General features: G+C 48.3%; 47 protein-coding genes (2 of these 47 only partly in view). 24 read left to right on the top strand and 23 right to left on the bottom strand.

What is annotated here, in order from left to right:
- The 3 genes in view from treY to treZ are tightly spaced (each overlapping or abutting the next) and all read right to left on the bottom strand, a layout consistent with a single transcriptional unit that may run on beyond the window.
- Positions 1-314 carry the beginning of a malto-oligosyltrehalose synthase gene (treY, locus tag ACFS7Z_RS04265; protein ID WP_377481423.1) on the bottom strand. The gene continues 2,395 nt to the left of window position 1, outside the view, so 314 of the gene's 2,709 nt are visible here — the first part of the coding sequence; the start codon lies at positions 312-314; its stop codon lies off the left edge, out of view.
- Complete coding sequence (locus tag ACFS7Z_RS04260; protein ID WP_377481420.1) at positions 268-2,739, bottom strand: DUF3536 domain-containing protein; 2,472 nt, start codon at positions 2,737-2,739, stop codon at positions 268-270. Before ACFS7Z_RS04260 ends, treY begins: the two co-directional genes overlap by 47 nt.
- On the bottom strand, positions 2,740-4,584 hold the full coding sequence (gene treZ / locus ACFS7Z_RS04255) for a malto-oligosyltrehalose trehalohydrolase (RefSeq protein WP_377481417.1): 1,845 nt from the start codon (positions 4,582-4,584) through the stop codon (positions 2,740-2,742).
- A 225-nt stretch (positions 4,585-4,809) separates the two neighbouring features.
- On the opposite strand from treZ, the gene ACFS7Z_RS04250 reads away from it, so the two are divergent.
- Genes ACFS7Z_RS04250 through glgB form a run of 3 tightly spaced genes read left to right on the top strand, consistent with a single transcriptional unit; the run spans position 4,810 to position 12,652 of the window.
- The gene (locus tag ACFS7Z_RS04250; protein WP_377481414.1) at positions 4,810-6,828 is read left to right on the top strand and encodes an alpha-1,4-glucan--maltose-1-phosphate maltosyltransferase; all 2,019 of its coding nucleotides are present in this window, start codon (positions 4,810-4,812) and stop codon (positions 6,826-6,828) included.
- Positions 6,829-6,855: 27 nt separating this feature from the next.
- Positions 6,856-10,185: a maltose alpha-D-glucosyltransferase gene (gene treS, locus ACFS7Z_RS04245; RefSeq protein ID WP_377481411.1), complete on the top strand. Its 3,330-nt coding sequence runs from the start codon at positions 6,856-6,858 to the stop codon at positions 10,183-10,185.
- On the top strand, positions 10,178-12,652 hold the full coding sequence (glgB, locus tag ACFS7Z_RS04240) for a 1,4-alpha-glucan branching protein GlgB (protein ID WP_377481408.1): 2,475 nt from the start codon (positions 10,178-10,180) through the stop codon (positions 12,650-12,652). Before treS ends, glgB begins: the two co-directional genes overlap by 8 nt.
- A gap of 164 nt (positions 12,653-12,816) precedes the next feature.
- On the opposite strand, the gene ACFS7Z_RS04235 is transcribed toward glgB, so the two are convergent.
- A complete protein-coding gene (locus ACFS7Z_RS04235) occupies positions 12,817-13,419 on the bottom strand; it encodes a DUF2179 domain-containing protein (protein ID WP_377481405.1) in 603 nt (200 codons plus the stop codon).
- A 48-nt stretch (positions 13,420-13,467) separates the two neighbouring features.
- Positions 13,468-14,556 carry a mechanosensitive ion channel family protein gene (locus ACFS7Z_RS04230; RefSeq protein ID WP_377481402.1) on the bottom strand — a complete coding sequence of 363 codons (1,089 nt, stop codon included), beginning with the start codon at positions 14,554-14,556 and terminating at the stop codon, positions 13,468-13,470.
- 488 nt (positions 14,557-15,044) lie between these two features.
- Between ACFS7Z_RS04230 and ACFS7Z_RS04225 the strand changes: the two genes are divergently transcribed.
- Positions 15,045-17,261, top strand: a complete 2,217-nt coding sequence (locus tag ACFS7Z_RS04225; protein WP_377481399.1) for a bifunctional alpha,alpha-trehalose-phosphate synthase (UDP-forming)/trehalose-phosphatase — start codon at positions 15,045-15,047, stop codon at positions 17,259-17,261.
- A gap of 123 nt (positions 17,262-17,384) precedes the next feature.
- On the opposite strand, the gene xseB is transcribed toward ACFS7Z_RS04225, so the two are convergent.
- From xseB to ACFS7Z_RS04190, 7 genes are all read right to left on the bottom strand, one after another.
- Entirely contained in the window at positions 17,385-17,663 is a 279-nt protein-coding gene (gene xseB, locus ACFS7Z_RS04220) for an exodeoxyribonuclease VII small subunit (protein ID WP_377481396.1), read from the bottom strand.
- Positions 17,653-19,215 (bottom strand): exodeoxyribonuclease VII large subunit, encoded by a 1,563-nt coding sequence (xseA, locus tag ACFS7Z_RS04215; protein ID WP_377481393.1) that lies wholly within the window; start codon positions 19,213-19,215, stop codon positions 17,653-17,655. The genes xseB and xseA overlap by 11 nt, the downstream gene beginning before the upstream one ends.
- A 166-nt stretch (positions 19,216-19,381) precedes the next feature.
- Positions 19,382-19,933, bottom strand: coding sequence for a GNAT family N-acetyltransferase (locus tag ACFS7Z_RS04210; protein WP_377481390.1), 552 nt, complete (start codon positions 19,931-19,933; stop codon positions 19,382-19,384).
- Positions 19,934-20,078: 145 nt separating this feature from the next.
- A complete protein-coding gene (locus ACFS7Z_RS04205; RefSeq protein WP_377481387.1) occupies positions 20,079-20,756 on the bottom strand; it encodes a hypothetical protein in 678 nt (225 codons plus the stop codon).
- A 236-nt stretch (positions 20,757-20,992) separates the two neighbouring features.
- A complete protein-coding gene (locus ACFS7Z_RS04200; protein WP_377481384.1) occupies positions 20,993-22,300 on the bottom strand; it encodes an NCS2 family permease in 1,308 nt (435 codons plus the stop codon).
- A gap of 215 nt (positions 22,301-22,515) precedes the next feature.
- The gene (locus ACFS7Z_RS04195; RefSeq protein ID WP_377481381.1) at positions 22,516-23,004 is read right to left on the bottom strand and encodes a hypothetical protein; all 489 of its coding nucleotides are present in this window, start codon (positions 23,002-23,004) and stop codon (positions 22,516-22,518) included.
- 325 nt (positions 23,005-23,329) lie between these two features.
- Positions 23,330-26,692, bottom strand: a complete 3,363-nt coding sequence (locus ACFS7Z_RS04190) for a PKD domain-containing protein (protein ID WP_377481379.1) — start codon at positions 26,690-26,692, stop codon at positions 23,330-23,332.
- 1,418 nt (positions 26,693-28,110) lie between these two features.
- Here ACFS7Z_RS04190 and ACFS7Z_RS04185 point away from each other — a divergent pair.
- Entirely contained in the window at positions 28,111-28,413 is a 303-nt protein-coding gene (locus tag ACFS7Z_RS04185) for a Dabb family protein (RefSeq protein WP_377481377.1), read from the top strand.
- Positions 28,414-28,626: 213 nt separating this feature from the next.
- Positions 28,627-29,376, top strand: coding sequence for a Mut7-C RNAse domain-containing protein (locus ACFS7Z_RS04180; protein WP_377481375.1), 750 nt, complete (start codon positions 28,627-28,629; stop codon positions 29,374-29,376).
- Positions 29,377-29,405: 29 nt separating this feature from the next.
- Here ACFS7Z_RS04180 and ACFS7Z_RS04175 read toward each other — a convergent pair whose 3' ends face one another.
- Complete coding sequence (locus ACFS7Z_RS04175) at positions 29,406-29,873, bottom strand: MaoC family dehydratase (protein ID WP_377481372.1); 468 nt, start codon at positions 29,871-29,873, stop codon at positions 29,406-29,408.
- A 264-nt stretch (positions 29,874-30,137) separates the two neighbouring features.
- On the opposite strand from ACFS7Z_RS04175, the gene ACFS7Z_RS04170 reads away from it, so the two are divergent.
- The 9 genes from ACFS7Z_RS04170 to ACFS7Z_RS04130 all read left to right on the top strand — a co-directional run bounded on the left by ACFS7Z_RS04170 (position 30,138) and on the right by ACFS7Z_RS04130 (position 39,984).
- Entirely contained in the window at positions 30,138-31,295 is a 1,158-nt protein-coding gene (locus ACFS7Z_RS04170) for an XdhC family protein (protein ID WP_377481370.1), read from the top strand.
- A 7-nt stretch (positions 31,296-31,302) separates the two neighbouring features.
- Complete coding sequence (locus tag ACFS7Z_RS04165) at positions 31,303-31,899, top strand: nucleotidyltransferase family protein (protein WP_377481367.1); 597 nt, start codon at positions 31,303-31,305, stop codon at positions 31,897-31,899.
- Between the two features lie 89 nt (positions 31,900-31,988).
- Complete coding sequence (locus tag ACFS7Z_RS04160; protein ID WP_377481364.1) at positions 31,989-32,450, top strand: (2Fe-2S)-binding protein; 462 nt, start codon at positions 31,989-31,991, stop codon at positions 32,448-32,450.
- Between the two features lie 2 nt (positions 32,451-32,452).
- Positions 32,453-34,597, top strand: a complete 2,145-nt coding sequence (locus ACFS7Z_RS04155; protein WP_377481361.1) for a xanthine dehydrogenase family protein molybdopterin-binding subunit — start codon at positions 32,453-32,455, stop codon at positions 34,595-34,597.
- A 293-nt stretch (positions 34,598-34,890) separates the two neighbouring features.
- Positions 34,891-35,880, top strand: a complete 990-nt coding sequence (gene moaA / locus ACFS7Z_RS04150; protein WP_377481358.1) for a GTP 3',8-cyclase MoaA — start codon at positions 34,891-34,893, stop codon at positions 35,878-35,880.
- A gap of 109 nt (positions 35,881-35,989) precedes the next feature.
- A complete protein-coding gene (locus tag ACFS7Z_RS04145; RefSeq protein WP_377481355.1) occupies positions 35,990-37,195 on the top strand; it encodes a molybdopterin molybdotransferase MoeA in 1,206 nt (401 codons plus the stop codon).
- A gap of 51 nt (positions 37,196-37,246) precedes the next feature.
- Entirely contained in the window at positions 37,247-37,723 is a 477-nt protein-coding gene (gene moaC / locus ACFS7Z_RS04140) for a cyclic pyranopterin monophosphate synthase MoaC (protein WP_377481352.1), read from the top strand.
- Complete coding sequence (locus ACFS7Z_RS04135; protein ID WP_377481350.1) at positions 37,704-38,858, top strand: NTP transferase domain-containing protein; 1,155 nt, start codon at positions 37,704-37,706, stop codon at positions 38,856-38,858. The genes moaC and ACFS7Z_RS04135 overlap by 20 nt, the downstream gene beginning before the upstream one ends.
- Positions 38,859-38,925: 67 nt before the next feature.
- A complete protein-coding gene (locus ACFS7Z_RS04130; RefSeq protein ID WP_377481347.1) occupies positions 38,926-39,984 on the top strand; it encodes a ThiF family adenylyltransferase in 1,059 nt (352 codons plus the stop codon).
- A 10-nt stretch (positions 39,985-39,994) separates the two neighbouring features.
- Here the strand turns inward: ACFS7Z_RS04130 and ACFS7Z_RS04125 are convergent, their stop codons facing one another.
- From ACFS7Z_RS04125 to msrA, 10 genes are all read right to left on the bottom strand, one after another.
- Positions 39,995-40,507, bottom strand: a complete 513-nt coding sequence (locus tag ACFS7Z_RS04125) for a GNAT family N-acetyltransferase (RefSeq protein WP_377481344.1) — start codon at positions 40,505-40,507, stop codon at positions 39,995-39,997.
- Positions 40,508-40,948: a GNAT family N-acetyltransferase gene (locus ACFS7Z_RS04120; RefSeq protein ID WP_377481342.1), complete on the bottom strand. Its 441-nt coding sequence runs from the start codon at positions 40,946-40,948 to the stop codon at positions 40,508-40,510. It abuts the gene before it with no gap.
- A gap of 28 nt (positions 40,949-40,976) precedes the next feature.
- Positions 40,977-41,393: a molybdenum cofactor biosynthesis protein MoaE gene (locus tag ACFS7Z_RS04115; RefSeq protein WP_377481340.1), complete on the bottom strand. Its 417-nt coding sequence runs from the start codon at positions 41,391-41,393 to the stop codon at positions 40,977-40,979.
- An 11-nt stretch (positions 41,394-41,404) separates the two neighbouring features.
- On the bottom strand, positions 41,405-41,647 hold the full coding sequence (moaD, locus tag ACFS7Z_RS04110) for a molybdopterin converting factor subunit 1 (RefSeq protein WP_377481337.1): 243 nt from the start codon (positions 41,645-41,647) through the stop codon (positions 41,405-41,407).
- Positions 41,648-41,662: 15 nt separating this feature from the next.
- Entirely contained in the window at positions 41,663-42,418 is a 756-nt protein-coding gene (locus ACFS7Z_RS04105; RefSeq protein WP_377481334.1) for a sulfite exporter TauE/SafE family protein, read from the bottom strand.
- Between the two features lie 76 nt (positions 42,419-42,494).
- Positions 42,495-42,770: a carboxypeptidase-like regulatory domain-containing protein gene (locus ACFS7Z_RS04100; RefSeq protein WP_377481331.1), complete on the bottom strand. Its 276-nt coding sequence runs from the start codon at positions 42,768-42,770 to the stop codon at positions 42,495-42,497.
- 312 nt (positions 42,771-43,082) lie between these two features.
- Positions 43,083-43,487, bottom strand: coding sequence for a c-type cytochrome (locus tag ACFS7Z_RS04095; RefSeq protein WP_377481328.1), 405 nt, complete (start codon positions 43,485-43,487; stop codon positions 43,083-43,085).
- 140 nt (positions 43,488-43,627) lie between these two features.
- Positions 43,628-45,634, bottom strand: coding sequence for a glycoside hydrolase family 97 protein (locus tag ACFS7Z_RS04090; RefSeq protein ID WP_377481325.1), 2,007 nt, complete (start codon positions 45,632-45,634; stop codon positions 43,628-43,630).
- Positions 45,635-46,038: 404 nt separating this feature from the next.
- On the bottom strand, positions 46,039-46,251 hold the full coding sequence (locus ACFS7Z_RS04085) for a hypothetical protein (protein WP_377481322.1): 213 nt from the start codon (positions 46,249-46,251) through the stop codon (positions 46,039-46,041).
- A 157-nt stretch (positions 46,252-46,408) separates the two neighbouring features.
- Entirely contained in the window at positions 46,409-46,951 is a 543-nt protein-coding gene (gene msrA / locus ACFS7Z_RS04080; protein WP_449301444.1) for a peptide-methionine (S)-S-oxide reductase MsrA, read from the bottom strand.
- Between the two features lie 271 nt (positions 46,952-47,222).
- Here msrA and ACFS7Z_RS04075 point away from each other — a divergent pair, with 271 nt between their 5' ends.
- The 9 genes from ACFS7Z_RS04075 to ACFS7Z_RS04035 all read left to right on the top strand — a co-directional run.
- Positions 47,223-49,625 carry a heavy metal translocating P-type ATPase gene (locus tag ACFS7Z_RS04075; RefSeq protein ID WP_377481319.1) on the top strand — a complete coding sequence of 801 codons (2,403 nt, stop codon included), beginning with the start codon at positions 47,223-47,225 and terminating at the stop codon, positions 49,623-49,625.
- A gap of 156 nt (positions 49,626-49,781) precedes the next feature.
- Positions 49,782-49,961 carry a cbb3-type cytochrome oxidase assembly protein CcoS gene (gene ccoS, locus ACFS7Z_RS04070; RefSeq protein WP_377481316.1) on the top strand — a complete coding sequence of 60 codons (180 nt, stop codon included), beginning with the start codon at positions 49,782-49,784 and terminating at the stop codon, positions 49,959-49,961.
- Between the two features lie 247 nt (positions 49,962-50,208).
- Positions 50,209-52,395 (top strand): cytochrome-c oxidase, cbb3-type subunit I, encoded by a 2,187-nt coding sequence (ccoN, locus tag ACFS7Z_RS04065; protein WP_377481313.1) that lies wholly within the window; start codon positions 50,209-50,211, stop codon positions 52,393-52,395.
- 99 nt (positions 52,396-52,494) lie between these two features.
- Positions 52,495-52,689, top strand: coding sequence for a hypothetical protein (locus ACFS7Z_RS04060; protein WP_377481310.1), 195 nt, complete (start codon positions 52,495-52,497; stop codon positions 52,687-52,689).
- Complete coding sequence (locus tag ACFS7Z_RS04055) at positions 52,686-53,912, top strand: c-type cytochrome (RefSeq protein ID WP_377481307.1); 1,227 nt, start codon at positions 52,686-52,688, stop codon at positions 53,910-53,912. The genes ACFS7Z_RS04060 and ACFS7Z_RS04055 overlap by 4 nt, the downstream gene beginning before the upstream one ends.
- 303 nt (positions 53,913-54,215) lie before the next feature.
- Positions 54,216-55,622, top strand: coding sequence for a cytochrome c oxidase accessory protein CcoG (gene ccoG, locus ACFS7Z_RS04050; RefSeq protein ID WP_377481304.1), 1,407 nt, complete (start codon positions 54,216-54,218; stop codon positions 55,620-55,622).
- A 179-nt stretch (positions 55,623-55,801) separates the two neighbouring features.
- Positions 55,802-56,272 (top strand): FixH family protein, encoded by a 471-nt coding sequence (locus ACFS7Z_RS04045; RefSeq protein ID WP_377481301.1) that lies wholly within the window; start codon positions 55,802-55,804, stop codon positions 56,270-56,272.
- Positions 56,273-56,274: 2 nt separating this feature from the next.
- Positions 56,275-56,991 (top strand): sulfite exporter TauE/SafE family protein, encoded by a 717-nt coding sequence (locus ACFS7Z_RS04040; RefSeq protein WP_377481298.1) that lies wholly within the window; start codon positions 56,275-56,277, stop codon positions 56,989-56,991.
- Between the two features lie 175 nt (positions 56,992-57,166).
- Positions 57,167-57,671: the 5' portion of a universal stress protein gene (locus tag ACFS7Z_RS04035; RefSeq protein WP_377481295.1), read on the top strand. Its footprint extends 413 nt past the window's final position; the window shows 505 of its 918 coding nt (coding positions 1-505); it begins with the start codon at positions 57,167-57,169; its stop codon lies beyond the right edge, outside the window.

Here is a 57,671-nt window from a genome sequence, read left to right as displayed (position 1 = left end):
TCCATCAGCCACACATTTGAGGGATGGTAGGCCATGTGGTTGGGCACAATGTCCTGCAGCCAGCCCATGTTTCTTTCTTTCAGTTCCCCTGCAATTTGCCTGAGCTCCTGCTTTGAACCCACATCAGGGTTGATGTCGTAGGGAGCCGTTACATCGTAGCCGTGCTCACTGCCAGGGCGGGAGCAGAAAAAAGGGGCTGAATAAATGGTGCTGATACCCAGTTCGTGCAGGTAGGGAATTATCTCCTGCACTTGCTTAAAGGTGAACTTAGGCGATATTTGTAGCCTGTATGTGGCTGCTGGAATGTATACCATGTTTTGTTTTCAGATTTAGGTTAGAACAGAGCACATTGAACTTCGCAATCCACTGCGCGGCCTCTTTGTCGCCACGTTCACTGTGCTGCAGGTACTTGTTGTAAATGGTTTGTTGCATCCGGAAAGCAATGTTTTGTGCCTGCCAGTAATCGGCATCTAGTTTTGAGTGTTCGAGCACTTCAAGCAGAATAATCAGTTGCTGCATGCTGCGGAGGTTACTTGGGTGCTCTAGCAGGTGCTTCATCAGCTGGCTTAAGCGGTGTGACACAGCAAACTCAATCGCGGTGAAGTTAAGATTTACCTCCATTCGCTTCGCTTCCTCGAGGAGGCGTTTTATTTCCTGTGTAGAAGGGTCCTCTGACTCAAACGCGTGCTGTAGCTTTGTGTTTAGAATATACTCCACAGTAGTTTGAAGCGGCGTTGGCAGCTTCATGCCTAAGGTTTTTATAGCGGATATCAGCGGGTAGTTGTTGTCGTAGAGTTGCTGGAAATTGTTCTCCACGTTTTCCATGCTGTTCTTCAGCACCTGGTCTAGGATATTCTTCTGGTCGTCTTTAAACAGGTGCCAGAACGAATAGTTGTGCGACTGGAAGTGCTTGTCCAGTAGCATGATGACCTCGCTTACATTGCCGCGCCCAAAGGCCAATCGCAGTTCTGTAGTCAGTTTAGCATAGTCATCGAGGCTCATAAACTCACGCACACCACCATATAACTGGTGATCACCGAGGTGCAGGACGCCGAACGTAATTACTTCTTCCTCCCAGGTGACCATCGAACGTATGTTGGCGCGTCCGACTGCCAGTTTTTGCCGCCCTGCCTCTATCTGGTCGTACTCCAGCGAGGTTGCCTGATAACTGTACAGCTCAACCTCATTTTTATGTTCTGCAAAGAGCGATGAAACAGCATAATGGGCTCCCACACGCAACAGATCAATGATAGTGGGCTTCACTGTTTTCAGATAGGCTTCCGCTGCATTGCCCATGTCTGTGTGGTTGCTCTTTGCCTGCCTCAGCATCTGTATAAACTCCTTCTCATAGTCCTGCTCAAATACCTCCTGTGCCAACTGGATGGCCCTGGCAGCATAGAAAATATCCTGCACTGTCTCAATGCCCGTTACCTCATCAAAGAACCAGCCGCAGCTGGTATACATCAGCAGCGTATGGTATTGCATCTCCAGTAGTTTCAGGAAGCGTACCTGTTCCTTCTTGCTCAATTCGCGTGTGGTGTTGCGCTGAATAAAAGCCTCCACGTTCTGCTCTGAGCGATCCATGATCACCTGGATGTACTTGTTACGGGTGGCCCATGGCGCTGCTCCCAGCTTTTTTATCTCCTGCTCATAAAGCGGCGTGAGCTCATCGCGGAGCCAGTCGAATGCATTGCGCAGTGGCCCGCGCCATTCCTGATCCCAGCCGTTGTTACCGCCGGTATTGCAGCCGCAGTTGCTTTGCCAGCGCTCCACCCCGTGAGCACAGCTCCAGGAGGTCTGTTCTATGATTTCTGCTTCGTACTCTGGCGGGAACTTCTCCAGGTACTCCCCATATACGGTGATTTTTGCCAGCTTTTCTTTTTCAATGTGCTCGAGCGCAAAGGAAAGAGCCATTTCACCAAAGCGGTGGTGGTGGCCGTATGTCTCGCCATCCGTAGCAATGTGCATGAGCTGCGGCTCTTCTCTTCTGTTATCAAGAGCGCCAACAAGGCGGTTGGCCAGATCTTCACCCCGGTTTAGCAGCCGCTCAAAAGCAATGCCCTGAGAGACGGGGGCATCATAAAAAAACAGCACGATTTCGTTGCCGGAAGGCAGCCTGCACAGGTAAGGCAGACGTGGATCTATGTTCGCTCCTGCTGCATTGTGCCAGTCTTTATCCCCTATCCGGCGGTATCGCTTTGCCTGGTACGGGGATAAAATGGTAAACTTGATGCCATGTTCTGCCAGCACCTCGAGCGTGGGGGTATCGGCGGCTGTTTCCGCCAGCCACATCCCTTCCGGTTTACGGCCAAAGCGGAGCACAAAGTCATAGATGCCCCAGACAACCTGTGTCTGCTTGTCGCGTTCGTTGGCCAGCGGCATAATGATGTGGTTGTACACCTGTGCCAGTGCCGATCCGTGTCCGGAAAAGCGTTCCCTGCTTTCTGCATCAGCCTCCAGAATAGCCTTGTAGGTATCCGGTTCTTTCTTCTGCATCCACTCCAGCAAGGTAGGCCCGAAATTGAAGGAGATACGGGCGTAGTTATTGATAATGTCCTCAATCTTCCCTTTCTCGCCGAGGATTCGGGAAGCAGAATTACGGGCGTAGCACTCATCTGTGATCCGCTCGTTCCAGTCGTGGTACGGAGAAGCGGATTCCTGCAGTTCTACTTCGTTCAGCCAGGGGTTTTCGCGCGGGGGCTGGTAAAAGTGCCCGTGTATACAAATGTAACGGTTCATTTACTTTTGTTTTTGGAGGATAAGTACTGAGGCAGGTGGAAGGGTGAAAGTTGACCCAGCTTTCAGGCTTTCAGCAATGTCTGCACCGGCACCGCCCCATGCCGCGTCGGCTGAGTTCAGAACCAGCTTCCAATCACCTGATACTGTAGTGTTCAATAGTGCTGTTTCCTGTGTTTGGTTGCTCAAGTTAAATAAGCAGTAAAGTGCAGGCTCTTTCCCTTTATGAATAAGGTGCAACACCAGTTGCTCCTCTTCCAGGTTTACCTCCATGTATGGCTTGTCAGGTTTTGCCAGGGCAGGGGCGGTCCTTCGCAGCTGTATCAGTTGTTTGTAAAACTCACGTAGCTGGTTCTGTTTTTCATTAGAAGTATAGCTTCGCTGCAACTTAGACCTGTTAAAGGTTTCCTCGCTCTGCGGGTCGGGGGCCTCTCCCTTTGAGGCAAAGTAGGCGAACTCCTCTTTTCTGCCTTTGCGTACTGCCTCCACCAGGTCTTTGTCTGTGTGGCTTACAAAGTACAGGAACGGGTTTTCCTCCCCATACTCTTCTCCCATAAACAGCATCGGCACGTAAGGCGAAAGCAGTACCAGTCCGGCTACAGCTTTCAGCATTTCAAAAGACAGTAGTTCCGTAAGTCGCTCCCCCAGCATGCGGTTCCCTACCTGGTCGTGGTTCTGAGAGCAAACTATAAACTGCCGGGCCGGGTTATCGGTGGCGTCGGTACCGAGGGTTTTCTTGCGGTGCTCGGAATATAAACCATTGTAGACAAAGGTATGCTCCAGCGCTTTTTTCAACTGCTCGGGCTTGCCATAGTCTTCATAGTAGCCTTCCCGCTCCCCCGTTAGCAGGGTATGAATCACGTGGTGGTAATCATCAAACCACTGCGCGTCCAGGCCATAGCCGCCTTTATCAACAGGGTTTACCAGGCGCACATCACTTAAGTCAGTTTCAGCGGTGAGTATAAAAGGGCGGTTTTCCTGCTGCTCCAGCTGGGTAACATGCTCCCGTAGCTCTTGCAGAAAATGCTTGGCCCCGGTATCGTAAATGGCATGAACGGCATCCAGCCGAAGGGCGTCTATGTGGAAATCACGGAGCCACATGAGGGCATTCTGAAAAAAGAAATTCCGTACGTGATCAGAGTGCGCATCATCAAAGTTGAGGGCACTTCCCCAGGGGGTGTTATACTTTTGTGTGAAGTATGGACCGTAATCGTTCAGGTAGTTCCCCTCCGGCCCCATGTGGTTGTACACTACGTCCAGTACCACGGCTATCTCCTGCTCATGGCAGGCGTTCACCAGTTTTTTCAGTCCTTCAGGCCCTCCATAGGAGTTTTGGGCAGCAAAAGGATAAACACCGTCGTAGCCCCAGTTGCGGTTTCCTGGAAATTGTGCCACCGGCATCAACTCAATGGCTGTGATGCCCAAATCCTTCAGCTCCGGCAACTGCTGTATGATGCTCTCAAAAGTGCCTTCTTCAGTAAAGGTGCCCACGTGCAGCTCGTAAATTATCAGCTGCTTCAGGGGCAGGCCCTTCCAGTTTTTATCGGTCCAGTTAAAACGGGTATGGTCTACTACAGCAGATGCTTTATGTACGCCATCCGGCTGAAACTGTGAGGCCGGATCCGGCCTGTCTTTCTCTTCGTTGAGTGTATACATATAGCGGGTGCCTGGGCCTGCGTCTTCTGCAAGTGCTGTCCAGTATCCGAAAGCTTCCCGCTGTAGTGTTATTTTTTTCTTGTCAGCATTCTGTAATAACACCTCTACCTTCTCTGCCTCCGGTGCCCATACGGTGAATGTGGTGCCCCTGCCTGGTGTATAATCTGCTCCAATTCTTCTTAATATTGACATAGAATTTACGGTTTTTCACAGCTCGTATTAACTTGCAAATCGGGCGGAAGGTTGTACCTTTTTAGTGAAAAGGCAAGTGCGGGAGTATAGTCTTTTTCTTACATTGGCTAGTGGTATAGGTGCAGTGACGGGTGATATTCGCAAATATAGAATATTGTCCGTAACCTATTGATCTGAGCACAGTAACTACAAGTGGTAAAAAGAATTCATACACACAGCTACTACATGGAACAAATTGAAGGAACCAAACGCATCGTTATTGAAAATGTTAAACCACAAATAAACTGCGGAAGATTCCCGGCCAAACGGGTAGTGGGAGAGGAGATGACAGTGACAGCCGACATTTTCGGCGACGGTCATGATGAGGTGAAAGCACAACTGATATACCGCAATACAAAAGATACAGATTCAGAGAATTGGACAGCTGTTCCCATGAAGTTTCTGGGGAACGACCACTGGCAGGCGACTTTTAAACCCGATGCCATGGGGCGCCATGAATATACCATTGAAGGGTGGGTGGATCATTTCTACACGTGGCAGAAGGGCCTGAAGAAAAAATTCGAGGCAAACCAGGACATCACGGTAGAGCTTCAGATCGGGGCCCAGATGATTGAGGAAACCGCTGCACCCGCCGAAGGCCATGTGCAGGAGCGGCTCTATGAGGTAGCACACCAGCTACGCCACAACCCAAACCAGGCCGATGCCGTGGCGCTTGCCACTGGCAAAGAGATATCAGGGTTAATGAGCACCACCGGCGAGCGCCAGAATATAACCACGTATGATAAGCGATTGCTAGTGGATGTAGAGCGCAGGAAAGCACTCTTCAGCGCCTGGTACGAATTCTTCCCAAGGTCAGCGTCCCCGCTGGCCGGGCAGCATGGCACGTTCAAAGACTGCGAACGGCTATTGCCCCGCATTGCCGACATGGGCTTCGATACGATTTACCTGCCACCTATCCACCCGATTGGACAGGCCTTCAGGAAAGGTAAAAACAACAACCCGTCCTCACAGCCGGGTGAGCCTGGTTCACCGTGGGCGATAGGCGCTGCGGAGGGTGGCCATGATGCTATTTTACCTGAACTGGGCACGTTGGAAGAGTTCAGGCACTTTGTGCAGCAGGCAAAAGACATGGGAATAGAGATAGCACTTGACTTTGCCATCCAGTGTTCGCCCGACCACCCCTATGTGAAAGAGCATCCGCAGTGGTTTAAATGGCGCCCGGATGGTACCGTGCAGTATGCGGAGAACCCGCCAAAGAAATACCAGGACGTGTTGCCGGTAAACTTTGAGACAGAAGACTGGCAAAACCTATGGAAGGAACTGCGCCGCGTGCTGCAGCACTGGATTGACCAAGGTGTTGTAGTATTCAGGGTAGATAACCCGCATACAAAAGCGTTTGCTTTCTGGGATTGGGTGATAGAAGACATCCACAAAGATCACCCGGAGGTGATTTTCCTGGCGGAGGCGTTTACACGCCCACGGGTGATGGAGCGGCTGGGCAAAGGCGGGTTTACCCAATCGTATACCTATTATACATGGCGTAACACACCAGAGGAAATAAAAGAGTATATGACGGAGCTGACCCAGACGGAGATGCGCGACTACTTCAGACCGAACTTCTGGCCAAATACACCGGACATCAATCCGCCTGCGCTGCAGGAAGGAGGCGAAGCGGCCCATATCTCCAGACTGGTGATGGCGGCTACGCTCTCATCCAACTACGGCTTGTACGGACCTGTGTATGAGTTTGGCATCGCCACGCCGGTGCCCGGTAAAGAAGAATACCTCGACTCTGAGAAGTATGAAATCAAGCACTGGGACTGGGGCAAGCTGACCAAGATACGGGAAGTGATTACACTCATCAACAGGGCTCGAAAAGTAAATGCCGCCTTGCAGACCACCTGGAACATTGCCTTCGGAAATACCGATAATCCGGCATTCCTGTGCTATGCCAAGTGGAGCAGCGACTTCAGCAACAAGATTATTGTTGTGGTAAACCTTGACCCATATAACACACACGCTGGCTGGGTGCAGGTGCCGCTTTCTGCTCTAAAAATGGGCAACGGGCAGTACGTGGTGCACGACCTCTTAACGGAGCGCAAGTATACCTGGACAGACGAGTGGAATTACGTGGAGCTGCGCCCGCATGAAATGCCGGTGCACGTATTCAGAGTAGAAGAGTCTGCGCATGGTGCGGCAAAAGATAATGTAGATAACACCTGGTTAGCAACCGATCACGACTAAAACACTAGAACCCTCTTGACAACAACTATGGCAGAAGAAAAAGAACTGTTAGACGACAATATCCATTGGTACAAAGATGCCATCATTTATGAGCTGCATATAAAGGCTTTCAAAGATGGCAACGGCGACGGCATCGGCGACTTTAAAGGGCTTATGTCTAAGCTGGATTATCTTGAAGACTTAGGCGTAACAGCTATATGGCTGCTGCCCTTTTACCCTTCACCTCTCCGCGACGATGGCTACGACATAGCGGATTACTACAGCATAAATCCTTCGTATGGCAACATGCAGGACTTCAAGCTATTCGTGAAAGAGGCGCATCGCCGTGGCCTGAAAGTAATTACGGAGCTGGTTATCAACCACACCTCCGACCAGCACCCTTGGTTCCAGCGTGCCCGCAATGCAAAGAAAGACTCAAAGTTCAGAGACTTTTATGTGTGGTCGGATGACAACACGAAGTGGAAGGACGTGCGCATTATCTTCACCGATACAGAACAAAGCAACTGGACCTGGGACCCGGTAGCACAGCAGTATTACTGGCACCGTTTCTTCTCGCACCAGCCGGATTTGAACTACGACAATCCGGATGTGCAGAAAGAAGTGTTTAAGGTGCTGGATTACTGGTTTGACTTAGGGGTGGATGGCTTTCGCCTGGATGCAGTACCTTACCTGTTCGAGCGCGAAGGCACCAATGGAGAGAACCTGCCGGAAACGCACGATTTCCTGAAGAAACTGCGCGCACACGTTGATAGCAAATATGAAGGAAAGCTACTGCTTGCGGAAGCGAACATGTGGCCAGAGGATTCTGCGGCTTATTTCGGTAACGGTGACGAGTGCCATATGAACTACCACTTCCCCATCATGCCGCGCCTGTTTATGTCGGTGAAGATGGAAGACCGCTATCCGATCATCGACATCTTTAACCAGACACCCGACATACCTGAAAGTTGCCAGTGGGCCATGTTCCTGCGTAACCACGATGAGCTGACGCTGGAAATGGTAACCGACGAGGAGCGTGACTATATGTATAAGGTCTATACGAAAGACCCGATGGCGCGCATCAACCTGGGCATCCGCCACCGCCTGGCCCCGCTGCTGGGCAACGACCGTAACAAGATAGAGCTTATGAACGTGCTGCTCTTCTCGATGCGCGGTACGCCGGTGGTATACTATGGCGATGAGATTGGAATGGGCGATAACTATTACTTGGGTGACCGCGATGGCGTGCGTACGCCAATGCAGTGGAACGAAGACCGCAACGCCGGCTTCTCCGCTGCTAACCCACAGCGCCTGTACCTGCCTGTTATCATCGACCCGGAGTATAAGTATGAGTCGATAAACGTTGACACGCAGAACCACAACGCAAACTCTTTGCTATGGTGGATGCGCCGCATCATTAACATGCGCAAGCGCTACAAAGCATTCGGGCGTGGTACCATCAAGTTCCTATCGCCGAATAATTCGAAAGTGCTGGCTTTTGTGCGGGAGTATGAGAACGAGACTATCCTGGTGATTGCGAATCTTTCGCGTTTCCCGGAGGCGGTAGAACTGGACCTGCATGAATACAAAGGCCGCACACCGGTTGAGGTATTCAGCAAGAACAAATTCCCGAACATTAAAGAAGAGGAGTACCTGTTTACCATCAGTGGCCACGGCTACTATTGGATGGAACTGCAGCCGCAGGAAGTAGCCCAGGAATCAGATGGGCAGCAGAAGGCGGTGCGTATAGGTTCTTTAAAAGCAGCGCTGGACACTAAAACATTGAAAACGCTGGATGCCGAGATTCTGCCACCGTATGTGTTGAAGCGCCGCTGGTTTGGTGGCAAAGCACGTACCGTTCAGCGCATGCAGGTAGTGAACAACATGCCGCTTCCGCTTGGTAAAACAGGCTCCTCGATGCTCTTTATAGAAGTGAGCTACAACGAAGGTTTGCCGGAACTGTATCAACTGCCAGTAGCCTTTGCCAGCGGTGACGAGGAGGAAGAACTGCGTAGCAGTTCACCAAACGGCGTGATTGCTCGGGTTGCCATTGATGGCAAAGAAGGTATACTGTACGATGCCCTCTACAGCGATGAGTTCCGCCAGAACCTGTTGCAGATGATGGTAAAGAAAAAGAGAGTACGGCAGGATGAAGCAGAACTTGTTGGTTACAGCAGCAAAAATGTAACTTCAATTCTACGCAATGCCGATGGTCCACTCACTTCTAAAATTCTTGCGGCAGAACAGAGCAATACCTCCGTTGTGTTCGACAACTCGCTCTTCCTGAAGATATACCGCAAGCTGGACAGAACGATGAACCCGGATGTGGAAGTAGTGCAGATGCTGACCGAGAAAGTAGGTTTTGAGAATGTGCCGCGCTTCCTGGGGGCTATTGAGCAGCATGAAGATGGCAAGCAGCCAATGGTGCTGGTGATGCTGCAGGAACTGGTGCCAAACCAGGGCGATGCCTGGAACTACATCGGCGACTCGCTGAAGCGCCTGTATGAGCGCATCCTGACGCAGAATGAACGTCTGAAGGCTAAACAACCTGCTGGTTCACTTTCCCGTCCGCTCGCCTTCTCTGATATTCCGGAAGAAGTGCAGATGCAGATAGGTGGTGCCCATGTAGAGCGGGTAGAGCTATTAGGACTCCGCACTGCTGAGATGCACCTGGCCTTAGGTAGCATCAACGATGAGAAGGATTTTACACCAGAAGAGTTCTCGCTGCACTACCAGCGGTCCCTGTATTCTTCCCTTACATCGCTTGTGCGCAGCAACTTCGACAGTTTGCAGAAACACTTGCCAAACCTGCCGGAGAACGTGCGGGGCGAGGCCGAAGAAGTGCTGAACATGCGCGAAGAAGTGCTGGAACGTCTGAAAATGATTTTCTCCCGCAAAATAGATACAAAGAAAATCAGAACCCACGGCGACTATCATTTAGGGCAGGTGCTGTTTACCGGCAAAGACTTCTACATCATCGACTTTGAAGGTGAGCCGGCCCGCTCATTTAGTGAGCGCCGCCTGAAACGCTCTGCGTTGCGCGATGTGGCAGGTATGATACGCTCGTTCCATTATGCCGCCTACAGTGCCATGTTCCAGCAAGAGGGACTTCGCCGCGAGGATATGGAATACTTGGAGACCTGGGCGGAGCAATGGTACCAATACGCCAGTGGCTTCTACATGCACAATTATCTGGGTAAGATACAGGGTTCAGGCATTGTACCGGCTAAAGAAGAAGATTTCGAGATACTGATCCATACTTTCCTGTTAGAGAAGGCGATCTATGAGCTCGGATATGAATTAAATAATCGTCCGGATTGGGTGCTCATCCCCATCAGAGGCATCAAGTACATCATGAAAAAGTATAAGAATGGCTAAGAAAAAAGAAAGCACAACCACCGAGACCACGAATATAACACAAGGAACTGATCTGAATACTGGTCAGGATACGAATAAAGCAACCTCAAGGCAAGGCCGTAAGACAGCAGCATCAGCTGTTGGTGATAGCCAGCAGGAAACTACTGGCTATCCAGCTACAACCGAAGGCAGAGAGAAGTTTAAAAATACACCGGTAGCTGAAATGGGTTCTCCTGTAACCGACTCTGCATTGGGTGGAGAGGGAGCAAAGGCATCAAAACGTGGCAGACCAAAAAAAACAGAAACAGAGGCTTCCCCTGCCACAGGAAAAAAAGGTGGCAGGACTTCTATATCTGCAGCTTCTACGGATGACTCAGAGATAGTAGTGCCTGTTGCCAGCAATGACATAGTGCAGGAAAACATTGTCATTAAGACAAAAGCCACTAAAAAGGCTGCCAGGTCAACAGAAACCTCTGCTACTCCAGCAGCCATAGGGCAGGCTGATGTTACACCAGAAAACCAAACTACTGTGGAACAACCTCAACAGGAACAAACGGAAACTGATCAGGGCTCAGATGCTGCAGTTCAACTTGCCAGCCGGTTTACTGATTTTGATATTTACTTGTTTAAAGAGGGAAAACATTTCTCTTTATATGAAAAGCTGGGATCGCACCGTATGGAGCACCGCGGCAGACAGGGAACATACTTTGCCGTATGGGCACCGAATGCCGAGCTGGTGTCTGTAATGGGCGATTTCAACGGATGGAGCCGCGAAAGTCATAGACTATACCTGCGCGGAGACGAATCCGGTATATGGGAAGGCTTTGTGCCTGATGTGTCGGCTGGTGTGATGTATAAATACCACATCAAGTCGCGCTACAACCTGTACCATGCAGAGAAAAGTGATCCCTTTGCCTTCTGCCGGGAGCAGCCGCCACACACAGCCTCTGTAGTATCTGACCTACAGTATGACTGGAAAGACCAGCAGTGGCTGGATCACCGTAAGAGTATGTCTGACAAGGCGCAGCCATACAGTGTCTATGAACTGCACCTTGGCTCATGGCGCCGCAAGCCGGAGGAAGACAACCGCTCCCTCACATACCGTGAACTGGCCGAGGAGTTGCCCGCTTATGTAAAGCAAATGGGCTTTACACATGTGGAGCTGATGCCTATCATGTTCCACCCTTTCGCTGGTTCATGGGGATACCAGGTAACAGGTTATTTTGCGCCCGCCAGCAACTTTGGCTCGCCGCAGGACCTGATGCATCTTATTGATGCGCTGCATCAGAATGACATAGGCGTGATTCTGGACTGGGTGCCTTCGCACTTCCCGTCTGATGAGCACGGCTTGGCTTACTTCGATGGTACACATCTGTTTGAGCACGCTGATCCGCGCAAAGGCTATCATCCTGACTGGAACAGCTACATCTTTAACTATGGACGTAATGAGGTCCGCTCTTTCCTCATCAGTAATGCGCTATTCTGGTTAGACAAGTACCATGCAGATGGCCTGCGTGTAGATGCCGTGGCCTCTATGCTGTACTTAGACTACAGCCGCAAAGAAGGAGAGTGGATTCCGAACGAGCATGGTGGCCGCGAAAACCTCGAAGCTATCTCTTTACTCAAAGACTTTAACCAGGCAGTGCGGGAAAAATTCCCAGATGTGAAAACCATTGCAGAGGAGTCTACGGCATGGCCGGGAGTAACAGCGCCGGTTGAGCACGGTGGACTTGGTTTTGATATGAAGTGGATGATGGGATGGATGCACGATACCCTCGATTACTTCTCCAAAGACCCTATCTACCGCCGATACCACCAGGGAGAAATTACCTTTAGTATGATGTATGCTTTCTCTGAGAAGTTCATGTTGCCGCTTTCACACGATGAAATTGTGCACGGCAAAGGATCGCTTCTGAAGAAAATGCCAGGCGATGAGTGGCAGCGTTTTGCAAACCTTCGAACGCTCTATTCTTATATGTACGCTCACCCGGGAGGTAAACTCTTGTTTATGGGGGCAGAGATTGGACAAAGCAGCGAGTGGAACCATGATGGCAGCGTGGAATGGCACCTGCTTCAGTACGGCTACCACCACGGCATACAGGAGGTGCTGCGCGAGCTGAATGCTATCTATAAACAGGAGCCTGCACTTTATGCGCACAGCTTTAGCCCCGAAGGCTTTGAGTGGCTCGACTATAATGATGCTCACAACAGTGTAATCAGCTTCCTGCGCAAGAGCGATAACCCGGACGAGACGCTGCTGGTGGCTTGTAACTTTACACCGGCCATGCACGAGCATTATCGTTTAGGGGTGCCGCAGGCAGGGCAGTGGGTGCAGGTGTTCAATTCCGACGACAGCCGCTACGGAGGCAGCAACCAGCACAACGAAGGACCTATTAGCACTGTAGATGAGCCGTTCCACGGACGCGAACAAACCATTACATTGAAGCTTCCACCACTTTCCGTGGTATACTTAAAGCTTCAGCGCTAATAAGTAACTGAAACCTACATAACAGAAAGAGGCAGCGTTTTAAAGCGCTGCCTCTTTCTGTTATGTAGTCTTTGAACCTATCAGTAATAGTAGTGTATTAAATAAATATGCGCTTTTTCTTCTTTTAACGTGATACAAGTATGGTACGAAGAGTAAGAAAAAGCTCACTTACCTTTGCGCAACGGGAAAAGCTTATGGGAGCTCTTATGCTGGTCCTTTGTGTCTTCTGAAGACAAATCTGTTTCAGAAACAGAGCGTACATCTTCTATGGAATAAAAAGCTTGCGGGTTATAATTACGGATAATGTCAATTACCTCCTCCAGCTTCTTGCGCTTCACGATCATGAACAGCAGGTTTACTTTACCCCGCGTGCCACGTGCATCTACGCTCGTAAGCCGGTAACCTTTTCCTGCCAGTTGTTCAATGAGTTTGTCTGCAGGTTCGACTGTGATCACGCGTACTACTGCCTGCCCTAATGCCAGCTTCTGCTCTATCCGCAGGCCTAAAAAGTTGCCTGTGGCAAACCCACCGGCCCAGGCAAGATAAGAGGCCACGTTGCTCAGGTTCTCCATCACCTGCGTGATGGCAATCAGCCATATAAGAACCTCAATGAACCCCAGCAGAGGGGCAATTACTTTGTTGCCCTTGGAGATGAAGACAATCCGCAGCGTGCCTAAGGTTACATCGCAGATGCGGGCCAGAAAAATAAGAGCGGGTATAATAACCCACTCCACAATACTTGGATCAATTTCTTGGAGAAAATTCATTACTTCATCAGGAGGTGAAGGTAGCACCTCATACTAACTTTTTGTTTTTTAAGAAATCTCAGCTATTGTGGGCACCCTGTCTCCCACAAATTCGCTGCGTGTTTTCGGCAATGCGCCAGGGTAATTCTGCTGAATAAACAGGACCAGCTTTTCACGGATAAGGCAGCGCAAATCCCAGGCAATGCTGGAGCTGTTGGCACTCATGAGAGCCCGCAGTTCCAGAGTCCGCTCTTTGGAATCTGTTACCTGCAGCCCCGACACGCGTTTATCCCAAAGGTCTGTGCCTGCCAGAATCCTGTTCAGCTCCTGCCGCACAGCATCTACGGGCACCGTATAGTCTGTGTAGAGGTAAACGGTGGCCAGAATATCAGAGCCGGTGCGGGTCCAGTTCTGGAAAGGCTTCTCGATAAAATAATTGAGAGGCAGAATAAGTCGCCGGTTATCCCAGAGGCGGAGCACCACATATGTCATGGTAATCTCCTCCACCCGGCCAAACTCGCCTTCCAGCACCAGCACATCGTCCAGCCGGATGGGCTGCGTAAATGCCAGTTGCATTCCCGCTAACAGGTTCGCGATAGACCGCTGCGCGGCAAGACCAATCACAATACCGGCCACACCAGCAGAAGTCAACAAACCAGTACCCAGTTTCCGGACTGCATCAAAGCTCAGCAAAATAAATGAAGCCGCCATGAAAATGATGATGGTAACGGCCAGTTTCTTTACAAAAGTAAGCTGGGTAAAAAGCTTGCGTTCTCTTATGTTATCTGTTTTGTCGATGGCAAACTGGTGCCGTACCATGTCCGCAGCCACATCGGTGAGCTTTACCAAGATCCAGGAAAACACAATGATGTCCAGAATCTCTATAACGCGCCACATAATAAAAATCTTGTTTTCAGGGTAGGGCAACGCCTGCACGGACATCGACACAAAGAGCAGCGGAATGAAAAACCCGAGGGGCTGGTTTAAATGCTCCGTCAGGGAACGCACCATATAGGGGTTTTCATGGCGGTTGTAAAAGCGCAACAGCTTAAAAATGATAACTTTTACTACGATACCAACAACAATGGCTGCCGCTATAATGGCTAATCCCAGTGCAAAATCAGGTAGTCTATATATGTAATCTGTAATTCTTTCCATTTGTTTCCTGAAAATTTAATCTACTCCATCCTACACCTCCGCCAACGCCATACACTTCTACCTTTGTTTGAATCCCCACTTTCGCTCCTCTGCTACAGCATAAACAACTTTCCAGAAACATCTTTCTAAGGGAATCCCTTTTGGTATCGGTTTACTATCAACCATGTTCTGTGGCGAATATGCGGGTTAAGGTTTTTAAAGAACGGGGTAGGATAAGGCTATGGCCTGGGGAGATATCTTTTCCGTAGAATTACTACAGATTAGACTTTCAGGTTGTATTTTACTAAATTAGGATTTAAATTTTTTGAAGGTGACTTAATTATAGCTATTTTTATATATTAGCTAAACGTAAATCATTTAATACGCGTATGGATACTTAGGTTATTGTATCCAACCTAAACGAAATAAATGCAAAAAGATAGGCTGACTTTATTGTGCTGATACACCCAGAGCGCAGTTTGACACAGCCTGCTAAACATACCTGACAAATGGCAAAACTGATCATCGTATCGAACAGGCTTCCTGTAAAACTGCAAGAGAAGGAGGGTGAGTTAATCTACAAAACGAGTGAAGGCGGTCTGGCGACAGGCCTTGGTTCTATCTACAAGCAAGGGGATAACCTTTGGATTGGGTGGCCGGGTATGGTGATAGAAGACCCCCAGAAACAGCAGCGCATCGCTGACGATATCCGGAAGGAGAGCATGAGCCCGGTGTTTCTGACGGAGACAGAGATAAAGGAGTTCTACGAAGGCTTCAGCAATGAAACGCTTTGGCCTACCTTCCATTATTTCAGCCAGTATGCCATTTACGAGCAGCAGCTCTGGGAGACTTATGTACAGGTGAACCAGAAGTACTGTGATGCGGTAGTGGCGCAGGCCGGGCCTGAAGACACGATTTGGGTTCATGACTACCAGCTCCTGCTTTTGCCATCTATGTTGCGCGAGAGGCTGCCTAACAGTACCATCGGCTTCTTTCAGCATATCCCGTTCCCTTCTTATGAGGTGTTTCGATTATTGCCTTGGAGAAAAGAGCTGTTGGAGGGTATGCTTGGCTCTGACCTTGTTGGTTTCCACACCTACGATGACATGCGCCATTTCCTTTCTTCGGTGAACCGCCTGGTAGGGTACGGCAGCATGCACGGCTGGATCAACACTAACAACCGCTCGCTGCTGGTGGACTCTTTCCCGATGGGGATCGACTATGAAAAGTACAGCAGTACGGCAGCTACTGAAGAGGTACAAAAGCGCGAGCAGATTTACCGTGGCAACCTGAATGCAGAGAAGGTGATACTGTCCATCGACAGGCTGGACTATTCGAAAGGTATCGCGCAGCGCCTAAAAGCTTTTGAACTGTTCCTGGAGAAGCATCCAGAGTTCCACGCCAAGGTAACCCTGCTCATGCTGGTGGTGCCTAGCCGGGATGCTGTAGAAAAGTACAAGGAATTGAAAGAAGAGGTAGACGAACTGGTGGGCCGCATTAACGGTAAGTATAGCCGTATCAGCTGGAACCCAATTCAGTACTTCTACCGCTCATACCCACTCGAAACGCTGTCCGCTTTCTACCGCATGGCTGATGTGGCGTTAGTAACGCCGATGCGCGATGGTATGAACCTGGTTTGTAAAGAATACATTGCCAGTAAATCTGACCAGAAAGGGGTATTGATATTGAGCGAAATGGCAGGAGCCTCTAAAGAGCTTTCTGATGCGCTGCTTATTAACCCGAACGATATAAACCAGATGGTAGAAGCCATTGCTACTGCCCTCACTATGCCGGAAGAGCAACAGATTGCCCATATGCGCAACATGCAGGAGTCGCTGCAGCGCTATAACATACACCATTGGGTGAGCATGTTTATGGACCGTCTGTCTTATGTAAAAATCAAGCAGCTGTCGCTGGCTACGTCTTACCTCGACGATGCCACCATTCAGGAGATGCACGATGCCTACGACTCTGCCAGCTCCCGCCTCTTCTTCCTGGAGTATGATGGAGCTTTGGTTGATTACCGTAACCGCCCGTTGATGGCCCGCCCGGATGATGATTTGATGGATCTGCTAGAACGACTCAGCAGCGATAAGAAGAATAGGGTAGTAGTAGTAAGCAGCCGCGAAAAAGCAACCATGCAGGATTGGATCGGCCACCTGAACATTGATATCATTGCAGAGCACGGCGTCTGGATAAAGCAAAGAGGAACTGGCTGGCAGACGATGCTAAGCTTGCTCGATGACTGGAAGAAAGATATCCGGATGATTCTGGACCTGTACGTAGACCGTACGCCAGCCTCCTTCATAGAAGAGAAAGAGTACTCACTTGTGTGGCACTACCGCCGCGTAGAGACCGGACTTGGCGAACTGCGTGCACGTGAGTTAGTAAACCACCTGAATTTTATTGCATCTAACAGCAACCTGCAAGTGCTCGACGGACAGATGGCAGTGGAGATAAAAGCACAGGAAATAAACAAAGGGAAAGCATCCAGCTACTGGCTAAGCAAGTTCCCGCATAAGTTTGTCTTAGCTGTCGGCGATGACTGGGGTGATGAGGACATTTTCAAGGCGATGCCGCGTGAAGCTTATACCGTTAAAGTTGGAAACTCTTATTCTGTAGCGAAGTACCACGTGGATACCTGTGAGGAAGCCCGGCAGACCCTGGATAGGTTGGTACAAACAAGAAGCCAGCAGCAGTCTCCTGGTGCCCTGATGACTGGTTGATTAATCAATCAATAAAATCATAAGTAAGAACGCCCCCTGCTACATACAATAGCAGGGGGCGTTCTTATTTTGTAGTAACAGGTAGTGTGCCTTTGTTATTAGTTAGTTGAGTAAAATCAGCGGTTAAAACAAAGAACCATTACCAGTTCCAGCGCTTGTTCTACCTTCGGATGCTTTGTTAGTGGCAGGCTGCTCACAGTTTTCCTCGTTGAAAACCTGGTCTATGGCTTTTTCAGCACTGCGTAACTTTTCTTTGCAAAGTTTAATCAATTGCGATGAGCGCTGCACTTTCTGCGTCAGCTCATCTACATCTACGGAGTCATTCTCAATAGCGCGTAGTATTTCTTCCAACTCCTGCGTCGCCTCGCGATACGTCAAACTTTTTAAATCCTTATTTGTCATTTTCGTCTATGTTTACAACTAAACTATGGAGCGTGCCATCCTGCATCTTCGTCTCGATCACGTCTCCGTTATTGATGTCTTTTATACTTTTTGTGATTTTGCCATTCACTAGTGTCAGGGTATAGCCGCGAAGGAGCAGGCGCTCCGGGTTATTAGCCTCAATGCCCATTTCCAGTATCCGCAAGCGGTGGCTCTCGGTTTGTAACTTCTTTTGAGAGCAGAAAAAGACTTTGTCGCTGCTTTTTGTGAACCATAACTGCTCTTTCTTCAGCCCATCCTTGGCTTCTGTTTCAATGCAATGCACCAGGTTATTCAGTTCATGCTCTTTCATGTGCAGGTAGCGTTGGCTCTTTCCCTCTACACAAACAGATAGTTCCTGCAGATAAGTCTTACGCTCGTGCAGCAAGTCCTTAGTATTGGCGCTGATGTCTTTGTCGAGGTTGCTGATATGGTGCTTTTGTACCTCCAGGTAATTCTTTGGCTTCAGCAGCAAGCCCCGCGACAGCAGATCTAACCTGTCCTTTTTGATTTGCAGCAGCTCCTTTGTCAGGTTTGAAATTCGCATGCTTACCCGTTCCAACAGCCCGTCAGCTACCTTCAGTTGCTGTGTTGAGAACATTCGGATGCTGTCAAGCAGGTTCTCATTGTACTGTTCCGCCGAACGGAAGCGGTCTATCAGGAAATTGGCCACGGCAGTTGGCGTCTTCAATCGTGTGTGCGCCACCATGTCCGAAATACTCTCATCCCGCTCATGCCCTATACCCGTCAGCACCGGGAGGGGAGAGTGCCCTATAGCAGCGGCTATGGCATAGTCATCAAAGCAGCTTAGGTCGGTCTGTGAACCGCCACCACGAATAATGACAATTGCATCAAAATTTTCCTTGTATTTGCCAGCCAAGTACATCGCACGTTTTACTGAGGCAGGGGCCTCATTGCCCTGGACCGTAGCCGGAAATAGCGTGGTATAGAAGGTGTAGCCAAAGCTGTTGTGCTGCAGCTGATGAATAAAATCCTGGTACCCTGCTGCTGTAGCCGAGGAGATAACCGCAAGCCGTTGTGGGACCAGGTCTAGGTCCAGGGCTTTATTTGCCTCCATCAGTCCTTCTGCCTCTAGCCGCTTCAGTGTCTCCTGTCGTTGCCGCGCTAAATCCCCAATGGTATAATTCGGGTCGATATTTACGATGTCGAGGCTCAGGCCATACAGCTCATGGAAGCGCACCGAAGCCTGAAAGAGGATTTTCAATCCTGCTTTCAACGGTTGTCCCGTTTTCTCTTCAAAGTAGCGGCCCAGCATCTGGTACCGTGAGCTCCAGATAGTAGCCCGCGCCTGCGCCAGCATCTGGCGGGCATCATCTCCTTTGTCTACTAGAGTGAGGTAACAGTGACCTTTGCGGCGGTCAGGTGTTACCTGTGCAACCTCTGCCACCACCCAATAGCTTTCCGGGAACGCTATTTCCAGCTCTTCCCGAATCTGCTGGTGCAGCTCGTGGAGCGAAAGAGGCGCATGCAGCTCTACTTTTACTGTCGTCTGCCGGATAGAAAACTGAGCCATGTATTGTGTGGTGGGTATTTGTTTGAGTCAGTATACCAGGCAACTGTATTACCTGAATCTGGAGCACAAGATAAGCTTTTGTCAGCGGAGAGCAAAGAGGAAAAAGCTGGCTCTTAGAGATTTTGTATATAGATATCAATGTATGTAAATTGACTTTTAGTAGCTTCTATGAATAGAATCGCTCATACACCCGGTGTTTGATGTGGCTGGCAATCCTCTCTAATTCCGCTGCCTCGGCTACAGGTTCGGCCGTCATCAGGTAGAGCGGCACTGGCTGCCCGCCTTTCTGATAAGGTGGCTGATGGTAGTCAAAGTCGCTGTGAAGGGTGAAACCCAATAGCCTCTGGTAAAACTGAATCCTTTTGATGCTCTGCTCATCTTCCTGTCGCTCCACTTCCAGCACAAGCTTTTTGCCGGTCCGGGCCAGTAACCACTGCATGACCTGCCTTCCAATGCCACACCCCTGATGGGAGGGTTCAATGGCAAGGTGCTCCAGAAAAAAAAAGCCCTCCAGCTGCCAGTAAATGCACAAGCCCAGCACTTCTTTAGCAGCTACTACCGCAAAAAAATACATATCTGGCTCTGAGAGCAGCGTCAGCAACTGTTGGAAATGTCTGCGTTCCTTGGCTGGAAATGATTCCTCATACAGATTTTGCAGCGCAAAGACGGTAGGATGCTGGCTGTTTTGGTTGCGGAGAAGCTCAAATGTATTTTTCAAGAAGTTTTCTTACGTTTCGTTTGCTCTTTTTTACCTGGCCATGGTGTTCCTGGAGGTCGTCAGGATGAAGGGTTTAAATGAACAATGCCGTTGTTGGTGAAAGTCCAACAACGGCATTGCTTTGAGTCGAGATAAGATTTTGCCTTTATGCGTGAGATTGCTTTTTCAGAGAAGCTATCTGCTGGTTAAGCTCTTCTATTCTGTTCATCTCTGTTTGAAGCTCTCTTTTCAGCTTAAGTTCTTTTTCGCGAGCCCCTTTCTTGTAGTCATCATACTCCTGGTGTACATCGTCGTATGCTTTCCGCTTCTCATCAGCTACGCTTTTGCTACTCTTGTACTGAAGCATGATTATCGCCAGCAGGATGAGCAACGTGATAATCACCACAAAACTCATGATAACGTAGGTTTGTTTCTCCATGTCTATTCCTAAAACAGAGAGATTAGCCACATCATGTATATTTTGCTGTACCTCCTGCTCCTTGGCAGCATACTGCTGTTTCAAGGCCTGTAATTGCTCCTGCTGTGCTGCAATACTGTCCTTCGCCTGCACCAGGTCCTGCTCCGTTTGTACACCAGCCTGTTTTAGCTTTTGCTCTCTTGCCGCAATGGTCTCCTGCACATTCTTCCAGAAGGCATCAAGCGAGGCAACATTAACTACTTTATAAGTTCTGCCGTTTTCTGAGTAAGAGTTAGAACCGGCCTTCAGGTTGTTGAACTGCCTGGCTAAGTTATCGGTTGCAGCAGCGCCTTCTTTGGATGTTCCCTGAGCATTCGCTACCAAGACAGATAGCACAAAGAAAAGAGATAAAAAGAATGCCTTCATAATAAATTCAATAAAGATCCAGGAGCAGCGCCTGGGTTAAACATAATTAAAAAACCTGCTTGTATTGTCAGGAAATGGTTTTTGCTATCTGTGTTTAAATAAAGCTTACAAAGACTAACAATCGATTGCCGTTTTTATTGTTGAAGTAGCCGTAACATCTTCAAGGCAGCTAAACAATTCCTCCACCAGGTCTGCAACAACGCGCTTGTATAGCTTCATACTTATATTATTGATTGCTACAGTAAGGCAAGAATACAAAATGCATCGATAACTAACAAAGCTAATGTGATATCCTTTGTCTTGCCGGTAGCCAGTTTAAGAGCCGTCCAGGAGAGGAATCCCCAGATAATACCCTGGGTTATAGAGTAGGAGAATGGAATCAGTACCATGGCCACAAAGGCAGGAATGGCCTCATCCAGTTGGTTCCAGTTAATCTTCACAACTGGGCGCACCATAAACACGCCCACCAGCACAAGGGCCGGAGCAGTGGCGATGGCCGGAACTACAGAAAGGAGCGGGGCCAGGAAAAGAAACGGGAGGAACAGCAAAGCACCCACCACTGCAGTCAGTCCCGTTCGTCCGCCTGCCTCTATGCCTACAGCTGATTCGATGTAAGCCGTACCGGGGCTTGAGCCCACAAGTCCTGCTAGGGTAGTGGCCACGGCATCTGTCATCAGGGAGCGCTTTACGTTTCTTGGTTCGCCATGCTCATCGAGCAGGTTGGCTGCTTCGGCCAGACCTACAAACGTAGAAACGCTGTCGAACATATCTGTGAACACAAAAGCGAAGATAATAGGCACCACCGCCCACTGCAGGGAGTTCACATAATCCAATTGGAGTAGCAGGCTAAAGTCAGGAGCCGCAAAAAAACCCTGGAAGTTTACTAGTGGCACTACGTCCTCGCCACCGCCATACCAACGGCCAATGGGGTAGGCAGCCAGTGTCGTGAACAGAATACCCATCAGTATGCCTCCTCTTACGTTCTTTGTCAGCAGCACTGCCGTCAGCAGCAGTCCTGCCAGAAAAGTAAGTAGGGCAGGAGTAAGGTTGCCTATACCCAATATGGTCGCAGGATTAGAAACAATAAACTTTGCATTCGCTAAGCCTATCAGCGTGATAAAGAGGCCTATGCCAGCCGCTATGGCAAAGCGTAAGGGTCGCGGAATAGCCCGCACGATAAGGGTGCGTATGTTGAAGGCTGAAAGCAGCAGGAAAACAATCCCTGACCAGAATACCGCCCCCAATGCCACCTGCCAGGTGATACCCAGTCCCAATACTGCCGAATAGGTGAAAAAGGCATTCAGTCCCATACCAGGCGCCACCAGTATAGGGTTCCGGGCGTAAAGCCCCATCATCAGGCTGCTGAAGAAGCTCACCAGGACTGTTGCCGTGAGTACCCCTGCAAATGGCATTCCCGCCTGGCTAAGTACGCTGGGGTTCACGACGATGATATAGGAAGTAGCCAGAAAGGAAGAAACACCGGCAATGATCTCTGTTTGTACGGATGTGCTATTCTTCTTCAGTTTAAAGTATGACTGTAACATACTAACGTTATTTACATTTTAAAGGCAAAAGCCTATCAAATGGCAGTTTATTCAATGCTTTAGATGTAACAAAAATAGTCTAGTATGATTAAAAGTAATATAAACTATGTGAATAAGGTATTAATTAGTTCAGCAACAATTGTTGACTGAGCACCTGAGGCTACTGCTATAAACTCTGCTGTATGCATTAAAAACAACTCTGAACACGTTCAGTGTTATTTTCTGCTCAGATAAGCAGTTGTTCCTTCAGCCAATAAAATTTGATGAGTTAATGAATCTGCTTCAGGGTCTCCTTGCCATCTAAAGAAAGAATTAGATCTTAGCACTAGATTTTGGTCTGTTAATGATTCAACTTCAACTAACATAAGCATGTCACCCTTCTTTAGATGAATTAAGCCCTGTTGAGCAGTATAAGAAAAGGTTTCGCAAGGTTCGGAAGCATCTTCAGGGTACACTTTAAGGCTATTGTCTTCAGTAAACTCAAATGTTGCTCCTGCCCCAATCTGATTACAAAAAGAGGGCACAGTAACAGGGGCTAGCGTCAAGCTATCTATAACCCATATCCCCTCTATCTGTACATTTCTTGCCTCCTCAATTGAGGTGTTTTGCTTAAAAGATGATACAGGTTTTTCTTCTCCTTTGCAGCCAATGTACGTTAGGAAAACTACGAGTAAGGTCGGTGAGATATAATGCTGATTTTTCATATTTATAAAGGGGGATACTATAGCTATAACGTTCTTGTTTGGCGTTTTCACCTTTACATGATTATCAGGAAACTGCAGATGAAGGTGTGCCTCCCATATTCTGTTAATTCCTTATTCAACATATCAGTGAAGGATGATGTTCTAAACACAGGTTTCGAAACCCTTTTGATAGCGCCCACCTGTTATCATGGCGAACCACATGTGTTGAAAAAGCAATTCGCGCCGTTACCGAAATTCCCATCAGCAGCGGCGCGAACATTCAATAAGTTGGCTTTTTTTGCCCTTGGTTCTAAGCAAGGTAACCAGAAAAGGCAGCTTTATATACTTAGCGGGCTTTAACTATTCTGAATTGCTTCGCCTCTTTGCCTGTACTTACATGTAAAATGTATACTCCTGTTACAAGATCTTTCCCAATAGTTAATTTCTGATTAGCCTGTACATCCTTTAGATGCCACACTTCCCTACCAGTAATATCGTACATTTCTAAACTGAATTTTTCATCACTATTTCCGTGAAGTTGGAGAGTGATCTCCTCCTGGAATGGGTTCGGGTAATAACTGGCCAGAGGAGTGTCATGCTTCAGTTCAATTTCCGACTTTGTCAGGGCAGCGGTAGACTGCGAAGACAAGTAAGGGGAGAGTCTGCTGCCTGCAATGGGTGCTTCAAATTTACCATCTGGCATCTGCCATGCCACCGCCAAGTTGTCGCCGCCCCATCCCTGCTTGTGCAGCGCCTCGATGTAGTAGCGCTTGCCTGCCTCCAGCCGCACAGCCGCTGACTTTTGCGATGAATACTTGTTCCATTGGCGGGAGTAGGTCCAACCTGCGACGGAGGCAATCTTCTCCTTGTTGGAAGGGCTGTCGGTGGTGCTCAGCCACAGCTCCGCATTATCATCACCTGCGATGAAAAAGGTGTAGTATCCTGTTGTTGGGGGGCAGATGAAGCCCCTGACCCTGGCGCCGTAGTTGCTGCCCAGCCCCGACGGTGCCTCAAACAGGCTCAGCTGGCTGGTGCTGCTTGGGCTTTTGCTTAACGGAATGTCAGAAATGCTGCTGCCCGACACGCTGTTCCACTGCTCGCGCTGAATAGTGCCGGAGGCTGTGCAGGTGATGGAGGTTGTAGACTGCACCGTCACGGTAGCGTCGTCAGAGGCAGTTAGCCCTCCGTTGTCCTTCACCGTGAGGCGGAAGACATAGGTTCCCTCCAGCAGGTTGTTTGCTGTTAAGCTTACTGTACTGGCTCCACTCAGAGTGGCGGAAGGACCACTCACTTTGGTCCAACTGTAGCTGCTGATGCTTCCGTCACTGTCACTTCCAGAGCCGCTCAAGATCACGCTGTTACTAGGTGAAGTGATAGTTTTATCCGGTCCCGCGTTTGCAGTTGGCGCCTGGTTGGCAGGCGTTGTCGTAGTTCCACCGCTGTAAGGCGAGAGCCTGCTACCTGCGATAGGTGCCTCCATCTTTCCGTCCGGCATCTGCCATGCCACCGCCAGGTTATCGCCACCCCAGCCTTGCTTGTGCAGGGCCTCGATATAGTATTTCTTCCCAGCCTCCAATCTGATAGACACTGACTTTTGCGAAGAGTACTTGTCCCATTGGCGGGAGCTGGTCCAGCCGGTGACAGAGGCGATCTTCACCTTATTAGCCGGACTGTCGGTGGTGCTCAGCCACAGCTCTGCATTGTCGTCTGCTGCGATGAAGAAGGTATAGTATCCTGTGGCAGGAGGGCAGATGTAGCCCCTGACTCTTGCGCCGTAGCTGGTGCCTAGCCCGCTTGGTGCTTCGAACAGGTTAAGTTGAGAGGTGCTGCTCGGGGTACTGCTCAGCGGAATGTCTGCCACACTGCTGCCTGACACGCTGTTCCACTGCTCGCGCTGAATAGTGCCGGAAGCTGTACAGGTAATAGAAGTGCTTGTGCTAACACTTACTGACACTGCTGCTGAGGTAGTGACAGCCCCCGCATTGTCCGTGGCTTTAACTGTTAGCTGATAGCTGCCTGCAGCCACGCCGCTCCAGGTATAGGCGTAAGGGCTGGTCAGATCCTCGCCCAGTTTGGTGGCACCTTGAAAGAACTCCACTTTGGCCACGCTGCCGTCTGAATCTGAGGCAGAAGCTGAAATAGTGATAGAGGCAGGAGTCGAGAAATTTGTTCCGCTGGCAGGAGAAGTAATGTTTACTACCGGGCTTACGTTTGTCGCTATAGCGCCTGCTGGTATGGTGCCTGTTATAGAATATTCACCAAGCGATGCATAGTCTGAATTCGCTCCTGAAGATCCTGTAACCCCATCTACTTCTAGGTAATAAGTGCCTGCTGCCAGAGTTTGCTTCAATAAGGCTGCAAGCGTTGAAGGGCTTGCCGTAGTCACGACTGCGCCAGAAGAGTTTCTAAGCGTGAGGGCTATGTCGAGGTTTGGGTGTATAGCAGAAGGTGCCACGGTAAGATCTACAGTACCGCCACTTGTGTTGAAAGAAAAGACATCTACATCTGTTCGGGTTGTGATAACTCCATGATTTTTAGCCGCCGCCACAGCACCTCCACCATCTATAACAAGAGGAGTTGCCAGATTAATTGCATTACCGTGATCATCCTGCCTATAAGTGAACCCATTTCTCGAGGTGATAATGCTTAGGTCATCCTCTTTGTTACTGGCATAAGAGTACTCTCCTTTACTCCATTGCACCATAGATCTATAGTCTCCTGCTCCCATTATAGGGGCCCATGATTGATGTCCGAGGTAGTATTCCTCAGAGGGAGACGTTCTCCCATCATGGCTCAAGTGCAAAGTATGTCCAACTTCATGTGCCCCTGCCATACCAGCACTACTTCCATAGGTGCTCCATACCCAGCAGGGTGTTTCGCCAAGAGATGTACCTCCCCATGTGAAGGAACCAACATAGGCCACACCACCGGCTCCTGGAAGAAAGTAGTTCGTTGGAGTGAAAATTACTCTCATTCTGCGATTAGCAGGGGCGTTTTTAAACACTGCTTCGCTTGTTGTTACATTTATGGCAAAAGGGCGGTAGTCTTCACTCATCATTTTCCATGCCTCCACCATCTTCTCCAAAGTCATATCAGAAGGGGCAGCTACAATAGGATTACCACCGTTAAAGTTGGAGTTCCATAAAGTATTCTCCACAGTCTGGCCGTCAAAATCCAAAAACACAACTGCTTCAGCACCAGGTAAACTCTCTAGAGAAGGTACAGCGACAGCAGCTGCACTAATTTGACCTGAGGTGACACTTTGATCATCAGTGCTTTCCAAAAACCCAACACAAAGAATATCATCGATATCTTCCTCTACAAGAAAAACTGAGCCATCTGCGGTAGAGGAATATCTGTAGTATTTCTTCTGGTCTCTAAGGATAATAGACCCTGAAACATCTTTCCCCTCTACTTTTAGATGGAAATTGCTATTCTTCACATTGTCTACCTCACCGAAAAATAAACTTGCCAGTCCCTCTTTCTTATCGGACTTTAAGTTAAGTACTAGCGAAGGTTTGCCCGGCACCTCCTGGCTTATTTTGGCATGAGTGCCTTTTGCATGTTTTTCCTTCGCCTTAGCCTCAAAGGCTGCTTTAATTTCTGATGCTTTACCTAAACTAACTTTAGATTTAGATTGTGCCTGAAGTTGAGAAATACAGCCAAACCATATGAATAGTACAAAAAATAATCTGGTAGAAATGTGCATAGATGAAAAATTAAAATTTAAGTAAAACAGGTTTTTAAAGTCGATGTGGGTATCAGTGTTTTTTAAATAGTACAATCAGAGCAGACGGCAAGTTGGTTTGTAATCTTATGTGAGCGCTGCTTGAAACAGAAAGAATCATTTAGGCTTATGAACATAATATTGAAAAGTGTATCAAAACTTTTATCTGAAACTGTCGTTTTTAAAAGTCACTTGGAAGGGTATTCCTGCAATTACAACTACATCAGTTGTTGACATTATTCCTTTTTGATAAAGTTCTTGCGGTTCAGTAAGAAAATTTGTGCCAGGAAAGGCAACTTTTTGTAACCGCTTATATATCAATATATAATTTTATTCAAGGGCCTAATGATGAATATCGAATACGAGCAATTGTGGGGAATTTTTCATCAATTTGTAGAAGGTTTCCCCAGAATGTTATAAATATGAATGTTGTTATTATGGGCCTAATAACAGATTATATAGGATTATATTGCTTTATATGATGTTTGTATGCTAATATACCTAATTTTAATAAACTGCAATATTGATATTTCTAATACTATCAATTTTCTTTTGAAGGGAGATTGATGAGTGAACACTTTATTATTAGAGGTATCGCAAAGATTGCCTTACAAAGTGCTTGTATCTATAGTATTTGCCAACTTTTTGTACTTGTGTTAGAAGTATAGTTACTTGCTCTTTTCGCTTCTTGAAGCAAGCAGGTTTAAATCAACCTTGACTTAAATTATCGGTATTAATTGATTGTGCCGAGCAGTCTATTGATTAATGTTGCCAAACATTTCGTCAGCGCAGAAATTGCACAAAATTTCGCTGCATTCTTCCTGCAACTATCAGAACATCAAGGGAGCAAAGTGTTATATCAACCTCTCTACATGTAAGTTGACAGATTCATTACTTGTTGATTATTTCGCTTTTTTGTTTTTCCACCCCCAACCTCATCTTCAGTCTTAGGCTTCATGTAGGTGTTGTAACAGGATGAATTAGTGACACCTTTCGGGGGTGTTTTGTTTAGCTTAATGTTAGTAGAAGCTTCCTGTAGAATTACAGAGGTGAGCAGCATAGGCTATAATCTATTCTACATTGTAATGCACAAGACCCAAATGCTGATTAAGGGCTTATATAGGTTGTTTGATGAGGCCTTTTATAGTTGGATAACTTTATGTGGGAAAGGCATGCAGAACAGAAAATAAGGATAGGAAGTCATCTACAATAGAAGTGTTGGCTTAATAGCATGTTGAGCATTAAATAAAATATTAAGATAAAGCCTACCACCCAGTTGAGAACTATCAAGAAAAAGTGCATCCATTTGGTAATCGCCCGTATAACTGCTAATTTTCAGATATAGAGGTTTGCTATTTAAGCCTATCTATTGAACTCAAAAACAATTTAAACTTAAAACTATGTTCGTACACCACGTATTTTTCTGGCTAAAGAATGCTGATTCAGAAGAAGATAAAAGTAAACTACTCGAAGGGCTGGAAAAGATGAAGGCCATAGAAGGAGTTCGTACTCTACATATTGGCGTACCAGCCACTACCAACAGAGACGTGATTGAAAGAGGATATGCTCTTTCGTGGCTGCTGATATTTGACAACCTGGAAGATCAGGTAAACTATCAGGTGCATCCTATACATAAGAAATTTGTGGAAGAATGCTCTTCCCTTTGGTCGAAAGTTATTGTTTATGATGCGGTTGATGCCTGATTCAGCGTTTTCTGATATCATAAATAGAAGCAAACTATAAATAGAATCAACGAAGTCAAACGTAAGCCGCACTATCCTATAGCGCGGCTTACGTTTTTACAATGATAGCAGGAGAAAAGCAGGTGACTATTTAGCTAACGCAGATTTTCTTTTCAGAAACAGATTAGCCTTTATCCGTAAGAAAAACGTAGCGTCTACACTACTGTTTATACTATGGATGCGACAGCAACAATTGAGTTCTTTGGCAGTCTGAACGATTTTCCAGCCCTTTCAGGGAGAGACAATAAGCTGTTGTACAGATTTTCGGGTACTCCAGCCGTGAAAGATGCCATTGAAGCTATTGGTGTTCCCCACCCGGAAGTAGATGTGATTCTGATCAACAACCAACCCGTTGATTTTTCTCATCCTTTACATGCTGATGACAAGGTGGCCGTGTATCCGGCTGATGCCGATAAAGATTGGCCCGTCGGATATTCTTTGCAGGCAAAGCACCCGGCTCCTAACCGATTCGTTTTAGATGTGCATCTTGGTAAACTGGCAAGAGCCGTACGAATGCTGGGATTCGACACTTGTTATGAGAACGACTACTCTGATAAAGCCATTGCGCAGATAGCTGAAGCGGAAGAGCGCATAGTGCTCACCCGGGATGTCGGTTTACTAAAGCACAAAAACATCCGCTGGGGTTATTGGCTTCGTTCCCAGTACCTCGAAGAGCAACTGTCAGAAGTGGTGAATTTCTTTAAACTGAGGGAGAAGTTCAAGCCTTTTACCCGGTGCCTGGCATGCAACGGTCGTATCTACGAAGTGCCAAAAGAAATTGTACTAGAGCAATTGCCTGCTCAGACCAGGCAATACTTTAACCAGTTCTACCAGTGCGACAGCTGTAAACGCATTTACTGGAAAGGTTCACATTATGAGCGGATGCAGCAGTTTATTCAAAAGCAGTCACTTTCTTCAAAATAATCTGAATTGGCTTTTTGGGAAAATGCAGGTTAAGAATCAAAATGATACAGGAAGGTGATGATGCCAGTGAAAGCTGGCTTTTTGCTGCCTTCAATCTCCATGGTTACTTCTAACCGTGCTTTTGCAATTCCCCTTAGATCTTTTACCGAAAGCAGCTTTGCCCGCAGGCGCACCTGACTGTCTACAGTAACGGCCTGGTTAAAGCGCAGGCTTTCTATCTCGTAGTTCACCTGCATCTTCAGGTTCTCAATCGTTGCAATCTGATGCCAGAGATAAGGCAGGAGCGACACCGTCAGGTAGCCGTGTGCTATCGTGGTTTTAAAAGGCGATTCTGTTTTGGCTCGTTCCGCGTCGAGGTGTATCCACTGATGGTCCAGTGTAGCATCCGCAAATTTGTTTATTTGCTCCTGCGTGATGGTGTGGTACTCTGATACACCCATTTCAGTTCCTTCGTATTGCTCAAGCTCTTTCAGGTTACTGATAGTTACTTTGCTCATGAATTCAGTTTTTTGATTGTTTGGGGCTCTGGAAGTTCGGGTTTGCTGGCAACAGCATAAAAGCAGTTGCATAGCATTTACTCTGGCTAATATAGTGTAATTTCATAAATAGGTTGCATGTTAAGCTCTCCGCGCCTCATTTTTCACCCTCAAGTGAACCGCTTTACGCTAAAACTGTTTATACACGTAATAAGCCACGACAGAAATTAGTAACTTGCTATCTGAGTATACTGCCCGTTTTAAGAATAGAATTGAAAGTCTGAAATGAAGGAAGTACAGGACATCGTACGGGCTTTTGAAGAAGCCCGGAAAGAAGGGAAACAGACCGCGCTGGCAACGGTGGTGCATGTGCAGGGGTCTTCTTACAGAAGGCCCGGCGCACGCATGCTCGTAACCGAAGATGGGAAGCTGACTGGTGCCATCAGCGGCGGCTGCCTGGAGGGGGATGCTCTACGTAAGGCTCGGCTGGCGATGGTACAGCAAAAAGCCATGCTTGTTACCTACGATACCACCGATGAAGATGATGCTAAACTAGGCGTAGGGTTGGGCTGTAACGGTATCATTCAGATTCTGATTGAACCCATCAACCCGGACAACCCAGAAAATCCTGTCACTTTGCTGCAATCGTTTTTAGATAATCGCCAGCACGCCGTACTGGTCACGCTATTTTCATTGGATTATCAGGCAGCCATGCAGCCAGGTACCTGTCTTTTTGCTACGGAAGGGGGTGCCATTGTTGGGGGCTTTCAGGACAAATCACTGGAGAAGGCCTTGATTGCGGATGCACAGGAGGTTTTGCGGACGCGCACTTCTATGACAAAGACTTACGCGACACCTCAGACTGCTCTCACCGGTTTTGTTGAGTTACTGAAGCCTGCTGTCTCCCTTATCATAGCAGGAGCAGGAAACGATGCTATTCCAGTAACCGAGATGGCAGCCATTCTGGGCTGGCAGACAACGGTGGTAGATCGGCGTGCGAGTTATGCGACGGCAGAAAGATTTCCTGCTGCCCAGCAGGTGCTTGTAGCAAAGCCGGAGCAGGTGCTTTCCAAAATAAAACTGGATGAGCAAACAGTATTCGTGCTGATGACGCACAACTATAACTACGACACCGCTATGTTGCGTCAGTTGCTACCGCTGCAAATGCCTTACGTTGGCGTGCTCGGACCCAAGAAGAAACTGGAACGGATGCTGGAGGAACTACAGGAGGAGGGGATGCAGCTAAGCGAAGAGGAACGGAAAAGTGTTTACGGTCCTGTTGGGTTGGATGTAGGGGCAGAAACCTCTGAGGAGATAGCACTTGCTATTGTTTCTGAAATTAAAGCGGTTCTCTCCAAAAGGGTGGGCACCTCGCTGCGAGACAAGCAGGATGTAATCCACTCCCGCGAAGGTGAAAAGATTAAGCAGGTAACACTAGAATAGAAAAAAAATGACCGGACTTGTATTATTGGCAGCGGGAGCTTCAAAACGCCTCGGTAAGCCGAAACAGGAGCTGCTGTACCAGGGCGAAACGCTATTACAACATGCAGTATATGCTGCTATTAAGTCGGTATGCAAACCGATTATGGTGGTTTTGGGAGCCAATGCAAATCAGTTGTCTCCTAAATTATCAGGAGAAAATGTAGTTACAGCGCATAACCCGGATTGGCAGGAAGGAATGGCTTCCTCTCTCCGGGTTGGTCTTTCTGAGCTAATTTCCATTGAACCTGAAGTCTCAGATGCTATTTTCATGGTCTGTGACCAGCCCTTTGTAGATGCCGCCCTCCTAGATAAACTTGTACAGACAAAGCAGGAGAGTGGAAAGGGGATAGTGGCCTCTGCTTATGGAGATACCCTGGGTACGCCAGCCTTGTTCGATAAAGCCTATTTTGAAGAACTCATGGCGTTAGAAGGAAAGGGGGGAGCCAAGGAGTTTTTGTTTAAGTATAACCACGATACAGCCTCCGTTCCTTTTCCGCAGGGTGTAGTTGATATAGATACTCCTGCAGATTATGACGCTTTACTTGATTCATCATCAAAGGATTAAGTTTTATTATTTTAGCCTCTTCCGGAATTATCTACAGCAAACTGACATTATTTAATTAATTTAGATTTTAATCATACACTTGATATTATATGGCCACTTATAAGCTGCAAATCAACGGCCGAAGCTACGAGGCCGACGTTGAGGCAGATACCCCTTTATTGTGGGTGCTGCGAGACAACCTGGGGTTAGTCGGAACCAAGTATGGCTGCGGTATTGCACAATGCGGCGCATGCACCGTGCACATGAACGGGAATGCGATGCGTTCCTGCGTACTTCCGGTCTCAGCCGTAGGTAACGCCAAGATCACGACCATAGAAGGTCTGTCTGAAAAAGGCGATCACCCGGTGCAGTTAGCCTGGGACGAAGTGGACGTGGCCCAGTGCGGTTACTGCCAGGCAGGTCAGATAATGGCAGCCACTGCCTTGCTCAACAAAAATCCTAACCCGACAGAGGAGGAAATTGAAAATACGATGAACGGGAATATCTGCCGTTGTGGTACCTATCATCGCATTCGTGAAGCCGTTGCTTTAGCAGCTAAAAAATCTAAATAGCCATGTCAAGTCTATCAAAACCAAACAGACGCAATTTCATGAAGCTGGCCGCTACCGCAAGTGGTGGTCTTTTCCTGGGCTTTAGCTGGACCAGTTCGGTAGCCTCGGCGCTGGAAGTAGTAAGCGACACAGCGATTGCCGCAGGTAAAATTGAATTCAACAGCTTCATGGCCCTTTCTCCGGATGGTATTGTCACCATATTCTCTCCTAACCCCGAGCTGGGGCAGAATATCAAGACGTCCTTCCCGATGGTGGTGGCAGAGGAGTTGGATGCAGACTGGACAAAGGTGAAGGTGGTGCAGGCACCGCTGGATACAAAGAAATTTGAGCGCCAGCTGACAGGTGGCAGTGGAGCGGTACCGCACTCCTGGGAGCGCCTGCGCAAAGCGGGTGCCACAGCCCGCCACATGTTGATGGAGGCTGCCGCCAAGCGTTGGAAAGTGCCAGCCAGCAGCCTTACCACAGAAAACGGCATGGTAGTGCATGCGGCAAGTGGCCGCAAACTGAGCTATGGCGAATTGGCAACCGAGGCCTCAAAGCTACCTGTACCAACAGAGGTGAAGTTGAAGGATCCGAAAGACTTTAAGCTTATAGGTACGGCCGTACGCAACGTGGATAACCGTGAGATGATTACGGGCAAGCCGCTTTATGGAATTGATTTCTATAAAGAAGGCATGTTGTTCGCGATGATTCAGCGCCCGAAGGCTTTTGGTATGAAGCTGAAGTCAGTGGATGCCACGGCAGCCAAAGCTATGCCCGGTATCGTGGATGTGGTTACCTTCAAAAACAACGTGGCAGTAGTAGGCAAGTCTACCTGGCAGGTGAACAAGGCACGTAAAGCACTGAAAATAGCATACGAGAAAGAGGCGGCACTTGAAAGCAGCTCTGACCATGATCGCATATTCAAAGAACTGCTGAACAGCCCGGATGCAACCGTTCGCCGCAAGGATGGTGATGTGGACGGAGCATTTAAAAAGGCAGCAAAAGTGATAAAAAGCGAGTACCAGTGCCCGTTCCTGCCGCATAGTCCTATGGAGCCGATGAACTTCTTTGCGCATGTTCGTCCGGATGGGGTGGAGTTGGCCGGACCTACGCAGACGCCGGAAATGGCGCGCGGTCAGGTAGCAAAGCTTTTGAACATTGACCCTGAGAAAATAACGCTGGAGCTTACCCGTTTAGGTGGTGGCTTTGGCCGCAGGCTGAGTGCTGACTATGTATTGGAAGCAGCTGAATTGTCCAGCATCATTAAGCAGCCGGTGAAAGTTATCTGGACCCGCGAAGACGACACCACCGGTGGTACCTACAGGCCAGCTGTTCGTTATCGTTTCGAGGCTGCCCTGGATGCCAAAGGAAACATGATTGGCTATAAACTGCGTGGCGTAGGCATGAATACCGGCAACCCGACACGGGAGGATAACTTCCCGTCTGGTGCGGTAGACAACCTGCTGATTGATTCTGTTGAGCATAAATCTCCAATTACAACAGGTCCATGGCGTGCTCCTATTACGAATTTTCTTGCCTATGCCGAACAGGCTTTCCTGGATGAGGTAGCCCATGCCGCAGGAAAAGACCCGGTGCAGTTTCGCCTGGAACTACTGGACAAAGCAAAGAAATCGCCGGTGGGAGAAGTGAAGTATGACATCGACCGCATGAAAGGCGTGATAGACTTAGCAGTAGAGAAATCAGGCTGGGGTAAGAAGAAAGGTGTTGCGCAGGGCTTCAGCGTTTATTTCTCGCACAGGTCGTATGTGGCCCAGGTAGGAGAGGTAGAGGTGAAAAATGGTGCGCCTGTCGTGACAAGAGTATACGCCGCCTGCGACTGCGGTATGGTCATCAACTTGAGCGGTGCCAACCAGCAGGTACGGGGTGGAGTTGTGGATGGAATGGGCCATGCCATGTATGGTAAACTCTCCTTTAAAGACGGCGCACCAGAGCAGGATAACTTTGGCGCTTACCGATTGATCCGCATGAAAGAGGTGCCGGAGGTGGATGTTCATTTCGTAAACAATGGCATAGACCCAACTGGATTAGGTGAGCCAGCGCTTCCTCCAACTGGTGGTGCTGTGGCAAACGCTATCTTTAAAGCAACAGGCAAGCGCTTGAGAAATCAGCCATTTGCTGAGCAGGCAGAGTTAAAGACAGTATAAGGTCATCTAACAGTTTAAATTATAAAGAACATGCCGCCATGTGTAAAGCTCAACCTGACACTGGCGGCATGTTTCCTTTTTCCGGGAAGATGAATTCTCCTGTACAGCACTTTGCGTATGAGAGCTTATGGGCAAAGTCGAAAAGAAAATCCGCTGCCGTTGTTGTGTGTTTTCACCAACAACGGCAGCGGATATATAAATGTATCGGATGAGTGGTCAGAACTGTGAGTTTATCAAACCAGGCTCAATTATTAATATACTGATTCTCCACATTTTTCCTGAGGAATAAATAGATGTTGATAGACAAACACGGAAGAAAAATAAACTACTTAAGGCTGGCGGTAACAGACAGGTGCAACCTGCGCTGCTTTTACTGTATGCCGGAGGAGGGCCTCGACTGGCTTGCCAGAAAGGAGTTGATGACTTACGAGGAGATGCTCCACGTTTGTTCCGTGTTAGTGAAGATGGGCATTGAGAAAATACGCATCACGGGTGGCGAACCTTTTGTACGTAAAGAGTTCATGCCCTTTTTAACAAAGCTGTCTAAACTGCAGGGGCTGCAGGAGCTGACAATTACTACGAACGGTGTATTGACGGCGCCTTTTGTGCCGGAGCTTAAAAAACTGGGGATTAAATCTGTCAACCTCAGCCTCGATACCTTAGACAGGAACCGTTTCTTCGCTATTACCCGTCGCGACGAGTTGCCGCGAGTGATGGAAACGTTGGAAGCTTTGCTGCACCACGACATAGAGGTGAAGCTGAATGCCGTGGTAATGGAAGGCAAGAATACCGATGATATCCTGCCACTGGTAGAACTCACTAAAGACATGCCTGTCAGTGTCCGGTTTATTGAGGAAATGCCTTTTAACGGGGAGGGTAATCACTACACCAATCTCACCTGGGACCATGTGCAGATACTGAACACTATCAGGCAACAGTATCCGGACATCCAAAAAGTCCCTGATGCACCTTTTTCTACCTCATACAATTATAACATTCTTGGCCACAAAGGCAAAGTAGGCGTCATAGCGGCTTATACACGCTCATTCTGCGGTACCTGCAACCGTATCCGGCTTACTCCACTTGGCGTGCTCAAAACATGCCTGTACGGCGATGGTGTGATGAACGTCAAAGACCTAATGCGTGCGGGTGCAGGAAAAGCAGCGTTACAAGCCGCTTTACTAGCGGCAGTCGGTAAGAAAGAAAAGAACGGCTGGGAAGCGGAAAAGAATAGTGCAGTGCGTTCCGCTCTCAATGCCTCTATGGCCACTATCGGCGGCTAAATATACTCCCTGTTTTTATCGGCACTCACCTTTTATACTCTGAAGCTTTTAGTTCTTCTAAGAGTATTCAATAATTTGCACAGACGCAGCCACTAACGCTAAAAAAACTATGGTTCAGGTACATAAAGCAGAAGAAATTATTCAGGCAGAGGTAAGGGATTTTGGTACGGAAAGTGTGCCTTTTGAACAGGCTTTAGGTCGTGTGCTGGCAGAGGAACTGAAAGCAGACCGGGACATGCCGCCTTACAACCGGGTGGCCATGGATGGCATTGCTTTTCGTTATGAAGCTTTGGAGCAGGGCATCAAAACTTTTAAGATAAAGGCAACGCAGGCAGCAGGAGACAGACCCGTAGAAATCGAATCTGCAGAAGAGTGCATCGAAATTATGACGGGCGCCGCTTTACCGGCCTCAGCAGACACCGTGGTGCGGTATGAAGACCTTGAGATACAGGATGGAAAAGCTACCGTCCTGACAGATGAAGTCAGCAAAGGCCAGAACATACACGCACAAGGAAAAGACAAAAAGCAGGATGAAGCCGTAGCCCTGGCGAATCAGGTTGTAACGCCTGCGCTTATTGGTGTGGCAGCCGCAGTAGGAGCTAGTCAACTGCAGGTAAAAATGCTTCCGAGGGTGGTAGTGATTTCTACCGGAGACGAACTGGTGAAAATAGAGGAAACGCCCTTACCTTACCAGATAAGGCGCTCTAACAGTTACACCATCAAAGCTGCTTTAGAGACTTATGGTGTGCAGGCAGACCTGCTGCATATCCCGGATGATATAGCCACCATGAAGCGACAGCTGAATAACTGCCTCCAGCAGTATGATGTACTGATATTGAGTGGCGGTATTTCGATGGGAAAGTTTGATTATGTACCACAGGTGCTGGAAGAGCTGGAAGTAATAAAGCTTTTCCATAAAGTGAAGCAGCGACCAGGGAAGCCTTTCTGGTTTGGAAAACACGCCCAAGGTGCTTTAGCGTTTGCTCTTCCGGGTAATCCTGTCTCTACTTTTATGTGCTTTCACCGGTACTTTCTGCCCTGGCTGGAGGCTTCTCTGGGTGCAGGTCCTAAACGAAAAGCATATGCCGTGCTTACCAAAGACTTGACTTTTAACCCTCCATTACAATACTTCCTGCAGGTAAACTTAAGCCAGAATGAGCAGGGGCAGATGCTGGCCACGCCACAGGAGGGAAACGGCTCCGGCGACTTTGCCAACCTGGTAGAGGCAGATGCTTTTTTGGAGCTTCCCGCTGAACAGACTAACTTTAAGCAGGGAGAGGTGTACCAGGTGTGGCCTTTTAAGCAGTTGGTATAGCTTAAAGGAAAGCCGCAATTAAACGAATGAACAACAGAGATAAGAGATAAGATGAGGGATTTTTCACATTTAGATAAAGAAGGAAAAGCTACGATGGTGGATGTGGGCGGCAAGCAGGCAACACACCGGACTGCCACCGCCAGAAGCATTGTGGCGCTTCCTCCCGAAGTACTGGAGAAGTTTACCGCAGACGACATTCAAACCAAAAAAGGCTCCGTATTCCAAACCGCTATCATTGCAGGCATTATGGCAGCGAAAAAAACAGGCGACCTGATTCCGCTTTGCCACCCGCTCGGGATGGAAAACTGCAACATCAGCATTCAGTTTAATGAGCAGCAGGAAGTGGTGATTGACTGCACAGCCAGCATCACAGCTAAAACGGGTATCGAGATGGAAGCACTAGTGGGAGCATCTGTGGCGGCACTTACCGTATATGATATGTGTAAAGCGTTGAGCCATGACATTGTCATCAAAGAAACAAAGCTGATTCAAAAAACAGGAGGGAAGCGTGACTTCAAAAGGGCATAAAAAACACAGCGTTATTTCGAGGCCGGCTTACGGCAACTTTGCGCGCAACGAATGGGCCATAGTGGGCACACCCTGTGGCGCTATTAAAACACTGGCAGATGTAGTTACCAAAGCATTGTCTCCTGAACACAAATGCGCTTACGTGGATGCCTCTCATGCGCATGCCGATGCCGCAGAAGTATTGCCAGGTCGTTTAGCAGTTGGGGCCGTGGCTGAATATACCGACCAAATCAGTTACCATCAGCTGGAGCTAAACAAGGAACTGAATCCCTTTCAGTTCAGGCAGTTTTTCTCTGACATGGATGTGGTGCTGGTGAATGGAAACCACGAGCAGGCAAAGGCGCAGGTGGTGGTAATTGACGAAAGCAAAAAAGTATCTTTGCAGAAACGGGTGGCACAGCTAACTAATGTGCAGCTGCTCTTAATGGCTGATAATGCAAATGAAGTATTTGATTTTTTGCAGCAAGCGATTCCAGAGTGGCAGGAGCTTCCCCTGTATCGGCTGAGTGATACGGAGAAAATTGTTGCCTTTTTTCAGGGGCAAATGCAGCAGGCCAGGCCTCTGCTGAATGGATTGGTGCTAGCAGGTGGGAAGAGTGTGCGTATGGGGCAGGACAAAGGCGCCATGCTGTGGCACGGGAAAGAACAGCGATACTTTGTGGCTGACCTGCTAAAGGAATTCTGCTCAGAAGTCTTTATCTCCTGCCGCCCCGAACAGCAGGATGAGTTTGACAGCAACTATAAAACAGTGGCAGATACTTTTACAGGTTTGGGACCATACGGCGCGATACTCTCCGCCTTTCGGGAGCAGCCGGATGCGGCTTGGCTGGTGGTAGCCTGCGACCTGCCTTTGCTGGATCAGCACACACTGCAGCAGTTGATAGACAACAGAAAAGTTGCCGCCGTAGCCACGACATATGAAAGTCCGCATGATGGTTTCCCGGAGCCGCTTATTACCATTTGGGAGCCGAAAAGCTATCCGCTGCTGCTGTCTTTCCTGGCACAGGGATATACGTGCCCCCGAAAGGTGTTGCGCAACAGCGATATCAATATGCTGAAGCCAATCAATCCGGATGCGCTCCTGAACGTGAATACACCGGAAGAGTCGGAGAAAGTGAAACAGATGATGCAGTAGTTTTCTCGGGCACCAGCATCATCCTTATTTTCCTGCTTGATTTATTTTATATAAAAAAGAACACCTCATGCGACCTGACTTACTGCGATACAGCTGCCAGATGTCCCTTCCTGGCTTCAGTGAAATCTCACAGAAAAAACTTCAGGATGCACGGGTGCTTATTGTTGGAACAGGTGGCTTGGGTTGCCCCGCGGCACAGTACTTAACATCAGCAGGTGTCGGTACTATTGGCATCGCTGATTTCGATACGGTGTCTGTGAGCAATCTGCACCGGCAGATTTTGTTCACGCCGGAGGAGGTAGGGCAGAAGAAAGCTTTGGTGGCCTGTGAGAAGCTGCAAAAGCAAAACCCCGGTGTTAAGCTGGTGCCGCATGTGGTAAAAGTTATCTCTGATAACGTGATGGACCTGTTGCAGTATTATGACCTGGTGCTGGACGGCACCGATAACTTTGATGCGACTTACCTGCTGAACGATGCCTGTGTACTCGCTGATAAACCGCTTGTGTTCGGGGCTATTTACCAATTTGAGGGGCAGGTTGCAGTTTGGAACGTGCCTACTGCAGACGGTGCAAGAACACCAAATTACAGAGATATTTTCCCGGATGTAGACGCTTCGCAGGTGCCCAATTGTACGGAGGGTGGCGTAATACCCACGCTGGCAGGTATGATAGGCTGCATGCAGGCTAACGAGGCGATCAAGTACATCACGAACACAGGAGAAGTGCTGGCCGGTAAAATGCTGTTGGTGGACGCACAAAATATGCAAAGCCGCATCATCAAAATAGGCGCTGTTACCAAAACAAATATCACCAGCTTACCTGAAACAGAGTTTATTCCCACTATCAGTGCACCTGAACTTAAGGCAGGAATAGAGAAGGAAGCATATGAGCTGGTGGATGTGCGGAATACGGCAGAGCGCCTGATGTACAGTATAGGAGGGACGCATGTGCCGCTCGATAAAGTAGAGCAGGAAACTTCTTTTCTGAATGCAGGAAAACCCGTGGTTTTCTATTGTGCATCCGGCAAACGCAGCGCTGAAGCAGTTAAGCTTGTTCAGAGAAAGTATCCGAATATGGAGGCCTTCTCGCTGGAAGGTGGCCTGAAAGCCTGGATGGGGCAGGGGTGAGTTTCCTGATTTAGCTCGGTTGAGAATCAACCTTTTTCCCCGCTACTGTCTTCTTCATACACACGCTGTTTTCTATATTTTCGTACTGGCCGTAGTTCGGTATAACGTCATAGCCACTCTTCGTGTACAGTCTGATAGCCTCTGGCTGGGCTTTCCCGGTTTCTAAGACTAGGGTGTGAAAACCTATTTCAACTGCCCAAGCCTCCAATTCGCTCAACATCTTTCCAGCAATTCCTTTCCCCCGAAACTCAGGCCGCACGTACATGCGCTTTACCTCTCCGGTACCTGCTGCATAGGCTTTTACTGCGCCGCAACCCACTGCCTGCTTCTCCTGATAAGCCACTACGGCATGTTTTATCATGTCGATCTTGTTGAACTGCGCGTAAAAGGGGTGGTCTTCCCCATCTCTTTCACTGAGATCTGCATCGAGAAGGCGTACCAACTCTATGAAGTCTTTGTTGTTGGAATCTGTTCGGATTACGGTGATCATGGCATCAGCACTAATGGTTGGTACAGTTCTCATTTAGGTCAGTATCATATGAAGCATAGGATAAGGTTTTCCGGTACTGTCGAATGCGGAGCGGCTGATTGTCCTGAACCCAAAATGCTCATAAAACCCTATGGCCTGTTTGTTCTCCTCATTTACATCTACTTTGTTTGACCCTAGCTTCTCTACAGCGTAATGTAGCAGCATGGTACCGATGCCTTTGCCTCTCATGTCAGGATGGATAAACAGCATTTCGATATTACCCTCCGCAACTCCCAGAAAACCGACAATATTATTTTCCTCATCCCGAACACACCGTAAGTCTACAGCATGCAAATACTCCTGTAAGATGAGGGGCTTATAAAAAAGAATGTCTTCCTCTTTTAGAAAATGGTGCGTTTCTCTGACAGATGCTTCCCACACATCTACCACTTCCGGGAACTCAGCCGGCTTTACGCTGTCAATATAATAATTCATGACCTCCAACTATAGGCAAAGCCCATAACTACGGATGTGCTGCCACCCACACTTCGCCATCTTCAAATACTTCTCTTTTCCAGATAGGAACTGTATCCTTAAGGGAATCAATAGTGTAGCGGCAGGCATCAAAAGCAGCACCACGATGTGCGGCTGCTACAGCAATTACAACAGGTACTTCGCCCACCTGCAGCACGCCGGTGCGGTGGTGGATTAGTATCTTCTGCACAGGCCATTTTTCTAAAGCCTGCTCAGCAATCTTCTGCATTTCGCTCAGCGCCATCTGCTTATAGGCTTCGAACTCAAGCCGAATCACTTCTTTGCCCTTTGTGGCGTTGCGCACTGTTCCTATAAACACATCTATACCACCACACTCCGGCGACATCACCCAATCGATGCATGCCGAAATGTCTAATGCCTCTTCTGAAATCTGTATGTCAATCATGTGCTGCTTTCTTAACCCCCGCTAACAGGTGGAATAATGGCTATTTCATCGCGCTGCTGCAGCGCATTGTCTGCTACGGCGTATTCATTATTCACGGCAATCATGTAAGAAGCCAGCTGTGCCAGGCGTGGATACTGCTCTTCCAGTTCACCCCGTAGTTCCCCCACCGTTGCGTCACTCGTCAGCTCTACTTCAACTGTCGAGCCTCCAACGATTTCTTTTGCTATTCCGAATGCTAAAACATTTACCTTCATCTCCAGTGATTAAAATCAACTCAAATGTTTATATAATACTTCAATACCCGCCACAAAAATAAGGGCTGCTGTCATACGCCGGATCACGAGCGGGTTGAACCTCTTAATTGCCATACGGGAACCTAACTGCCCTCCGGCAAACACAGCCACACATAAAAACAAGATACGGCTGAAATCTATGGATGGAGGCAAGTGGGTCAGCTGTCCGGCTATTCCTGAAACAGAGTTCACCAATATGAAAAAGCTTGCTGTTGCTGCTATTCTTTTTGGAGTGTCCCAGCCGATCAGGTTCAGAAGAGGAGACAGGAAGATACCCCCGCCAATTCCAATCATCCCGGACAGAAAGCCGATAGTACCACCCAAAGCTCCGTCCTGTACATAACTCTTTTTGTCTGGCGCAGTAGTCTTAATTGCATTATCTGGCCTTGTCCTGAACCAAAGCAATAGAGCCGCTACAAGTAAACTACAGCCCAGCAAGATAAAGAACGTACGCTGTTCTATACGCAGCATAGCCCCTACAAAGGCCATCGGAACACTGGCAATAACCAATGGGATGATCTTTCTCCAGTTTACGTGCTTATTCCGGATAAAGAGAATGGTGCCTCCTGTTACCACTACTACGTTGCAAAGCAAGGCAATCAACCTGAGTTCTTTAAATGGGAGACCATACAGCGCCAGAATAGCCAGGTAACTGGAGCCGCCTCCAAAGCCAACGGATGCATATACAAAAGCAATCATAAAAAAGAAGAGAAGGAGCTCCCAATGTAGCATTTTCGGCTTATTAGTGGTGATGGGGTATAAGGCCCGTTACGGTTTAAGTGTTCAAATTAAATAAGGAGAGACTGCATCAGCAAACTTCTCGTAGTAAAAGCTGTACCTGCTGCGTTTCATAGCCAATGTATTTGACCTGCACCGTATGTGTGCCTGTCGGTAAGTTCAGCTTGTACTGACCATATGCATTGCAGGAAGAGCCGTTCTTCAGGTTTACAATGAAAATGGAGGCAAAGGGTAGCGGCTCCCCCTCCTGGTCTATAACCGTTCCTTCTATACCCTGTGCAAAAAGCGATAGCTGCAACACCAGCAGGAAGAGGAGGAGGATATACTGCGTAAAGATTGGTTTCATGAGCTGGTGTTAACGAGTTACCTGAAAGAGGATTGACCACAGCAGTATTTCTTTGCAAAAGATGTGGTTAAGCGCCTACACTGGGGTAGATGCAATAAGGAGAAGCGCGGTTGCATGAGATGCAGAAGTTTTCCTGCCAGATGTAGATTCCAGGACTCAAAGAGAAAGTTACTACTTTCTGTACCGCTTTTCATGAGGAAAGAAAACAGAAAAGGCCGCTCAAATTAGAGACAGCCTTTTCTGTGTATTGCCTGATGACACCTTGTTCAGAATTTAAAGAATTGCTACGCAGTCATTCCGGTTTGAATCAACTTACTTCTTTTTCCTTACTTCCGCTACCTGAGCGGGAGTGACAGCTGCTTTCGCTTTGTTGCCGAAGCTGTTCTGTACATAGTTAAGGACGTCGGCAATTTGCTCGTCTGTTAAATGGCTTTGAGGCGGCATGACCATGTTATAGGCTTTGCCATTTACGGTTACTTCACCGCTCAACCCATGCACCACAACACCGACAGCTCGTTTCTGGTCTTTCATCAGGTAATCAGACTTTGCCAATGGAGGAAAAACACCAGCCATACCTTCGCCGGTAGCCATATGGCAGGCCTGGCACGTAGTGCTGTACACTTCCTTACCTCGTTTCACACTGGCAGTCAGGTCGTCCTGTGCCGTAAATAAATAGCCACTCGTAACGAAGGCAATCAGTAAAAAACTCTTCAACATATCTTTAGGTTTAAGCAGCTAAAATAATAACTAATATAATGTTCACACAAAGAAATATAGAAAAAGCCGCCCGAACATCTGTTAAGGCGGCTTTCGTTATGATAGGTAGCTATTGAGCTGTACCTGCTCTTAAAGTCTCACTATTGCTTGTAGAACCTGGCTACATATCCGCCACCCGGTGCCATCTTAATCTTCAGCTTTCGGTCTTGTGGCACATCAATAACTTCGCGCTTGTAGTCAGCCGCATTCCGGTGTGCGTTTACGCCATCTTTAAATACCTCCGCTTTGTAGTTTCCTTCTCCCAAAAAAGACAGGTCAAGTTCCATTTCGCGCGGGTCCCAGTTTGTTAGGGCGCCTACATACCATTCATTTCCTTTGCGGCGGGCAATGGCAATATACTCTCCAATTTTACCGTCTAAGGCAACAGTATTGTCCCATACTTCCGGAACAGCGGCCATGAAGTCTGTACTTTCCTGCTCTTTCCTGTAGTTGGTAGGGGTATCAGCCAGCATGTTGATCGGAGATTCGAAGACAACGTATTCGGCTAACTGCCGGCTGCGGGTACCTTGGCTCATAGGCTCCGAGTGAATCGGACGGTAACTGCCTTTGGTGGCATTGCGCATGGCACCCTGGGTATAGTCTATCGGACCGGCCAGCATTCGGATAAATGGCATCGTCACGTCGTAGGTCACTTGGTCTACTTGCGGCGGCGACCATTTCATCTGCTCAAGGCCATGCACTCCTTCAAAGTTTATTACATTTGGGTAAGTTCGCTGTAGGCCGGTTGGCTTATAGGCGCCATGGAAATCCATTAGCAGTTTGTGCCTTGCTCCAGTCTCGGCAGCGCGGTAGAAAAAGTCAACCATTTCCTGATCATCACGGTTCATGAAATCCACTTTGAAGCCTTTCACGCCCATGTCAGCATAGTGCTTGGCTATGTTTTCCATGTCGCGGTCAAATGCATAGTAGCCAGCCCACAGAATGATGTCTACGCCCTTTTGCTTGCCGTAAGAGATGATTTCTTTCAAGTCAATTTCAGGTACCACCTGCATCAGGTCGGCCTTTTTGTTCACGGCCCAGCCTTCATCCAAGATTACATATTCAATACCGTTTTCAGCGGCAAAGTCGATGTAGTGCTTATAGGTGTCATTATTAATGCCTGCCTCAAAGTCTACTCCTGTAATATTCCAGTCGTTCCACCAGTCCCAGGCTACCTTGCCCGGCTTCACCCAGGATGCATCTTTAATACGAGACGGTTCTGCCAGTTTGTAAACCATGTCGCTGTCAGCCAGTTCTTTGTCTTCTTCGGCAATCACGATAGCGCGCCACGGGAATTGGCGGGTGCCTTTGGCTTTGGCGATGAAGTTCTCTCTTTCCTTCACCAGCATCTGAAGCTCATTGTGGCCACCCTGCTCCACCTTTTTAGGGTAGGCAGGAAACACACCTGATAAAGAAGTCTTCCCGTTTTTGTTTAGCAAGTACATGCCCGGATAGCCTTCAAGGTCAACCTCGGTGATAACTAGTTTTTTACCGTTCGCCGCCTCCACTGCAACAGGCAGGAAAGCCAGGTGATTCTGGTCGAGCTTGGTTAGTGGGCTGTGGGTGTAGGTATTCTCGAAAGAATTGTCAAACTGTTGCTCTATGGTTGGGTTCTCTGTTTGCTCCTGCTTTACATATGGCACAATAGCCGTATAGTCCTTGTCGAAGTTGAAGGTGGCTTCTTCGTTCTGCACATTGAAGTCCTTGCGCTTGGATGTGGCGAAACGATAGGCAACGCCATCGTTGTAGGCACGGAAAATCACGCTGTAATCGTCTCTGAAGTTCAGGACCATCTCATTGTAATTGTCCTTTATCTCTGACCGCTTGTAGACAGGCGTCGGAATCGTTTTGTTGACGGTATTTCGTTTTACATTCTTCAGGCGCGGTTTTGCCCCTAGTGTTTCGCCGTTGCTCAGCTGCATCGAAATAGGAGAGGGCGCAATCATCTGATCATTTTCATGATTCACAGAATAGGTGATTTTGTCTTTTAGATCTACAGTGGCTTTAATCTTACCGTCGGGTGATTGAACAGTGTAGTTCTGCTGTGCGAGTGCGGCAAACTGGCCGAAGACCATCAGCAAAACAAATAGAAAGAATTTATGCTTCATGCTTTTGAATTTATGCTTTGTTGTTTGTTTCGTTTTTAAAGATAAGGGTTGAAAACCGAAGATACCATAAGCAATAGGTAATCTCTCGCTTATGCGGACGAAAAAGCTTATGATGTGCTGGTATAGGTTTGTAGGTGTCTGGCCTGCTAGCTGAAAGTATAGGTTTACAATTATTGTCATCCTGTAAGGAACTTAGTTGAAGGGAGGTTAAGCAGAGGCTCTCTGCAACCACATTCTTCCGGTATGACAATGGAGGGTTAAGTGCTGAGGCTATCTAAATAGAATATGCTACTAAAAGCGAAGCCGCTCTAACATCTGTTGTTAGAGCGGCTTCATTGGTCTATCTTAAACCACTTTCGAAAGGCTTCTTCCGTAGCATAGGCTCGTTTAGAGATTTTCCTAAGCTACTGTAGCAACTGCTTATCCAGTAAATCATAAGCAACCTTTTCCATAGCTTTTGCCTGTGCTCTCCAGGCCGAGAGGCCTCGTCTTCCCGCATCGCGCTGTGTAGCTGAACCTGCCCTCGCGCTGCTCGTGCTGCTGAGCAAGCTCAGCACCGGAACATCTACCAGGCGCTCAACGGAAAGACTGGAAACACATTCACTTCGTGCTGGCATTTTTGTAGTAACACATTGACTATGGAATGTCATGAGCGAAATGCGGAAGCAGGCTCCCCTCCTTGGACAAGGAGGGGCAGGGGTGGTTTGACCCGGTCCTTCCACAAAAAAACTGGTACTATGGGAATAGGCTCAAACAGATAGGATGTTATTTTTACTATGCCTTCTTCCAGTGCCGCTCTATAAATCCGGCTCTTCCTGAACCGACGTTATAGCGCTGGTAATGCGAAGGGTTCTTTTTATAGTAGTCCTGGTGGTATTGCTCTGCCGGGTAAAATGTCTTGGCAGGTAGTATAGGTGTAACGATAGGTTGATTGAAAGGACCATTTTCCTGCAGTTCCTTTTTCGACTGCTCTGCCTGTTGTTTCTGCTCCTCGTTGTGGTGGAAGATAGCAGTTTGGTAAGAAGAGCCGCGGTCGCCAAACTGACCGCCGGCATCAGTTGGGTCAATCTGCTCCCAGAAAATTTCCAGTATTTCTTTGTATGTAATTTTGCTTGGGTCAAAGGTAATCTGAACGGCCTCGTAATGCCCCGTGGTATCGGAGCAAACCTGCTCGTAAGTAGGGTTTTCTATATCGCCGCCCGTGTAGCCAGACACTACTTTTTCTACACCGTCCCATTGGTCAAACGGCTTCACCATACACCAGAAGCATCCGCCTGCAAAGGTTGCCAGTTCATATTTGTTTTCTTCCTGATTCATATCGCTGTTTTACTTATGTCTTTATCCTTTAAACTCAAATTAACCCTTAAAGTTTAAAGCTGACAAACAGGCGAAGCGACAGTTTGATGAGAAGAATAGATAAGTATGCAGCTGGATTCACTTGTCTCTTTCCGCACTTATTCCCACTCAGGCAACCCTTTCCGGGTGTAGGGCAGCACGTTGATATGTATCACATCAGATAGTGACTTTCATCATCCTTTGCCGCAGCGGGGCTTTCTAGTTTTGTACATTAACCAAATAGAAAATTGAGATGGAAGCCGCACTCCAAACCAATATTCAGACCTGCTACCACTGTGGGGACTCCTGCGTGGAAGAGGTAATTGAAGTACATGATAAGACGTTCTGCTGCGCTGGCTGCAAAAATGTATATGAGCTGTTAGAAGAAAACAATCTTTGTGCCTACTATAAGCTGGAGGAAAGCCCGGGTATCACAGGGAAGCAGCCTGTTGCTGAGTTCCGTTTCGCTTACCTGGACGATGCCGGGGTGGAAGCGCAGCTTGTTAACTTCAAGAACGAATCCATCTGCAAGCTCACGTTTTATATTCCGCAGATGCACTGTAGCTCCTGTATCTGGCTGCTGGAAAACCTGTTTAAGCTGAATCCTGGCATTTCTGAGTCTACCGTCAACTTCCTTAGGAAAGAAGTTTCGCTCACTTACTTTCATCAGAAAACTTCCCTGCGCGAGGTGGTGCAACTGCTGGCGCGCATCGGGTATGAGCCGGCTATTACGCTGGCTGATACGGATGGTAAGAAGACAAGCAAGCCAAACCGCAGCATCATCTACAAGCTAGGTGTGGCAGGTTTTTGCTTTGGCAACGTCATGCTATTGGCCTTCCCGGATTACCTTGCCGTAACGGAGGGGCTGCAGCGGACCTTTGGCTCCTTCTTTGGCTATCTCAGCTTTGTGCTTTCGCTGCCGGTGTTTTTATACAGCGCGCGCGGGTTCTTTACCTCTGCTTTAGAAGGTATGAGGCAGCACATGGTGAACATTGACTTACCTATTGCCACAGGCCTGATGGCACTGTTCACCGTGAGCACTTATCAAATTTTTACCGGTACCGGTCCCGGCTACCTCGATTCGTTTACCGGGCTGGTTTTCTTTATGCTCATAGGAAAGTACTTCCAGCAGCGCACCTACGACACGCTTTCCTTCGACAGGGACTATACTTCTTATTTCCCGGTATCCATCACAGTGCTGAAAGAGAATGGCGAAGAAGCATCTGTAGCGGTACGTAACCTGAAAGTGGGCGACCGCATCCGTGTCCGGAACCAAGAACTCATCCCTGCCGATGCCATTCTCCTGAGAGGTACAGCGTTGATTGACTACAGCTTTGTTTCCGGAGAATCGGAGCCGGTAGAGAAAGTAGTGGGGGAGGTGATTTATGCCGGAGGGCGTCAGGTTGGTGAGAGTGTAGAACTGGAGGTGGTAAAAGAAGTATCGCAAGGATACCTCACACAGCTTTGGAACAACACTGTTTTCTCAAAAGACGAGACGCAGAGCGTGGGTACGTATGCCAATATCGCGGGAAAATGGTTCATCATCGTCACGCTGATAGTAGCGGCTGGGGCACTCATTTACTGGGTGCCGCGTGATACAGACATGGCCATCAAAGCCTTTACATCCGTGCTGATTATTGCCTGCCCTTGTGCTTTGTCGCTGGCTACGCCTTTTGTGCATGGTCATACCATGCGGGTGTTCAGAAAGAATCAGTTCTTTCTCAAGAACACTACTGTAGTAGAGACCCTGGCAAAAATAGACACCGTGGTGTTTGATAAAACCGGCACCCTGACAGAGCCAAGTGCCGCAGAAGTGACCTATACCGGTAAGACTTTAACAGCAGTGCAGGAGCAAAGCATCAAATCAGTATTACAGCACTCCACACACCCACTCAGTCAGCGCATTTTCCAGCACCTGAAATCCGAGAGTGCACAGGTGCAGAACTTTCAGGAATATGCCGGTAAAGGTCTGGCGGGTGAGGTAAACGGACAACTGGTACGCATTGGCTCTGCTGCTTATATAGGAGTAGCTGCTGATAAAAATGACTCTCTTAAAACAACGGTCTATTTGTCCATTGATGGTGTTGTGCTTGGCTTCTACGCCTTCTATAACGTGTACCGCAAGGGATTGAAAGATATACTACAGGGGCTGGATGAGAAGAAAATTGCGGTACTCTCAGGTGACAATAATCATGAGGAGGCGCGCCTGAAGGCGCTGCTGGGTGAAAAGGCGTCCCTAAACTTTAATCAGTCGCCGGTACAGAAGCTGGAGTATGTGAAGCAGCTGAAAAGTGAGCAACACCGGGTGCTGATGGTTGGGGATGGGCTAAACGATGCCGGTGCCCTGAAACAAAGTGATGCAGGCATTGCCCTTACCAACAGCATCACCAACTTCTCACCGTCCTGCGATGCCATTCTGGATGCGACTGCTTTTGATAGGCTGAGTACTTTCCTGGCTTTTTCAAAGAAGACCATGAACATCATCCTGGCTACGTTTGCTGTGTCGCTCATCTACAACGTGATTGGCTTAACGCTGGCCGTGCAGGGGCTTTTCTCCCCGATTGTATCTGCCATTTTGATGCCTTTCAGCTCGCTGAGTGTCATCTTGTTCGCAACCATGTCAGTTAAAATTGCCGCAAAACGAGCAGGCTTATAAAATAGACCTCCCTTGTGCTCAGTTCCTGCGAGTGTCCTGGTAGCTCCGAAGCAACGCCATTGGCACAGACACTCGCAGGACCTTCGGACGCTGCGAGGTCATTAAGAGCCGGCGGTATTCATAAATCAGAATTTATAATTCAAAATTCCCACAGCCATGTACATCATCTTCTTAATGATCGCAGTCAGTATATCGGTAGCAGGGCTTTTCCTGGGTGCTTTTCTGTGGGCCGTGCGCTCCGGGCAGTACGACGACGATTATACACCCGCTGTCAGAATGCTTTTTGAAAACGAAGTAACTGACAGCAAGAAACCAGAAGCAAAAGCCAAAGCTTAAGCAATGTCTGGACCTCGCAGCGTGCGCAGCTCCTGCGAGCGTCTGCTTAATATGCAACGGCGCCAACTCCTGGCGCTCCCTTTTAACGCATGTCTGGAAGTTGGTAATGAACCGGCTGATGACAATCACCTCTAAAGATGACTTTCATCATCCTTTCCCTGCAGCTTCTTGATGAATTTTGTGTGGTCGATGAAAGCAAAATCAACAACACAAATAATTCACTTTAATAAAATGGAGGACACCGTACATGTCAACTAATGTAGCCGAAGTCTTAGAAACCGCGCCCGACCGGGTTGTGCCGAGGGGTAAAGACCGTGGCGCAACCGACACGTTCTTTTATGACAATAAGATCGTTCGGGATTTTGGTATAGCCACTGTGTTCTGGGGAATAGCCGGTATGCTGATAGGAGTGATCATCGCCTTTCAGCTGGCAAACCCAGACGTGAACATGGGCAACCAGTATACCACGTTTGGCCGCGTTAGGCCGCTGCATACTAATGCCGTTATTTTCGCTTTTGTGGGTAACGCCATTTTCATGGGCGTGTACTACTCGCTGCAGCGCCTTTGCAAGGCCCGCATGTACAGCGATTTACTTAGTAAAATTAACTTTTGGGGATGGCAGCTGATTATTGTTGCTGCTGTCATCACGCTTCCGCTGGGTATCACAACCTCAAAAGAGTATGCCGAGCTGGAGTGGCCGATAGATATAGCCATTACACTAATTTGGGTTGTGTTTGGCTGGAACATGTTTGGTACACTGGCCAAGCGCCGCGAAAAACACATGTATGTAGCCATCTGGTTCTACATCGCAACTTTCCTGACAGTGGCTGTGCTGCACATTGTAAACTCATACGAGATGCCGGTTAACTTCTTCAAGAGCTACTCAGGATATGCAGGGGTGCAGGATGCACTGGTGCAGTGGTGGTATGGCCACAATGCAGTGGCGTTCTTCTTAACAACGCCGTTCCTGGGCCTTATGTACTACTTCCTGCCAAAAGCAGCGAATCGCCCGGTATACTCTTACCGCCTGTCCATCATTCACTTCTGGTCGCTGATATTCATTTATATCTGGGCTGGCCCGCACCACTTACTCTACACTTCTTTGCCTGACTGGGCTCAGTCACTTGGTGTGGTGTTCTCTGTAATGCTGCTTGCTCCGAGCTGGGGTGGTATGATAAACGGTCTGCTAACACTGCGTGGCGCCTGGGACAAAGTACGGGAGGAGCCGGTACTTAAGTTTATGGTGGTGGCCATCACCGCTTACGGTATGGCGACTTTCGAAGGTCCGATGCTGTCGCTGAAAAACGTGAACGCCATCGCCCACTTCACTGACTGGATAGTAGCACACGTACACGTGGGAGCGCTTGGCTGGAATGGTTTCCTGACATTTGCCATGCTTTACTGGTTGTTCCCACGCCTTTACAAAACACAACTACACTCCAAGAAACTGGCGAACGAGCACTTTTGGTTAGGTACACTGGGAATCCTTTTCTATGCCATACCAATGTACTGGGCAGGTTTCACACAAGGTTTGATGTGGAAACAGTTCACAGCAGAAGGAACGCTGCAGTACTCTAATTTCCTGGAGACGGTGCTGCAAATCATCCCAATGTACTACATGCGCGGTGTGGGTGGTATCCTTTACCTGGGTGGTGTATTCCTGATGGTGTACAACCTATACAAAACTACTCAAACAGGTAAACTGGTTGCCAACGAAAAAACCGAAGCTCCTGTGGTTGTAAAAACTAAAAGTGCTAACGCTGGTCACTGGCACAGCTGGATTGAAAAGCGCCCTACACAGATGGCGATTTGGGCAACAGTAGCCATCCTGATTGGTGGTCTGGTAGAGTTCATTCCTGCCTTTGTCATAAAGTCCAACGTGCCGACTATTGCCAGTGTGAAGCCTTATACTTCGCTGGAGCTTCAGGGACGTGACCTGTACATAAAAGAAGGATGCGTAAACTGCCATACCCAAATGGTGCGACCGTTCAGGTCCGAAACAGAGCGCTACGGCGAGTATTCTAAAGCAGGTGAGTTTGTGTACGATCATAACTTCCTGTGGGGCTCCAAACGAACTGGTCCGGACCTGCATCGTGTAGGCGGTAAGTACCCTAACTCCTGGCACTACCACCACATGCTCGACCCGACGTCTATGTCTCCAGGCTCTATTATGCCAGCTTACCCTTGGTTGTTTGAGCAGGATATTGACCTGAGCACGACACAGGATAAGCTTACTACGCTGAAGAAGCTGGGTGTTCCTTATGAAGACGAGTATATCGCCAACGCAAACGAAGAGCTGATGAAGCAGGCAAAAGAGGTAACAGCTGATCTGGCGAAGGAAGGTCTCGAAGTAAGACCTGGAACAGAAATCGTGGCCATGATTGCCTACCTGCAACGCCTGGGCACAGACATCAAAGTGAAAGCAGAGGAATAGTTTATACGACACAAGTATCACGTAGCAAGTATCAAGACTTCTTTATCGAAATAGTCGAGTGTCGTGATGCGTGATACGAGTGTCACAAATAAAAAAGCCATGTATAAAAACGTTTTGCAAGCCATTGATGGCATCGAAATATATCCGCTCATCTCGTTTACAATCTTCTTTGTGTTCTTTCTGGGGCTGATTGTGTATGTCGCCCTGATGGACAAAGGCTATGCGCAGGCGATGAGCAGCATTGCATGCGAAAATGAAAACGAAGACACCACACCTCAAGGAGTAAGACAATGAACACGGCATTGAAAGTTTTCAGAAAAAGCAGCTTTGGGCTTTTAGTCGGCTTGCTCCTGATGTCAGGCGGCACAGCGGTGGCGCAGGACGCAGTGGAGGGCAAGAAAGTTTTTGAAGCCAACTGCACGGTTTGCCATAGTCTTGAGGCCGATGTAGTTGGGCCTGCCCTAAAGGATGTGCACAAGCGCCGCGGCGATGAGTGGCTGGTGAAGTTTATTAAGAACTCCCAGGAACTGGTAAAGTCAGGTGACAAAGATGCTGTTGCTATCTTCGAGAAGTTCCACAAAGTGCCGATGCCAAGCTTTGCCAGCACGCTGTCTGAGGAAGATATCACCAATGTCATCGCCTATATTAAAGAGGCCAGCGATGCACCCGCTGAGGCAGCTGCAGATCAGCCTGCAACAATAGGTACTGACCAGCAGAGCGGCATGGCCATGGTAGTTCCGGCAGGGGTTGCGGGAGAGGAAGTTGGTTTCCTGGACTTGCCACCTGTGTTGTTGTTCACGTTTGCGCTGGCAGGTGCTGTTGTCCTGCTTATCTTAATGGTGCTGGTTATGGTGTTTCGCTTGTTTGTGCCTATGCTGGGAGACTCTATCTATCAGGAGGAGTTCCGAAACTCACTGGCAGGACGCATGATTTTCCTGATGCGGGGTGATACCACGCTGGTAACAGGTAAGGCAACAGACGTCATTCACTCTCACCACGACTTTGATGGCATTCAGGAATACGACAACGACCTGCCACCGTGGTGGAAAACCATGTTCTACGTGAGTATCGTGTTTGCCATTGGCTATATGCTGCACTTCCACGTGTTCCAAACCGGGGCACTGCAGGCCGAGGAGTACGAAATGGAAATGGAGCAGGCCGCTATACTGGCAGCCATGACACCTGATGATCCGAATGCAGTCACTGACTACGATGTGATGACAGACGCAACAGCCCTGGAAAATGGACAAAAGACGTATGTTCAGAACTGTGCTGCCTGCCACGGACAAAACGCAGAAGGTACCGTTGGACCAAACCTGACTGACGAGTACTGGCTGCACGGTGGCGATGTGAACGATATCTTTAAAACCGTGAAGTACGGTGTGCCGGCTAAAGGCATGGTGCCGTGGCAAGGCAAGCTCACGAAAGACCAGATACTCGAAGTATCCAGCTACATCCTGTCTTTGCAAGGCTCTAACCCAGCCAACGCCAAAGAGCCGCAAGGGGAGAAGGAGTAAGTTAGGCAAGGGGAATAACTAAGATTTGAAAAGGTGAGTTGTTAAAAGTGGCAGGTGCTTCATCCAAGTACCTGCCACTTTTTGTTTATGTGCGCTCCAGCCAGCTATTAGCTTGAAGAGTTGGGGCAGCAGGTGATGAAATGAATCATTGTTGATGACAATCACTCCCATACATGACATTGGTCATCATAATGCTAAGGCCGATTTCGGAATTTTGTATCAGCAGATTATAGCAATCGCTACGTTCTGATTTTCCATTATAATTAACAGGCAGGACTAATATCCGCACAAATTATCACTGCCATGGCAAGTAAAATAAAAACGGCTCCCGATGATTTTCGGGACCATATATCAACTGTAGATGAACAGGGTAAACGTGTTTGGGTATACCCTAAAAAGCCGAAAGGCAAACTATACAACTACCGCAAATACGTCAGCTATTTGCTGTTGGCTTTGCTGTTTGCAGGCCCTTTTATTAAGATAAACCGTTTGCCGCTGCTCATGCTAAATGTGGTGGAGCGCAAGTTCGTAATACTAGGTGTGCTGTTCTGGCCACAGGATTTCTTCCTGTTGGTGCTCGCGTTCCTGGCGCTTGTAGTCTTTGTTATCCTCTTCACCGTGGTGTATGGCCGCGTATTCTGTGGCTGGATATGCCCGCAGACTATCTTCCTGGAAATGGTGTTCCGCCGAATAGAGTATGCCATTGAGGGTGATTATACTAAACAGCGTGCTTTAGACAAAATGGATTGGAACATGGAGAAGATACTGAAGAAAGGCGCTAAAACGGCTGTTTTCCTCCTGGTGTCTTTCTTTATTGCCAACCTCTTCCTGGCTTATATAATAGGCATTGATGAGCTGAAAAAAATAGTTTCGGAAGGTCCGGTAGAGCACCTGGCTGGCTTTGGCGCTTTACTGGTATTTACGGGTGTGTTTTACTGGGTTTTCGCTTATTTCCGCGAGCAGGTGTGTACCATCGTTTGTCCTTACGGCCGCCTGCAAGGCGTGATGCAGGACAAGAAAACGGTGGTGGTAGCCTACGACTATGGCCGTGGCGAACCACGCGGTAAGCTGCGTAAAAACCAGGAGCGCTCCGAAGGCGATTGCATTGAATGCCATCAGTGCGTGCAAGTTTGCCCAACCGGAATCGATATCCGGAATGGCGCGCAGCAGCTGGAGTGTATCAACTGTACGGCCTGTATCGATGCCTGCAACGACATCATGCGCATGATTGACAAGCCGGAGGGGTTAATCCGCTACGAGTCTGAGGAAGGCATTGCAGAGGGTAAAAAATGGAAGTTCTTCACGACGCGTGTGATGGGCTATACTGCTGTGCTGGTTGTGCTGCTAACAGCGCTCACCACTCTGCTCTTAACCCGCGACGCAGCCGAGGCAACTATACTTCGCACTCCAGGCCAGCTATACCAACATACGGAGCAGGGGCAGATAAAGAACCTGTACAATATCTCTGTCATCAACAAAACCAACCATGAAATGCCCCTCACATTAAAGCTGATTAACAAAGAAGGAACAGTCAAAGTAGTGGGCAATGAGTTGGTACTGCCAGCGCAGGGAATAGCAGAGGGTGTGTTCTTTACTGAAATCCCGAAAGATCAACTAACCAGCCTGAACTCTGAAATAGAGATAGGCGTGTACCACGGGGATGAGCTAATAACAACGCAGGAAACGAAATTCCTGGGTCCAGCAAATTAAGTCTCATAATCTTTGGAGAATAATTAAAACCTATCCCAAAACTCTTGAAGAAGGGATTACGCAAGCGAAAAAATTCCCCTTCAGGGAGGGGCTAGGAGTGGGTTAAATGCAGAAGATAGATCAGATAAACTTTAAGGGGGGAACAATCCGCTAAACGATCAATTAATAACGACATCATCATGAAAACGCAAGATAAGAATAAAAGCTTCACCCTTTGGCCCTATGCTATTGTTGTAGCCATGGTGTTGTTTATGGGTTATATTGCCATGTTCGTGTACAAAGCCATAAACCAGGATGTGGACCTGGTGAGCAGGAATTACTATGAGCAGGAGATTGCCTACCAGGAACATATTGATAAAGTGGGGCGCACCAAAGCGGTTGGAGAAGTGACAATAAACTATCAGCCTGAAAACCAGGCCATACTCCTACAGTTGCCGGAGACTTTAGCGGGCCAGCGCATCAGCGGCAGCGTAAACCTCTTCCGCCCATCCGATGAAGGGCTGGACCAGGAGGTGCCGCTCCAGCTTGGCCGCGACCTGAGCCAGCTGATTGAGACAAACGAGCTTGAAAAAGGCTTGTGGAAAGTGCGCGTTAACTTTAGCGCTGGCGACGAGACATACTATACAGAAGACACCATCCAATTGAAATAGCCATGATCTGGGCAGGGTTCTTATTTGGATTAGTAGGCAGTTTCCATTGCGTGGGGATGTGCGGCCCTATAGCAATGACCTTACCATTTGTCGGGAGCAGCGGCTGGCGTTACTACGCAGGCCGCCTCCTGTACAATGGTGGGAGAATAGTGACCTATACTATACTGGGCGCACTGGCCGGTGCCTTCGGACAATCGTTACAAATGGCTGGGCTGCAGCAAACGGTTTCTATTATTTCAGGTGTGCTGATACTACTGTTGCTGGTGTTGCCAGCGGCACTACAGGGCAGGGCTGCAAAGGCGGTAGGCACAGACAAAATAATGGTCTGGGTACGTCATAGGCTGGGCTACTTCTTTCAGAAGAACTCGCTGGGTGCCTTGTTTATGATGGGTTTGCTGAACGGCTTGTTACCGTGTGGCTTTGTGTATATTGCGCTGGCAGGTGCAATCAGTGCGCCCGGCATAGAAGGCGCGATGCTGTACATGGCTCTGTTTGGCCTGGGCACACTCCCGCTCATGTTCCTGGTGTCGTTGTCGGGGAGGTTGATCAGCCTGAAGCTTCGCAGCACCTTTAACCGGCTGGTGCCTTATGTGGGCATGTGCCTAGCCGTGCTTTTCATAATCCGCGGTCTCGGCCTAGGTATTCCGTACCTGAGCCCGAAAGTAGCCCACACAACAACACACACAACAGAAATCACCTGCTGCACGAAGCCTCAGTAAATATTTACATCCCAGTGTGGCTGCTCCTCTTTCTGACTACCTTGACTGCTTAACATCCTCATTCACAGCAAGTCCTGCAAAAAGTGACAAATGTCATTTTTCTGCATGATGTTTATCAGTTTACTGCTTTTATCAGAACACTAACTTTACTTCCAGAAATCTGAGAACAAGAAGCATGAGCAGTACACTGAAAAAGATCCTGATTCCGGTAGATGTCGAGAAGTCCGCAGAGAGCCTGCTGTTGCTTTGCTATGCTGGGCAGTTTGCAGCGGCCTTTGGTGCAGAGCTTTTGCTGTTGCACCCTACCTACACACCAGAGTTAACCTTTACAGAACAGAGCAGAAAAATACAGGTGCTACGGGCACTGGGAGAGCGGGTGTTAGGCAGGCTGCCAAAGTTAAACACACATGTGCCCTTCGAGTGCTTGGTGCGCCCGGGCAGCCTTCATGACTGCATTAAAGATGTGGTACAATCCGCTGCTGTTGACCTGGTGCTGATGCAGGCGGATAAACTCCCCGAATCAGAAAAAGAACTGTATGCCGATCATGCCGCCCATGTGATGGAAATAATTTCCTGTCCGCTGGTGGTGGTTCCTTCTGCTTTAGCATATAAAAAACTAAGGCACCTGGTGTTCGCGACTGACTTCACTGACCGTGACCCGAAGGTATTAGCACAGATTA

Source organism: Pontibacter toksunensis (assembly GCF_042686245.1).
Classification (GTDB): Bacteria; Bacteroidota; Bacteroidia; order Cytophagales; family Hymenobacteraceae; genus Pontibacter; species Pontibacter toksunensis.
This window is presented reverse-complemented; position numbering and strand designations above follow the sequence as displayed.

Coding starts and splice junctions, on each gene's coding strand:
- ACFS7Z_RS04260 (WP_377481420.1), bottom strand. CDS start 2,739: ATGAACCGTTACATTTGTATACACGGGCACTTTTACCAGCCCCCGCGC.
- treZ (WP_377481417.1), bottom strand. CDS start 4,584: ATGTCAATATTAAGAAGAATTGGAGCAGATTATACACCAGGCAGGGGC.
- ACFS7Z_RS04250 (WP_377481414.1), top strand. CDS start 4,810: ATGGAACAAATTGAAGGAACCAAACGCATCGTTATTGAAAATGTTAAA.
- treS (WP_377481411.1), top strand. CDS start 6,856: ATGGCAGAAGAAAAAGAACTGTTAGACGACAATATCCATTGGTACAAA.
- glgB (WP_377481408.1), top strand. CDS start 10,178: ATGGCTAAGAAAAAAGAAAGCACAACCACCGAGACCACGAATATAACA.
- ACFS7Z_RS04235 (WP_377481405.1), bottom strand. CDS start 13,419: ATGAATTTTCTCCAAGAAATTGATCCAAGTATTGTGGAGTGGGTTATT.
- ACFS7Z_RS04230 (WP_377481402.1), bottom strand. CDS start 14,556: ATGGAAAGAATTACAGATTACATATATAGACTACCTGATTTTGCACTG.
- ACFS7Z_RS04225 (WP_377481399.1), top strand. CDS start 15,045: ATGGCAAAACTGATCATCGTATCGAACAGGCTTCCTGTAAAACTGCAA.
- xseB (WP_377481396.1), bottom strand. CDS start 17,663: ATGACAAATAAGGATTTAAAAAGTTTGACGTATCGCGAGGCGACGCAG.
- xseA (WP_377481393.1), bottom strand. CDS start 19,215: ATGGCTCAGTTTTCTATCCGGCAGACGACAGTAAAAGTAGAGCTGCAT.
- ACFS7Z_RS04205 (WP_377481387.1), bottom strand. CDS start 20,756: ATGAAGGCATTCTTTTTATCTCTTTTCTTTGTGCTATCTGTCTTGGTA.
- ACFS7Z_RS04200 (WP_377481384.1), bottom strand. CDS start 22,300: ATGTTACAGTCATACTTTAAACTGAAGAAGAATAGCACATCCGTACAA.
- ACFS7Z_RS04195 (WP_377481381.1), bottom strand. CDS start 23,004: ATGAAAAATCAGCATTATATCTCACCGACCTTACTCGTAGTTTTCCTA.
- ACFS7Z_RS04190 (WP_377481379.1), bottom strand. CDS start 26,692: ATGCACATTTCTACCAGATTATTTTTTGTACTATTCATATGGTTTGGC.
- ACFS7Z_RS04185 (WP_377481377.1), top strand. CDS start 28,111: ATGTTCGTACACCACGTATTTTTCTGGCTAAAGAATGCTGATTCAGAA.
- ACFS7Z_RS04180 (WP_377481375.1), top strand. CDS start 28,627: ATGGATGCGACAGCAACAATTGAGTTCTTTGGCAGTCTGAACGATTTT.
- ACFS7Z_RS04175 (WP_377481372.1), bottom strand. CDS start 29,873: ATGAGCAAAGTAACTATCAGTAACCTGAAAGAGCTTGAGCAATACGAA.
- ACFS7Z_RS04170 (WP_377481370.1), top strand. CDS start 30,138: ATGAAGGAAGTACAGGACATCGTACGGGCTTTTGAAGAAGCCCGGAAA.
- ACFS7Z_RS04165 (WP_377481367.1), top strand. CDS start 31,303: ATGACCGGACTTGTATTATTGGCAGCGGGAGCTTCAAAACGCCTCGGT.
- ACFS7Z_RS04160 (WP_377481364.1), top strand. CDS start 31,989: ATGGCCACTTATAAGCTGCAAATCAACGGCCGAAGCTACGAGGCCGAC.
- ACFS7Z_RS04155 (WP_377481361.1), top strand. CDS start 32,453: ATGTCAAGTCTATCAAAACCAAACAGACGCAATTTCATGAAGCTGGCC.
- moaA (WP_377481358.1), top strand. CDS start 34,891: ATGTTGATAGACAAACACGGAAGAAAAATAAACTACTTAAGGCTGGCG.
- ACFS7Z_RS04145 (WP_377481355.1), top strand. CDS start 35,990: ATGGTTCAGGTACATAAAGCAGAAGAAATTATTCAGGCAGAGGTAAGG.
- moaC (WP_377481352.1), top strand. CDS start 37,247: ATGAGGGATTTTTCACATTTAGATAAAGAAGGAAAAGCTACGATGGTG.
- ACFS7Z_RS04130 (WP_377481347.1), top strand. CDS start 38,926: ATGCGACCTGACTTACTGCGATACAGCTGCCAGATGTCCCTTCCTGGC.
- ACFS7Z_RS04125 (WP_377481344.1), bottom strand. CDS start 40,507: ATGAGAACTGTACCAACCATTAGTGCTGATGCCATGATCACCGTAATC.
- ACFS7Z_RS04120 (WP_377481342.1), bottom strand. CDS start 40,948: ATGAATTATTATATTGACAGCGTAAAGCCGGCTGAGTTCCCGGAAGTG.
- ACFS7Z_RS04115 (WP_377481340.1), bottom strand. CDS start 41,393: ATGATTGACATACAGATTTCAGAAGAGGCATTAGACATTTCGGCATGC.
- moaD (WP_377481337.1), bottom strand. CDS start 41,647: ATGAAGGTAAATGTTTTAGCATTCGGAATAGCAAAAGAAATCGTTGGA.
- ACFS7Z_RS04105 (WP_377481334.1), bottom strand. CDS start 42,418: ATGCTACATTGGGAGCTCCTTCTCTTCTTTTTTATGATTGCTTTTGTA.
- ACFS7Z_RS04100 (WP_377481331.1), bottom strand. CDS start 42,770: ATGAAACCAATCTTTACGCAGTATATCCTCCTCCTCTTCCTGCTGGTG.
- ACFS7Z_RS04095 (WP_377481328.1), bottom strand. CDS start 43,487: ATGTTGAAGAGTTTTTTACTGATTGCCTTCGTTACGAGTGGCTATTTA.
- ACFS7Z_RS04090 (WP_377481325.1), bottom strand. CDS start 45,634: ATGAAGCATAAATTCTTTCTATTTGTTTTGCTGATGGTCTTCGGCCAG.
- ACFS7Z_RS04085 (WP_377481322.1), bottom strand. CDS start 46,251: ATGCCAGCACGAAGTGAATGTGTTTCCAGTCTTTCCGTTGAGCGCCTG.
- msrA (WP_449301444.1), bottom strand. CDS start 46,951: ATGAATCAGGAAGAAAACAAATATGAACTGGCAACCTTTGCAGGCGGA.
- ACFS7Z_RS04075 (WP_377481319.1), top strand. CDS start 47,223: ATGGAAGCCGCACTCCAAACCAATATTCAGACCTGCTACCACTGTGGG.
- ccoS (WP_377481316.1), top strand. CDS start 49,782: ATGTACATCATCTTCTTAATGATCGCAGTCAGTATATCGGTAGCAGGG.
- ccoN (WP_377481313.1), top strand. CDS start 50,209: ATGTCAACTAATGTAGCCGAAGTCTTAGAAACCGCGCCCGACCGGGTT.
- ACFS7Z_RS04060 (WP_377481310.1), top strand. CDS start 52,495: ATGTATAAAAACGTTTTGCAAGCCATTGATGGCATCGAAATATATCCG.
- ACFS7Z_RS04055 (WP_377481307.1), top strand. CDS start 52,686: ATGAACACGGCATTGAAAGTTTTCAGAAAAAGCAGCTTTGGGCTTTTA.
- ccoG (WP_377481304.1), top strand. CDS start 54,216: ATGGCAAGTAAAATAAAAACGGCTCCCGATGATTTTCGGGACCATATA.
- ACFS7Z_RS04045 (WP_377481301.1), top strand. CDS start 55,802: ATGAAAACGCAAGATAAGAATAAAAGCTTCACCCTTTGGCCCTATGCT.
- ACFS7Z_RS04040 (WP_377481298.1), top strand. CDS start 56,275: ATGATCTGGGCAGGGTTCTTATTTGGATTAGTAGGCAGTTTCCATTGC.